Here is a 56,924-nt window from a genome sequence, read left to right as displayed (position 1 = left end):
GTGCGCTGGGCCGGGTCACGCCGGACAAGCGGGTGCAGCTGGTGCGCGAACGCGAGGCGTTCGGGTTGCACGGCCGTTCGGCCGAGCAGCGCATCGCGCTCGACCTGCTGCTGGACGAGAGCGTCGGCATCGTCTCGCTGGGTGGCCGAGCGGGTACCGGCAAGTCGGCGCTGGCGTTGACCGCGGGCCTGGAGGCGGTGCTGGAACGGCGGACGCAGCGCAAGGTGGTCGTCTTCCGTCCGCTCTACGCGGTGGGCGGCCAGGAGCTGGGCTATCTGCCCGGCACCGAGAGCGAGAAGATGGGCCCCTGGGCCCAAGCGGTCTTCGACACGCTCGACGGGCTGGCCAGCCGCGAGGTGATGGAGGAGGTGCTCAGCCGGGACATGCTGGAGGTGTTGCCGCTGACCCACATTCGCGGGCGGTCGCTGCACGACTCCTTCGTGATCGTGGACGAGGCCCAGTCACTGGAGCGGAACGTGCTGCTCACGGTGCTCAGCCGCCTGGGAACCGGCTCGCGGGTGGTGCTCACCCACGACGTGGCCCAGCGCGACAACCTGCGGGTCGGCAGGCACGACGGTGTCGCGGCGGTGGTCGAGAAGCTGAAAGGTCACCCGCTTTTCGCGCACATCACGCTGACCCGTAGCGAGCGCTCGCCGATCGCGGCGCTGGTCACCGAGATGCTGGAGGAGTACGGCCCGAACGCCTGATCCCGCAGGGCCCTCTCGCGCTGTGTTTCACGGCATATCCGGTGGGTATCATCCGCCGCGATAGCTGTTCGGTATGACCCGGTGACCGGCTGTCGGTCACCGGGTCATCGCCTGACAATCGGCCGAGGCTATGCGCGGCGTCGTCACGGAGTCCGTGGTGTGCCGGTAGCCCACAGCGAGAGGATGGACATGCACCACTTCGCTCGACGAACGGCTGGATTCACCGCAGTGCTCGCCGCGGCAGGGCTGGTCTTGGCCGGTTGCGGCGATGATGACAACGACAAAGGCGACAGCGCCAAGACCGGTATGGCCAGCATGACCGGAATGGTCACCTCCGCTCTGAGTCCCGGCACCAGCGCCGGGGCCACCACCACACGCGCGCAAGAGGGCGCGACGACCACCACGGGCACGGCCGCGGCCGAGGGAACCAAGATCCCCACACCCGGCGGTGAGATCAGCGTCGAAGGCGACATCTACAAGAAGTACGCGCAGCTCGGCGGCCCCACCGGCACGCTGGGCCTCCCGCTGGAAGCCGAGGAGAAGGCCCCCGAGGACGGGGAGTACCAGGACTTCGTGGGCGGCACGATCTACGAGGCCAAGGACGGCGAACCGCACATCGTCTGGGGCGAGATCCGCAAGGCGTGGGAAGACAACGGCGGCGCGCAGGGCAAGCTCGGTTACCCGGTCAGCGACGAGAAGGACATTCCCGGCGGCAAGCAGAGCGATTTCACCGGCGGCACCATCACCTGGGTGGACGGTACTATCACGGTCACGCCGAAGTCGTAACCTGGGTATTCGGCGTCCGGGATCGCGGTGCGGTCCCGGTTGCCCGCCAATCCATCCATCCGCCCCCGCCACGCGGGCCAAGCCGCTAGGTTATCTCGGTGCAAACTCTCCTGACCGATCGCGAATTGCTCGAATCGCTCGCGGTGGACGTAGAACTGCTGCTGCGTAAGCACATCGATGTCGCCGACGGGTGGCAGCCACACGACCTCGTCCCGTGGGACGACGGCCGCAACTTCGCCTTCCTCGGCGGTACCGACTGGGCGCCGGAGCAGTCCGAGCTCAGCGAAACCGCCAAGCTGGCGCTGACCGTCTCGGTGCTCATCGCCGACAACCTGCCCTCCTACCACCGGGAGATCGGCAAGTACCTGCGCACCGGCGCGTGGTGGCGCTGGGTCGGCCGCTGGACGGCCGAGGAGAACCGCCACGAGATCACCATCCGCAACTACCTCATGGTGACCAGGGCCGTCGACCCGGTCGAACTGGAGCGGTTGCGCATGGATCACATGACCAAGGGCTTCCGCCGCCCGGCGATGCACTTGCTCGACGTGCTGGCGAACTGCGCGTTCGAGGAGGCCGCCAGCGCGGTCCGGCATCGCAACACCGCGGCGCTCGGCGAGAACCCCCTGGTCACCGCCATCGCCGAGCGCATCGCGCTGGACGACGAACTGCAATCGGTGTTCTTCGCCGACCTGGTCGCCGCCGCCCTGGATCTGGCGCCCGACCAGACCGTGCGGGCCATCGCCGACCGGGTCGCCGGTTTCGAGGTCCCCACGGTGGCGCTGCCGAACGGCCGCAGCAGCGACGAGGTGCTCGCCGAGGCGGGTGTCTACGACCGCGCCAAGGAGGACGAGCTGGTCTTCGCGCCGTTGCTGCGGCGGTGGAATATCTTCACCCGCACCGACTTGGGCCCGGACGGCGAGCTGGCGCGCGAGGAACTCTCGCGCCTGCGCGACTGACCCGTCGTCGTCGGATCACGGGCGCTTCCTTCCGCGTCTCGCGGTCGGGTCGCCTGGTCAGAGTTCGAAACGTTTCAGTCGAACGCCACCTCGGCAAACCCCCGGTTTCCGAGGTGGCGTTCGTGTCCGCGCCGGCGCGGCGACCGGGCCGGTTCTGTCAGTCCTGTTCTTTCACCTTCGCCATGGCCAGCACGTCGAGGCGGCGGTCGAGTTCCTCCTCGGTCAGCTTCTCGTCCAGCAAGCCGCGATCGATGACGGTCTGGCGAATGGTCTTCTTCTCGCGCAGCGCTTCCTTCGCGACCGCGGCCGCCTCCTCGTAGCCGATCGCGGAGTTCAGCGGCGTGACGATCGAGGGGGAGGACTCCGCGAGCATGCGCAGGTGCTCGACATTGGCGACCAGGCCGCGCACGCACTTGTCCGCGAACAGGCGGGCGACGTTGGCCAGCAGGCGAATCGACTCCAGCAAGTTGCGCGCCATCACCGGGATGTACACGTTCAGTTCGAACGCGCCGTTCGCGCCGGCGAAGGCGACCGCGGCATCGTTGCCGATCACCTGCGCGCCGACCTGGGTCACCGCCTCGGGGAGCACCGGGTTGACCTTGCCGGGCATGATCGAGCTGCCCGGTTGCAGATCCGGCAGTTGGAGTTCGGCCAGTCCGGTGAGCGGGCCCGAACCCATCCAGCGGATGTCGTTGGCGATCTTGGTCAGGCTCACCGCGATCGTGCGGAGCGCGCCGGATGCCTCGACCAGCGCGTCGCGCGCGGCCTGCGCCTCGAAATGGTCCTCGGCCTCGCGCAACGCGTCGATGCCGGTGGTGCGTACGAGTTCCGCGACGACCTTCGCGCCGAAGCCCTCCGGCGCGTTCAGTCCGGTGCCGACCGCCGTTCCGCCGATCGGCAGTTCGCCGAGCCGCGGCAGCGTCGCCATGATGCGGTCGATGCCCGCCGCGACCTGGCGGGTGTAGCCGCCGAACTCCTGGCCGAGGGTCACCGGTACGGCGTCCATCAGGTGCGTGCGACCGGACTTCACCACGGTGCGCCACTCCGCCGACTTGTCCAGCAGCGCCAGCCGCAGATGCTCCAGCGCGGGAACCAGGTCGGTGATGACCGCTTCGGTGGCGGCGAGATGCGTTGCGGTGGGGAAGGTGTCGTTGGACGACTGGGACATGTTCACGTCGTCGTTCGGGTGGACGGTCACGCCGTTGGCCTTGGCCAGCGAGGCGATCACCTCGTTGGCGTTCATGTTCGAGCTGGTACCGGAGCCGGTTTGGAAGACGTCGATCGGGAACTGGTCGTCGTGCCTGCCCTCGGCGATCTCGTTCGCCGCGGCGATGATCGCATCGGCCTTCGCGGGATCGAGCAGACCAAGGTCACGGTTCACCGCGGCACACGCGGCCTTCAGCAGGCCGAGCGCGCGAATCTGCGCCCGCTCCAAGCCGCGTCCGCTGATCGGGAAGTTCTCCACGGCCCGCTGGGTCTGCGCCCGCCACAAAGCGTCCACCGGAACCCGGACCTCGCCCATGGTGTCGTGCTCGATGCGGTACTGCGTCTCCTCGCTCATGATCCCGACCCTATGCCGCGGCCGCTGCCCATGGGGCAGCCACGCCTGAGGTCATTCGCACACCTCGCCCGACCCGCCGCGGGGAATACGACTGATCACCCGCGGAGCGCCAAGCCTGTGTCAGGCAGCGAGGGGAAGCAACGGCGAGCAGCCGCGATGTCCGCGAGGTGGTGGCCGTCGGCGGCTGCTCGACCTAGTGCTGTTCGCGTGCCCAGGGTGCCGCGGCCTCCGCGCCGCGCAGGACCACTGACCTCAACTCCCGGTTTCGAGCGAAGCGAGACCGAGCATGTTCCGTTCGCGGCCCGGCTCGCGTTTGCGTGGCCACCGCGTCCGCGACGAAGTCGCCAGCGGTGGTCACGCAAACGCGAGCCTCAAAGGGGCCGCGAACACGCCGCGACGAAGTCGCGGCCGAATATCACGGCAGCGGCGGGACCGCGTGCTCGTCGCCGATGAAATCGACCGAGGAGTATTCGCGCAGCTTGGTCAGGCGGTGGTAGGCGTCGATCATGCGGACCGTGCCGGACTTCGAGCGCATGACGATCGACTGGGTGGAGGCGCCGCCGCCGTAGTAGCGCACGCCGCGCAGCAGGTCGCCGTCGGTGACGCCGGTGGCGCAGAAGAAGACGTTCTCACCGGAGACGAGGTCCTCGGTGGTGAGCACACGGTCGAGGTCGTGGCCCGCGTCGATGGCTTTCTGCCGCTCCTCGTCGTCCTTCGGCGCGAGCATGCCCTGCAATTCACCGCCCATACAGCGGATCGCGGCGGCGGCGATGATGCCCTCGGGCGTGCCGCCGATGCCGACCAGGATGTCGGTGCCGGATTCCGGGCGGGCGGCCGCGATCGCGCCCGCGACGTCGCCGTCGGAGATCAGGCGGATGCGGGCGCCCGCGTCACGCACCTGCTGGATCAGCTCGGCGTGCCGGGGACGGTCCAGGATGCAGACGGTGAGGTCGGACTTCGAGGAGTTCTTGGCCCTGGCGACCCGGCTGATGTTCTCGCCGATCGGGGCCGAGATATCGATCACATCGGCCGCGTCGGGCCCGACGGCGATCTTGTGCATGTAGAACACGGCGGACGGATCGAACATGGCGCCGCGCTCGGCCACCGCGAGCACCGAGATCGCGCCGGGCACGCCCTTGGACATCAGCGTGGTGCCGTCGATCGGATCCACCGCGAAGTCCACGTCGGGGCCGGTGCCGTCGCCGACGGCCTCGCCGTTGTACAGCATGGGCGCCTCGTCCTTCTCGCCCTCGCCGATGACGACGATGCCGCGCATGGACACCGAGCTGACCAGCTGCCGCATGGCGTCGACGGCGGCGCCGTCGCCCCCCTCCTTGTCGCCGCGTCCGACCCACCGGCCCGCGGCCATCGCCCCGGCTTCGGTCACGCGGACCAGCTCGAGTGCGAGGTTGCGGTCGGGCGCCTCGCGGCGGCTAGGTGTGGGAGAAGTTGCCGTCATTGCGGGGTGCCTCCTGTGCGTCGGTACGTACCGGTCAATTGTCTCATTCGATGTGGCACGGGCGTACACCCCTGCTCGGCGGCGTCGGGGTGCGCGAGGCGGCGTCGCCGTCCGAGTGGATACTGGGAGCGTGTCGTACCAAAAGCCACGCATCCTGAACGACTACCGGGATCTGTTCTGGTCGCTGATCCCGTTGGTGTTGATCGCGCTGGTTTTCGCGGGCCTGGCCAGCCAGTGCAGTTTCGCGGCGAACGGTCCGACGCAGGGGCAGATCCCGCACTTCGACGCGCGGGCGGCGCTCACCGCCGACGCTCGATCCCTGCCGTTCCCGATCCGCAACCCGGACCTGCCCGCGGAATGGACGCCGAATTCCGGCAGCCGCGAGTCGATCGGCGGCAATGGCGGCGGACCGGTCAGCACGGTCGGCTACATCACGCCGCAGGGCACCTACATGCGTTTCAGCCAGAGCAACGCCACCGAGGAGGCGCTGGCCCGGTTCGTGCTCGGGTCCCGGTACGCCAGCGGTACCGAGCAGGTCGGCGCGCAGAAGTGGATCGTCTACGCCGAGCAGGGCTCGGAGACCGCGTGGATCACCGACCTCGGCCAGTCCCGCGTGCTGATCACCGGCGCGGGCAACCAGGCGGCGTTCACCACGCTCGCCCAGGCGATCGCCGCGGCGCAACCACTGAAGCCCTGAAACACGCTTGCCTTCCGCCGTGCGCGCCCGTTAAGTTCGCCGTGGTGCGAGACACGTGCCGAACCGGATCTCGGAGGTCGATGAATATGGCTGCCCCCAGCTGTATTCCGCATGCCCTTCGCCGGTTCGCGCGCCCCTGATTCTTTCGCAGACGCGAACCGGTCTCTTCTCGATGACCAGGAGTGTCACGTGTCTGTTTTCCTTTCCTCCGATCTGCTCACCGAACGCCTGATCCTGCGGTTGTGGACCGCAGATGCGGCGGCCGCCGTGCTCGACGACCAGCGTCGGGCCGCGTGGGCGGCGGATTTCCCGGCCGAGGGTGATCGCGTCATCGCCGGCCTGCTCGCCGAGCATGCGGACTGGCTCGGATCCTTCGGGCACCGGCTGATCGTCGAACGATCGAGTGGGCTCGTCGTCGGATCGATCGGGCTGTTCTGGCCGCCCGCCGACGGTGAGCTGGAGATCGGGTACGGCATCGTCGGCTCGCGGCGCGGTCGTGGTTACGCGACCGAGGCCACCGCCGCGCTGACCGCGCACGCGTTCACCGCGCCGGGCGTCCGCGTGGTGCGCGCCGACGTGGAGTTGTCCAATCCGCCGTCGGTGCGTGTGCTGGAGAAAGCCGGGTTCGAGCAGGTGAGCAGCGCTGACGGCGTCGCCCGGTTCCGGGTAGCGGCCGGGTAAGCGCGGTGCACGGGACCGTCGTCAGCGGTGGCTCACCACGTTGACGATGGTCCCGCTCGGGTCGCGGACGAAGAAGCGGCGCACGCCCCACGGCTCGTCGCGCAGGGGGTAGACGATGTCGGCGCCCGCGGCGAGCACCTCGGCGTGTACGGCGTCGACGTCGTCGACCTCCACGCTCATGTCGGGCTGGAGCCGCTCGGCGTCGGGACCTACCAGCAGGACCTGGGCGGTCGGGTTGGACGGTGAGGCCATGGTCACCACCCAGCCCAGGTCCATCGCCTCCTGGAAGCCGAGCAGCCGGTAGAAATCCCGGCTGGCGGCCAGGTCGGTGGTGCGGATGTCGGGCGTGGCGCGGCGGATGGTCATTCCTGCCGCTCCAGGTCGGTGCGGTGCAGCGCGTCCTCGACGCGCTTGCGCGCGCCCGCCAGGTGCTCTTCGCAGCGGGTGGCCAGCGCCTCGCCGCGTTCCCACAGGGCCAGGGATTCGTCCAGGTCGAGGCCGCCCTGTTCGAGGATCTTCACGACGTTGACGAGTTCGTCCCGGGCGCGTTCGTAACCGAAACCGGCGATCTCGGCCGCGTCGTCGGCCGGATCGGCTCCCGTCCCGTTCTTGCCCGTGGACTTGCCGGACTCGGCCAAGGTCAGTTCCTCCCTGTGTCGGTGTGCTTCGCGCCGAGCGCCTGGGCGCCGAGCGCGGCGGCCGTGACGGCCCCGTCGGCCACCCGGATGCGCAACTGGCTGCCCGCGGGCGCGTCCTCGATCGAGCGCACCACCTCCCGTTCCCGGCCGGTGACGCGCTGTACGACAGCGTAGCCACGGGCCAGCGTCGCGGCCGGGCCGACAGCGGTGAGTTTCTCGCGCAGGTGCCGGGTGGCCGTGGATTCGGTGCGGATCAGCTGTTCGGCCGAGCGGTGCGCGGCCGTGCGGAGGCGTTCGACCTCTTCCTGACGGCGATCGATTTCGCGCAGCGGGTCGGCCAGCACGGGCCGCGACCGCAGTTGGGCGAGCGCCCTGGTCTCCCGGTCCACCCAGCCGCGTAGCGCGGCGGCGGTGCGCTCGCGCAGCTCGCGGATGCAGGCCAGTTCGGCGGCGGCGTCGGGGACGATCCGCTTGGCGGCATCGGTCGGGGTGGCCGCGCGCAGATCGGCGACCAGATCGCTGAGCGGGTTGTCCGGCTCGTGGCCGATCGCGCTCACGATCGGCGTGGTGGCGGCCACGATGGCGCGGCACAGCGCCTCGTCGGAGAACGGCAGCAGGTCTTCCACGCTGCCGCCGCCGCGCGCCAGCACGATCACCTCGACGGCGGGATGCCGGTCCAGTTCGGCCAGCGCCGTGAGCATCTGCGCGACCGCGGTGGGTCCTTGCACGGCTGTGTTGCGGATTTCGAAACGTACCGCGGGCCAACGGTTGCGGGCGACGCTCAGCACGTCGCGCTCCGCGGCGCTCGCGCGGCCGGTGATGAGGCCGATCGTCCCGGGCAGGAACGGGATCGGGCGCTTGAGCCGGGGATCGAACAGGCCCTCGGCGGCCAGCAGCGCCTTCAGCCGTTCGATGCGGGCCAGCAGCTCGCCGATGCCGACCGGCCGAATCTCCGCGACGCGCAACGAGATCGTGCCGCGCCCGGTGAAGAACGAGAGCTTGCCGTAGACGACCACCCGGCTGCCCTCTTGCAGGGGGATGGGGGAATTGCGAATGAGGTCCGGATCGCAGGTCACCGACAGCGACATGTCGGCGGACGGGTCCCGCAGCACCAGGAACGCGGTGCGGGTGCCCGGCCGGAGGTTCATCTGGGTGATCTGGCCCTCCACCCAGATGCTGCCGAGCCGGTCGATCCACTGGGCGACCTTCATGGAAACCGAACGCACCGGCCAGGGGTGTTCGGCGGAGTTGGCCGGTGCGGCGGCGGGCCCGCCGGAGGTCTCCCGGCTTGCCGTCGGCGACGAAGGAGTCCGGGGTTCGGTCACTGGGCCTGCACAGTGGCGATCCGGTTCGTGAGCATGGTCACGAACGGCGCCCTGGCGCGGGTGCGCTGCTCGTACTCCAGCAGCGCGGTGAGGTCTTCGATCGTCAGCAGGCGCAGCCGGGCGCGCAGCTGGGCCAGGGTCATGTTGACGTAGTCGTAGCGGACGGCGACCTCCGGTTCGGCGATCTCGGGCGCTTCCGCGGCGGGCTCGGGATCGGTTTCCGAGTCGCCCGGCTCCGGTTCTCCCGTCGGCTCCTCGGCGATCCGCGTCACCGAGGCGACATGGCCGTTGGTCGCTTCGGCGCGGGTGTCGTCGGCGGAGAAGGACTCGCTCGCGCGGAACGGTTCGGGATCGTCGGCGGTGAAGAGATCGAATCGACTGCCGCGATGCGCGGTGGGGCTCGGGTCGTCGGTGAGGTCCTCGTCGAAGGTGGCCCACTCCGGCTGCTCGACCGGGTGGTTGGACAGCCGGTCGAACACCGTGTCGCCCTTCAGGGCCAGGCTGGTGACGAACTGCTGGACGTGCATCGTCGTCTGCAGTACCTGACTGATGGCCGTGATCGGGAAATTCATTGCCGCCGTGGGTAGCCGGCGGGATTCCTCGAGGGCGTATACGGCTGCGCCGGCGGCGACGCGGGCCAGAAAGGGTGGTCGAAACATGGTCCTAGCCTGCCCGAAATGGTGTGTTATGCAAAGGAGGGGCGCGCCCGGTTCCGATATTCGCCGGTTGCGGCGTCCGGCCGATCGGCGGGAATTGCGCGGCGCTGTGCTCATAATGCGGAGAATAAACGCAGGTCCCGGCGGGAGTGTCCGAGACATTCGGCGCGGCGGGTCGGCAACTCGGCCGCGGCGGGCTCTCCGCCCCAGTTCGCGGCCCGTACGCACCGGCTCCGGCGCGGATGTGACGGGCAACTCCCGGACGTGGCGTGGTCGCGGTCCGCACGTATCCTGTGGGCATGTCTTCGGCCATTCCCTTGAACGTCGGAATCGCGCGCTCGGCAGGCGTCGGAAACGCCCTTGCCGACGGCGGAAAACGCGTGCTGCTCGCGGAACCACGCGGGTACTGCGCCGGCGTGGACCGCGCGGTCGAAACCGTCGAGAAGGCGCTGGACAAGCACGGCGCGCCGATCTACGTGCGTAAGGAGATCGTGCACAACCGCCACGTGGTGGAGACGCTGCGCGACCGCGGCGTGATCTTCGTCGACGAGACCGACCAGGTCCCCGAGGGCGCGGTCGTGGTGTTCTCCGCGCACGGCGTGTCGCCCGCGGTGCACGCTTCGGCCGCCGCGCGCAGTCTGCACACCATCGACGCCACCTGTCCGCTGGTCACCAAGGTGCACCAGGAGGCGAAGCGCTTCGCCCGCGACGACTACGACATCCTGCTGATCGGTCACGAGGGCCACGAGGAGGTCGAGGGCACCGCGGGTGAGGCGCCCGAGCACGTCCAGCTGGTCGACGGGCCCGGCGCGGTGGACAACGTCAACGTGCGCGACGAGTCGAAGGTGATCTGGCTCTCGCAGACCACGTTGAGCGTGGACGAGACGATGGAGACGGTGCAGCGGCTGCGCGAGCGCTTCCCCGCGCTGCAGGACCCGCCGAGCGACGATATCTGCTACGCCACGCAGAACCGCCAGGTCGCGGTGAAGGCGATGGCGCCGGAATGCGACTTGGTGATCGTGGTCGGCTCGCGCAATTCGTCGAACTCGGTGCGCCTGGTGGAGGTGGCGCTCGGTGCGGGCGCCAAGGCCGCGTACCTGGTGGACTTCGCTCGTGAGGTCGACCCGGCCTGGCTCGACGGCGTTCGCACGATCGGCATCACCTCGGGGGCATCGGTGCCCGAGATCCTGGTCCGCGGCGTGCTGGACATGCTGGCCGAGCACGGCTACGGCGAGGTCCAGCCGGTCACCACGGCCAACGAGACCCTCGTCTTCTCCCTGCCCCGCGAACTGCGCGACGCCCGTCGCTGACGCCGGTCCGCGCCCGACAGGGCCGACTCCGGTCCGCGCGCCTCGGTTCTCGCGTGCATGCGGGATGAGCAACACCTCCGATACCGAGCCGCGTCGTGGTGGGGTCGTCACGCCCGCAGGCGCAGTGGCCGCGCCGCCTTGCCCGAGCGGACCGGCTACAGGTTCTCCGGCCTGCGCCGTTCCGGGCGGCCCGAATCACGTTCGCGGTAGCGCACATTGGGCTGGGGATGCGGGGGCATATCGCGGCGACGGCCCGCGCCGCGCGGTGGCTCTCCTTCGGGCCGCGGCACGGCCCCGGCCGGGCGGGTAGCGCCCCTGGCGGGCGCCCGTCCTTCCCGCGGGCGAGCGGGTGCGACGCGCGGCGGGGTATCGGCGACCTGCGCCGCTGGTCGGCGGGCCGGCCGTGGGGTGGACTCGTCCGAGCCCTCCGCCTCGGGTTCGGCGGGCTCCGCCTTCGGACGGCGGGTTTTGCGGCGTGACGAGTCCGCGAGACCGCGGGACGGACGGCCGGGCTTGTTCTTCGCAGGCGCCTTGCCCCAGCCCGCGCCGCGGCGGGTCGACGGCGGACGAGTGGACTCCTCTTCGCGGCGGTGCAGATAGATCCGCGCGCCACCGATCAGCAGGACGACCACCGTGGCGAGCATCATGGTGGGGAACCGGTTCACCAGCGGGATCGCCAGGTTCAGCAGGATGTCCTTCAGCGAGGTCGAGCCACGGCCGGTGAGCTGCTGATAGGCCAGCGGCACGGCGACGAACAGCAGCAGCGGCGGCAGCACCATCGTGCTGAACAAGCCGCGATAGCGGACGGCGGCGACCGCCGCCACACACCCGAGGATGTACAGCGCGGCGAACGTGCCGGTCAGCTCGTTATTGCCGCCGCCGGCATCGATCAGGAACCCCAGAAACGTGCAGGCAACCGCGATCAGGATCGCCGCGCCGACCGGGATCCCCGGCACCGACGGCAGGATCGAGCGTTGCGGCGCGGGCACCCGGGATCGCACACGTTCGGAAGCAGCCACGACATGCACACTAGTTGCCGCCGCTCGTGGCGGCGTGGCGGCACGGCCATACTCCTGGTTACTCGCCCGCGTCGGCGAAGCCCACCGCGCGGGGCCGGGAATCCACGCGGCCGATGGCGGGCACTTCCTGCTCGGCCATCTCCAGGTCGTGCAGTTTGCGCGCGGTGACCATCACCCGCGACTCCACCGAGGCCACGGTGTAGTTGAAAGCCTCCACCGCCCTGCCGAGTTGCGTACCCAGCCGGTCCAGGTGCTTGCCCGTCATGCCCAGCCGGTGATACAGCTCACGGCCCAACCGCTGCACGGTGGCCATGTCCTTGGACAGCGCCTCCTGCCGCCACCCGAAGGCGATGGTGCGCAGCAACGCGATCAGGGTGGTCGGGGTAGCGAGGATCACGTTGCGACCGAACGCGTACTCCAGCAGCTCCGAGTCGGTGGTCAGGGCCGCGTCCAGGAACGGGTCGCCCGGCACGAACAAGACCACGAATTCCGGCGCGGGATCGAAAGCGGCCCAGTACGCCTTGTCCGACAGCTGATCGACATGCGCGCGCAGATGCTTGGCGTGCCGGGTGAGCAGCTCGGCGCGCACGTCGGGGTCGTCGGTGCCGCAGGCGTCCAGGTAGGCGGCGAACGGCACCTTGGCGTCCACCACGATGTGCCTGCCGCCGGAAAGGCGCACCACCAGGTCCGGTCGCACCGTGCGGTCTCCCTCGTCGCGGCCGGTGCGGGTCACCTGGGTGCCGAAGTCGCAGTGCCTGGTCATCCCGGCCAGCTCGACCACCCGCTCCAGCTGGATCTCGCCCCATCGGCCCCGGACCTGGGGCGCGCGCAGCGCCGCGACCAGCTGCCCCGTCTGCCCGGTGAGCAGGTGCGAGGTGCGCTGCATGTTCGCGACCTGTTCGCGCAGGCCGGAATACGCGGTGAGCCGCTGCCGCTCCACCTGCTGGATGTGCTCGTTCAACGCCCCCACCGCCGCGCGCAGCGGTTCCACCATCGCGCCGACGGCGTGCGAATGCCGCCGCGCGGCATCCTCGTTGGCCGCGGTGAGCGACTGCCGGAGCAGCCGTTCGTTGTCGGCGGCGACCGCGAGCCGCGCTTCCGCCGCCGCGGCGCGCTGCCCGGCCCGTGCGGCGTGGCCCAGCCAGCCCAGGCCGAAACCGGCGGCGAACACCAGCGTCAGTGCGACGAGCATCGGTGCGGTCATAGCGCAGATAGTGCCGTAGGTCACCGACAAGATCGAGCACCCGGCAACTGTTCGGCATCGGGTCGGCCACCGGTTCTGCCAGCGTGTTCCGCGCGTTCGGCGAACCATCCGGAATTCGGCATCCGGAGCCGGGATCCGGGAGGCCATGCGAGATGTGAGGATTCGGCTCGGCGGGCCGACCGGCTCGAACACGTCCGTCCCCTCCGCTGGACACGCCGGGCCCTTGCTGGGCAAACCCGGCGCGGCGGGCGGGGCGATTGAAGTCTGTCGGTGGGTTGCCCTACGGTTTCGCGGCATGCGGATGCTGCACACCTCGGACTGGCACATCGGGCGCACGTTCCATGGGGTCGATCTGCTTGCCGATCAGGCGCGTTCACTGGCCGCCATCGCGGAGCTGGTGGCCGAGGAGTCGGTCGACGTGGTGGTGCTACCGGGGGACGTGTACGACCGGTCGATTCCGAGCGCCGACGCGATCGCGGTGTGCAACCGCGGATTCGAGGCGATCCGGGCCGCGGGGGCGCAGATCGTCGCCACCTCGGGGAATCACGATTCGCCCGCCCGGCTGGGCGCCGGCGCGAGTTTCGCCGCTGCGGGCGGGCTGCATCTGCGTACCACCGTGGCCGACGCCGATCACCCCGTTCTGCTCGAGGACGCGCACGGACCGGTGGCGTTCTACGGCATCCCGTACCTGGAACCGGAGATCACCCGCGCCGAACTCGAAGTGCCGCAAGCGCGTTCGCATGCCGAGATCCTCGACGCGGCCATGGCGCGGGTGCGAGCCGACATCGCCAGACGGCCGGGGGTGCGGACGGTCGTGCTGGCGCACGCCTTCGTGGTCGGCGGGGAATCCACCGGATCGGAGCGCTCGATCTCGGTCGGCGGGGTGGAGACGGTCCCGCTGGCCGCCTTCGACGGCATCGACTACGTGGCGCTCGGCCACCTGCATTCGCCGCAGACGCTCGCCGAGCAGGTCCGCTACTCCGGCTCGCCGCTGCCGTATTCGTTCGGCGAGAACGCGCATCGCAAAGCCGTCTGGATCATCGACCTGGACGCGTCCGGTCTGCACGAGGTGCGCCGCCGGGACCTGCCGACGGTACGGGGCCTGAGCAAACTGACCGGCACCCTGGACGAGCTGCTCAACGGCGCGCAGCACAGCGCGGCCGAACAGCACTACGTATCCGCCGTGCTCACCGACGTCGCCCGCCCGGTCGACGCCATGCGCAAACTGCGCGAACGGTTCCCCTACGCCGTCCACGTCGAATGGGCGCGGCCCGAGGGGAACCCCGAGCTGCGCTACCGTGAGCGGGTGCACGGCCGCCGCGACATCGAAGTAGCCCGCAGCTTCCTCACCGACGTCCGCGGTGTACCCAGCTCGAGCGAGATGAGCTGGCTGGAGCGGGCGCTGTCCGCCGCCGTCGCGGAGCCGGAGCAGGCGGCCGCGGTGGCCGCCGCCGAGGAACTGACCGCATGAGCGTCCTGCCGGAGCCGGGCGTAGGCGCGGCGGGATGAGGCTGCACAAGCTCGAGATGACCGCCTTCGGTCCGTTCGCAGGCACCACGGTCGTCGACTTCGACGCGCTCGGCGCCGACGGCTTGTTCCTGCTGCACGGTCAGACCGGCGCGGGCAAGACCACGGTGCTGGACGCCATCGCGTTCGCGCTCTACGGCAGGGTCCCCGGCGCACGCGGCGAGAGCAAGCGGCTGCACTCCGATCACGCCCCGGAGCAGACACCACCGCAAGTGGTCTTGGAGGCGACCTTGGGTGGGCGGCGAGTTCGCCTGACCCGCAGCCCGGAGTTCCAGCGTGCGAAGCGCGACGGTACCGGCACGCGCACCATCAACCCGAAGGCGACGCTGACCTGGCTGGACGGCCGCGGGGAGAACCTGTCCCGGATACCGGATATCGGCGAGGAGGTGCTGCGCCTGCTCGGCATGAGCGCCGACCAGTTCTTCCAGGTGGTGCTGTTGCCGCAGGGCGATTTCGCCCGCTTCCTGCGCGCGGAGAACGAAGATCGCGAGAAACTGCTCGAAAAGCTCTTCGACACCGGACGTTTCGGCACCGCGGAGCAGTGGCTCGCCGACAAGCGCCGCGCCGCCGAAGCGGACCTGGACGCTCGCGCGGACGGCGTCAAGCGGCTGATCACGCAAGTGGGTATGGCGGCCGGAGTGGCGGATTCGGTCGGTCCGGCCGAGTGCGTCGGATGGTCGCAGGACCTGCTGGCCACGGCACGCGCCGATCTCGCCGCCGCCGTCGCGGAGGTGCAACGCTGCCAACAAGATTCGGCGCGCGTCCGGGAGCAGGCCGAACAGGCGCGCCGACTGCGCGAGCTGCGTCGCCGCCTGAGCGTGGCGCGCGCCCAGCTGGACGACTATGCCGCGGGCACCGCCCGGCGGGCCGAGCTGCAAGCCGAACTCGCCCTCGCCCGCCGGGCCGAGCCGGTCGCGGCCGCTATCGACGAAGCGCGTTCGGCGGTGCAAACCCAGCGCAGGCGCGACGGCGAAAAGCAGGCCGCGGCCCAGCGACTCGCGGCCAGGCTGCGGGAACCGGAGAGCGCCGAACTCGGTGGCGCCGAACTGGTCGATCCCGACGGCGAGCAGGTCCGGGACGATGCCGACATCGACGCGGCGATCCAGCGCTGGAGCGCGCAGATCGGCGCGCTGGACGAGGTGCGGACCGATGCCGCCACCGCAACCAGGCTCGATGGTGAACTCGCCACGCTGCGCACCGAGGACGCGACGCTGGCCCGGCGCGTCACCGAACTCGCCACGCGGCGTGACGAACTGCCCGCCGCGCTCACCGCGGCCGAGGCCCGGCTGCGTGAGGCCACCGAAGCGGCCGCGGCCCTGCCCGGCATCACCGCGGAGACCGAGCGGCTACAGACCGCCGCGACGGCCGCGGTCGAGCTGGCGGCCCGCCGCACCGCGCTCGATCACGCCCGGATCGAGTTCGACGCCGCCCGCACCGCGCATCTCGACACCAAGGAACGCGTACTGGATCTGCGCGAGCGCAGGCTCAGCGGGATGGCCGCTGAACTGGCCGGCGAATTGGTGGACGGGAGTCCGTGCGCGGTCTGCGGTTCGGCGGAGCATCCCGCACCCGCCCGGCCCACCGACGCCGCGGTGTCCAAGGACGAGGAAGAAGCCGCCGTGGCGGCCGAGCGCGCCGCGGAGGGCACCCGCGACCGCGCGCTGGCCCGCATCACCGGGCTCGAGCGCGAGATCGAAGCGCTCATCGCTCGCGGCGGCGATACCGACCGCGTCGAACTCGCCGCCGCACTGCGCACCGCGACCGACCGCTACGAGGACACCTCGGAACTGGCCGCGAACGCCGATGGGCTGGAAGCCGAACTCACCCGTTTGCGCGACGGCGAGGCCCGCCTGCACGAGGAGTTGCGCGCATCCGAGGCGCGCCGCAGCGCGGTCGCCGCCACCATCGTCTCCGCCGAGGAGCGGCTGGCCGAACTCACCGAACGGCTGCGTACCGCGGCGGGCGCCGACCAGACCATCGAGCGCCGCCGTGCGCGGCTCGCCGCCCTCGTCAGCGAGGCCACCGCGCTGCGCGACGCCCGCGCCGAAGCTGTGGCGGCGCGAGAGCAGGTGTCGGTAATCGCCGACCGGGTCCAGAACCTCGCGCGCGCAGCAGGCTTCGTGCCGGAGGGCGACGACGAGACGGTCCCATCCGGCTCCGCTGGTCTGGATGACCCGCTGGGCCTCGCCGCCGCTGCCGTCACCGCTCGCGACGATGTCGCGCTCTTGACCGCCTACGCGAAGGTCGTCGCCGCCGCGTCCCGCAGCTCGCGGCAGCAGGCCGAGATCGACGCGGAACTCGTGGCCGCCGACCGTGCCCGAGCCGCGGCGGAAGCGGTGCTGGCGGAACCGGAGATCCGGGCGGCAGCGGAGCAGGAGCCCGGCGATCCGGCCGAACTAGACGCGCTCGTGGCGGACGCGCAGACCGCGCTCAACGCGGCGGTGGCCACCCATGCCGAGGCGAGCAGGCGGGCCGGCCAGCTCGAAGACCTCGGCGGCCAGCTCTGGGCCGCCGTGGACCGGATCGCCCCGGCCCAGCGCGCGTTCGATGAACTGGACGGTCTCGCCGACGTGGTCGCCGGGCGCGGGGCGAACAACCGCCGCATGTCCCTGCACTCCTACGTCCTCGCCGCCCGCTTGGAAGAAGTCGCCCAAGCGGGATCGCTGCGGTTGCGTCGGATGTCCGGTGGCCGCTACGAATTCGTCCACTCGGACAAAGCCGGTCCGCGCGGTCGCCGCGGCGGCCTGGGGCTGGACATCCGTGACGATTACACCGGCGCCATCCGCCCGGCCAAGACGCTCTCCGGCGGCGAAACCTTCATGGCCTCGCTGTCGCTGGCGCTCGGCCTGGCCGACACCGTCGCCGCCGAATCCGGTGGCCTCGTGCTGGACACCTTGTTCATCGACGAGGGTTTCGGCGGTCTGGACGCCGACACCCTGGACGCCGTGATGGGCGTGCTGGACGAACTGCGCGCGGGCGGCCGCGTGGTCGGCGTGGTCAGCCACGTGGACGAGATGCGTCAACGCATCCCCAGCCGCCTGCACGTCCTGCGCGGCCGCGCGGGCTCCCACCTGCAAGCGACCATCGCCTGAGCGTGGGCCTCCTCTCCGCGCGGGGTGGATGATCGCCCCCAGCCGATTGCCGGCCCCGATAGGTGCCACTGGGCTACGCGGCCAACCGGCGATCCGTGGGTCTGCTCGCGCGAGTGCTGCGGACGGCAATCGCGGAGGTGGCATGAGCACGGCGTGGTACTCGAATGTCGAGCTGACTACAGGTTTTTGATCCAGGCATCATGTTCGGCCGCGCTGAATGTCCGGCCGTCGCTGCATCCGGGTGCCCAGCGGGCATAGGTGCGCTGGGGATTGACGGTGACCACGTCGGCGACCTCGACCAATTCCGAGGGCACCTCGAATCCGAAGTGCTTGAGGCCAGGCGCGATCACCGCGTCTACGTCCGTACGGCGGATGACGTTCAATAGACGACTCAGGGGGCTGTCGGTCTCGGGCCCGAACACGACCGTCTTGGCAAGCTCGTACCCGAACCGCATTGCAACACTGCGAATCTGGATCTCGTCCCAGGTTTGCGAGACGCCGGAGACGTCCCGGCGCAAGTACCCGATGGCGGTTGGCCGTGGCCTCATTCGTCCACCTCTTTCGCGTGATCGTTTGGCAAGCACCCGGCACCGGGGACGCTGCACCCGATGCCGCGTGCCTGATGAACGGACGTTAGAGCGCCCGGAGTCTCACCGGCTATCAACTTGACACAACTTGACCGAACATTGCTCTACAGGCCCTATAGCCTGTCGAATTGGGGCACCATGGGCTACGGGGGTGCCACACCCGGTCACACTCCTAGACGGGAGCCACGATCATGCGCTTACAGTTCCTCGGCAAGGGCGGCTCAGGGCAAGGCCAGTGCCCGACGTTGTACGCCACGGACCATGACAGCTACCTAGTTCAAGGTTGGGTGACGGATGAGCCCGGCACAGTGGAGATCCCACACTTGCTGCTCGGGTTCGCTGAGCCGGATACGTTCATGGGGGCGACGATGACGGACACCGGTCGGGGCACCTTCGCCCTGTCCGGCCGACCGATCACGGATGCTGAGACGCTGGCGCAACTCGTCCTAGCCGACGATGAGACGGCTATCGAGGTGCCGAAGCGAGAGAGGAAGTTCTACGGTGCGACTGCTGCAAGGGCAAGCATTCTGGGACCTGTTCCGGCAAGCTGAACGCTCGGCGTTCCACCTCGAAACCAGGGACGCCTACGACGTAGACGACGAGAACCCACAACTCGCCCGGTTCCTCGAAGGTCACCGAGACGATGACTATGCATGGTTTCAACCTTGGCTGACCTTGATGCAGGACGCCACGAGTCGGGGTGTAGCAGTCTCACGGGTTCGGGTGGTCACGGTGCCGTTGCCGGACTACCACCGTTGGTTACTGTCCATTACCCCCAAGAACGCCAGCGCGGGGGAAGACATCCGGTACATACCTCGGCATCTCGCCCGGGATCTACCATCGGATGACTGGTGGCTATACGACGATTCGTTGGTCGCGTTCAACGTTGTCGATTCGGCTGGCCGAGGTGCCGGTGTAGCCGTCACCGATGACGCACAGATGCTCGCCTACTGCCGCAGGGTCCGAGAACGACTTTGGGAGGCGGCCACTCCGTACGCCGAGTTCGCACACGCGACGCTGTGACCAACTCGGTTCACCAACAGCGGGAAGCGCTCGGCAAGCGCCTCCGCGAGATCCGGAAAGATGCGGGACTCTCCGGACGCCAGCTCGCCGCTTCGGCGGGCTGGCACGAGTCCAAGGTGTCCAAACTCGAAACCGGGGACCGTACGCCCTCAGAGGCGGATCTACGCGCGTACTGTGCCCACACCGGAACCAAAGACCAGTTAGCCGACCTTGTCGCGACCGTCCGCAACATCGAGTCGGCGTACCTCGAATACAAGCGGCTGTTGCACACCGGAACCAAGCGTCGACAGCAGCAGTCCGTCACACTGGCCGAGCAGACTAAGCTCATGCGGTTCTACGAGCCGGTGTTGATCCCTGGGATTCTGCAGACCGCGGAGTACGCCGAAGCGGTGCTACGCAGGGTGACGGAGTTCTACCGAATACCCAACGACGTGGATGAAGGTGTCTCGAAACGGCTCGAGCAGCAGAAGGTTCTCTACCACGGGGACCATCGATTCCACATCTTGATTGCTGAGCAGTCGTTGTCTACGACCGTGGGCGACGCCGAGGTGATGAGCGGCCAGCTAGACCGGCTTCTAGCCGTTATGGGGTTGCCTCGAATGCTGTTCGGAGTAGTGCCCTCGGATGCCGAATGGCTCACGCCTGCAACCAACTTCGTTATGTTCGATGATCGGATGGTCCTTGTCGAAGCGATCACAGCTGAGCTGAAGATCACGCAGCCACGCGAGATCGCGTTGTACGCGCGTGCCTTCGAAACGCTCGCCGCGCAATCGGTAACCGGCAGGGCTGCCCGTGCGGTAGTCGGGGCCGCACTGGAACGGTGGCGCGGCAAGTCCCCGGCGTGACGGATTGAGGGCCGTCGGCTTGATTACCCGTGCATGATCGCTCACACAGGTTCGGCGGTTCGGTGAACAGGCTGATGCACTGCCTCGGTGGCGGACTTCCCGAACGATCGGCACGATCGCGGCAGAGTCTGCGAGTGACGGTCTGCCCTCGCAGCGGTCGCCGGACGCTCACCCCTCGTGGTCGAGCAGCCACCGTTTCACCGGTAATCCCCAGCGGAAGCCGCCGAGTGCGCCGCCGATGCGCAGGATGCGGTGGCAGGGCACGAAGAGGGCGGCGGCGTTGCGGGCGCACGCGTTGGCCGCGGCGCGCGTGGCGTCGGGGCGGCCGGCGCGGGCGGCGAATTCGGTGTAGGTCAGTGGGCTGCCCGCCGGGACGGCGCGGAGTATCTCCCAAGCGTGGACGAGGAACTCCCCGGACTGCTGACGTACCGGAATCCGATCGATCGCGGTGACATCACCCTCGTGGTAGGCGGTGACGGCTCCGGTCACCTCGCCCAGCGAATCGCGCTGCCGTAACAGGCCGGGACGCAGGGTGGGGTGGATCAGGCCGCGCAGGTTCTCCGCGTCGGATGTCCAGCCGGAGGCCAGGACCGCGCCGTCGGAGTCGACGAGCGTGGTGAACGGGCCGAGCGGGGTTTGCGTGACGGCGAAATCCGCTGTCGCGGTGGTGGAGCCGCCGGCCTCGGCGCGGACGGAGATGCTGGTGGTCATGATTCGACACTGCCTTTCGTGGTGGCGAGCGCGGGAACATCGAAAGGGGTGGCGCGGCTGGTCAGCGCCGCTTTCCACAGGTGCATGGACAAATACGACCGCCACGGCGCCCAGCGCGCGGTGTCCGTCAGATCGACGCCGAGCAGGGTCGCGCCGCGGCGGACGACCAGGTCGGTCCCGAGCAGGACGTCCGGATCGGCGAGCAAGCGCATGATCACGTAGTCGGCCGTCCACGGTCCGACGCCGTCCAGCGCGAGCAGGTCGCGGCGCAGGTCGGCGGCGGTACGTCCCTGGTGCAGCGGCAGTTCGCCGGAAGCGAGTGCCTCGGCGGCTGCGATGATGGAACGGATGCGCCGCGCCGGTCCGGTCAAGACCTCTGCGCCACGCTCGGCGATGACTTCGGGTGCCGGGAACAGCAGCGGAATCGGCCCGTCCACCCGTTCACCGAGCGCTTCGACCAGCCGCGCGGTGTGCGTGGCCGCGGCCGATACCGAGATCTGCTGCCCGATCATGGTGCGCAGCAAGAGTTCGGCTCCGTCCACGCACCCGGGCACACGAATACCCGGCGTTAATGACGGGCGCGCCGCGTCGAGCGGCTCCGCCTCGGTCAGCGCCTCGCTTTCCGGTGGTCCCGACCCCGCGTCCGGCAGGTACTCGGCGGCCTGCTCGGGCAGTTGTCCGGAGGAGGGTATGCGCGCCGCGGGACCGACACCGAGCGCGTCATCGATCCCGATCGGGTCGGCGTCCAGATCCAGCAGGTGCCGGAGCCTGGCCACCGTCGGCGCGAGATCGCGCATATCGTGCAGGGACAATTCCGCGCGCACGTGGTCGCGCTGGAAGCTCAGCCGCGCGGTGGCGTGCCCGTGTGGCGTGCGCAGGTTCCTGGTGTAGGCGCGGTTCTCCCACAATTCCATGCCCGGTACGACATGGGCGGACAGGAACCATTCCAGCCAGGCCCGGTCGAGCGGTTCCCGGTAGGGCAGCCGCAGGGTGAGCGATCCGCTGCCGGCCTGTGCCGGGCGCGCGGGGGCGCTGCTCTTCGCGCGCTGCGCCTCGAGCCGCATGGTGGTGGGGCTCACCGCGAACACCTCGCGCACCGTGTCGTTGAACTGGCGGATGGAGGCGAAGCCCGCCGCGAACGCGATATCGGACATGGGCATGGCGGTGGTCTGGATCAGCAGCCGCGCGGTGTGTGCCCGGTGCGCCCGTGCCAGTGCCAGCGGCCCCGCGCCCAGTTCCGTGGTCAGCACCCGGGTGAGCTGCCGCTGGGAGTAGCCGAGGGTGGCGGCCAGCCCGGGCACCCCGGCGCGCTCGACCACGCCGTCACCGATCAGCCGCATCGCCCGTGCGGCCAGATCCGCCCGCGTGTTCCACAGCGGCGATCCGGGCGCGGCGTCCGGCAGGCAGCGGCGGCAGGCGCGGTAGCCCGCCTGCTGCGCCGCCGCGGCGGTCGGCAGGAACGACACGTTGGCCCGCTTCGGCGTGATCGCCGGACACGAAGGGCGGCAATAGATTCCGGTGGTGCGTACCGCGGTGAAGAATTGCCCGTCGAATCGAGAGTCCCGGGTCGACACCGCCCGGTAGCAACGTTCGAAATCCAATGCCGTGATCGTCACGCCCACCACAATGGCAGCTGCGGCGGACCCGTGCTAGCGGGAATCGGCCACCACCGCTGGTGGTTGTCCCCACCTCGCACAATGGTCATGACATCGCACAGCCGTCGCCTGGTTCGCGGTTGTGGTGGCTACCAAACGAGGGTGCGGCAGCGCGCGCTGAAATTCTGCCGGTCAGCAGCAGCGATTGGCCGGATTGCGATCCGCCTCGGCATGCCGCTGCCGCCAGTACTCCCGCTCGGTCGGAATGGCGCATCCCGGGTGCCTGCGCCGCAGGTGCTCGACGTAGCGCTGGTAATCCTGCCCGCCCAGGATCGAGTCGAACCACCAGACGGCCGCCCGAACGCCGTCGCGGCAGGCGCGGGCCGCGGCACGCAGCCGGGTGCCGACCGGTCGCCCGGACCGGTCGGCACCCCGGATGGCCGAGTCGCTCATTGCGCGTGGACGTGTGCCGCGCCGGGAGCGCGCACCTTTCCGGTCGCGATCAACTCGTCCCATTGCTTCTGCACTTCCTTCTCCGCCGCGGTGGCGATGAAACCGCTGGGCGCGAAGATCTTCGACGGTTCCTCCGGCGTCTCGGTGGTGTTCGTCTCGCCGGAGCGCCAGGCGCGGTAGGCGACCAACCCGCCGACCACCGCGACGATCAGCACCAGCACCGCGAACACGATCGACAACGTGCCCTGGATGAAGGTGTTGCGCACGATCGCGGTCATATCGTCCTGCGTCTTCGCCGTCAGGCACAACTTCCCGGCGTCCTGCGCGGCCTGGCAGATGCTGTGCTGCTTCCAGTAGCCGAGCTTCGGGTCGGCGGAGAAGATCTTCTGCCACGATGCCGTCATGGTCACCAGCAGGTCCCAGACCAGCGGAATACCGGGCACCCAGGCCCATTTCGCGAGGCCCTTCTTCACCACGATCACCAGCACCACGGTCAACGCGATGGCCGCGAGCAACTGGTTGGCGATGCCGAACAGCGGGAACAGCGTGTTGATGCCGCCCAGTGGGTCGGTGACGCCCATCAGCAGGATCGAACCCCATGCCGCGACCACGATGGCGGAGCACAGCCACGCGCCCACCCGCCAGGACGGATCACGGAACTTCTTCGCCGCCCCGCCGAAGTTGCCCAGCGCGTCCGAGAGCATGAACCGCGCCACCCGGGTGCCCGCGTCGATCGTGGTGAGGATGAACAGCGCCTCGAACATGATCGCGAAGTGGTACCAGAACGACTTCATGCTCGCGCCGCCGAGGAACTGGTGGAACACCTCCGAGATGCCGACCGCCAGCGTCGGCGCGCCGCCCGTGCGAGAGATGATCGACGATTCGCCGACGTCGCTCGCCGCCTGGCTCAGCTCCGCCGGAGTGACCGCGGGACCGCTGAGCCCGAGGCTGTTGGTGTAGGCCGCGGCCTTCTCCGCGGTGCCGCCGGTGAGGCCGAGCGGCGCGTTCATCGCGAAGTACAGGTGCTGGTCGATGATCGAGGCGGTGATGATGGCCATGACCGCGACGAACGACTCCATCAGCATGCCGCCGTACCCGATCATCCGGGCGTGCGATTCCTTCTCCAGCAGTTTCGGCGTGGTGCCGGAGGAGACCAGTGCGTGGAATCCGCTCAGCGCGCCGCAGGCGATGGTGATGAACAGGAACGGGAACAGCGAGCCCGCGAAGGCAGGACCGGTGCCGGTGGACGCGAACGACGAGACCGCGGGCGCGTGCAGCACCGGCAGCGTGACGAGGATGCCCACCGCGAGCAGCCCGATAGTGCCGACCTTCATGAACGTCGACAGGTAGTCGCGCGGCGCGAGCAGCAGCCACACCGGCAGCACCGAGGCGACGAAGCCGTAGGCGATCAGCAGCCACGAGATGGTCACCGGCGAGAGTGTGAACCAGTCGGCGCCCCAGTCGGTTTCCGACACCCAGCCGCCGCTCACGATGGCCAGCAGCAGCAGCGCGAATCCGATCACGGAGACCTCGCCGACCTTGCCCGGCCGCAGGAACCGCAGGTACACGCCCATGAACAGCGCGATCGGAATCGTCATGCCGATCGAGAAGACGCCCCACGGGCTGTGCGCGAGCGCGTTGACGACCACCAGCGCGAGCACCGCCAGGAGGATCATCATGATCACCAGCACGCCGACGATGGCCGACCAGCCGCCGATCACCCCCAGCTCATCCCTGGCCATCTGCCCGAGGCTGCGCCCGCGCCGCTTCATCGAGACCCACAGCACCAGGTAGTCCTGCACCGCGCCGGCCAGTACCACGCCGACCACGATCCAGATGGTCCCCGGCAGGTAGCCCATCTGCGCGGCCAGCACCGGCCCGACCAGCGGACCCGCGCCCGCGATGGCGGCGAAATGGTGCCCGTAGAGCACCCGCCGGTCCATCGGCATGTAGTCCTTGCCGTTCTCCAGGATCTCGGCGGGCGTGGCCAGGTCGTCACGCGGTTCGACGATCTTGCGTTCGATGAACCTGGCGTAGAACCGATACGCGAGCACGTAGGTGGACACCGCCGCGATCACGATCCACACCGCGTTCACCGATTCGCCCCGCGAGATGGCGAGTACCGCCCAGGCTATGGCGCCGAGTACGGCGATCCCGCCGAAGATCAATTTCTTGGCCGGTGTGATCGGGGACTTGTCGACCACGCCGACGGGCGGCAGATCGGGATCGGTCCGCAGATATTCGATTGTCGCCATCTGCCTTCTTCTCTCCTGTAAAACGCGCAGGATCTTGCTGAAACACGTGACAACGTATCCGATCGATGATCGCCGTCGTGCCGATTCCGGACGCCGGGCGGGCACCGTGAAATATTGTTCATGTGTCGGCCGTCACCAGGTGATTGCCGCACGTATGCTGCCATGCGGTTCGAGAAGCTCCACATCCGCCCTGGAGGAGGGCTGTGTTGCGTACGAATCCCGTCGCCCGGGTGCGTCGCCGGACGCTGCTCGGGTCGGCGCTGGCCGCGCCGCTGCTGGCCGGCGGCTGCGGTTCCGATGACGACGCGCTGACCTTCTTCTTCCAGGCCAGGCCGGAAGAGGCGCGGGTGCGGCTGAAGATCATCGACGAGTTCCGGAAATCGCACCCGGGCATCCGGATTCGCACCATCGTGTCGGGGCCGGATCCGTTGCAGCAAATGCTCACCTACTGCGCGGGCGGTAAGTGCCCGGACGTGCTGATGGCCTGGGAGCTGCTCTATTCCGGGCTGGCCGAGCGCGGCGTCCTGCTGGATCTGAACACGCTGCTGGATCGCGACCCCCGCTACGCAGCCGAGCTGAAAGCCGACAGCTACCCGGCGCTGTATGACACCTTCGCTTACGCGGGCGGACAGTACGCCCTGCCCGAACAGTGGTCCGGCGTGTTCCTGTACTACAACCGGACCCTGTTCGACGAGGCCGGGATCACCCCGCCCGCACGCTGGCGGGACGCCTGGACGTTCGACGAGTTCCTGGCCGCGGCCACCGCGTTGACCACGCGCGACTCGTCCGGACGGACCCGGTGGGGTTTCGCCGACGCCTGGGTGCCGTACTTCTCGGCGGCCTGCTTCGGCATGAACAACGGCGCCGAATGGTTCTCGCCCTCGGTGAACCCGACCAGGACCAACCTCGGCGATCCGCGCTTCGCCGAAGGCTTCCAGTTCTACGCCGATCTCGCCGTACGCCACCGCGTGGCCCCGAAAGCCGCCGACACGCTCTCGGTTTCGGCGCCCGACCTGTTCCGGCGGGGCCGCGCGGCGATGGCGTTGGGCGGGCACTGGCTGTACTCCGAATTCGCCGGGCACGACGATCTCGCGATCGACGTCACGGTGCTGCCGGTCGGCCCGCACGGCGGTCCCGGCGCCATCACCGACGTCGGCAGTACCGGCCTGGCCATCGCCGCGGACAGTCCGCGCGTCGAACAGGCCTGGGAGTTCGTGAAGTTCGCGACCGGGCCGGTAGGACAGGCGATCATCGCCGCGTCCGGGCTGTTCGTTCCGGTGCTGAAATCGGCCATGAGTTCACCGGGTTTCGCCGCCGCGCACCGCGAGATCCGCAATCTCGAGGTGTTCACCGACGGCCCGGCCAGCTCCCGTCCTCTGCCGGTGACGCCCGCGTGGGGCAAGGTGTCCGCCCTGCTCGAACGCGGCTCCAACCGGGTACTGCGCGGCGCCGCCACCGCGGCGTCCTTGGACGGGCGTTTCGCCTCCGACGTCGACGCGCTGCTGGACACGCCGTGACCGGCGCGCGAAGGTCGCAAACATCGGGCAAAAGGGGTGTGGTCTCCCGGTTGGCGCGGCGTCGAGAACGGGCCGGGTGGGCATTCGTCGCGCCCAACGTGGCGGCCGTCGCGATTTTTTTGTTGTTCCCGTTGGGATTTTCGCTCTATCTGAGTTTTCATTCGTGGGACTTGTTCAGCCCCATGCGCTTTGTCGGTGTGGACAACTACCGGCGGCTGTTCGGTTCGGACCCGTTGTTTCTCATCGCATTGCGCAACACGGCGGTTTTCACCGTATCGACCTTGGTGCCGACGGTGGGCATCGGACTGGCCGTCGCCGCCGCACTGAATCGAAAGCTGGCCGGTATCGCCCTGTTTCGCACCGTCGCGTTTCTGCCGTTGGTCGCCTCGGCGGTCGCCATGGCCGTGGTGTGGCGGTTCCTGTTCACCGACGACGGGCTGCTGAATTCGGCGCTGGGCGGGCTCGGCATCGGCGCGGTGCCGTGGCTGACCGACCCCGATTGGGCGCTGGTCTCGCTCAGCATCGTCACCGTGTGGAAGAGCGTGCCGTTCGCGACGGTCATCCTGCTCGCCGCCATGCAGGGCGTGCCGGAGACGCTCTACGAGGCAGCGAAGATCGACGGAGCCGGTGCGCCGCGGCGGTTCTTCGCGATCACGCTGCCGCTGATCCGAGGGCCGTTGTCGTTCGTCTTCATCATCACGATCATCAATTCGGTGCAGGCATTCGACCAGGCCTACGCGCTGACCGGCGGGAACGGGGGACCGGAGACGGGTACATACCTGTTGGGGATCATGCTGTTCCAGCACGCGTTCGGCTTCTACGAGGTCGGTTACGCCTCCGCGCTCGCCTGGGTGATCTTCGCGATGCTGTTCCTGCTGACCCTGGTGCAGCTGCGGCTGGCCCGGCGTTCGGAGGTGGAACAGTGAACACCTACGAGGTGGTGCGGCGCGCACTGCCGGTCCGGCGCGACCGCGCGAGCGCCGCGTTCGGCCGGGTCGACCGGGCGATCGTGCGCCGGCTGCTGCGCGGGACCGTGATCTACGCGGTGCTGGTGGGCATCGCGTGGTGCGCGCTGCTGCCGATCCTGTGGGCGGTGTCGGGCTCGCTGAAGCGGGACGGTGAGATCGCCGACGCGGCCTTCCTTCCGCAGCGGCCGCAGTGGTCGAACTACGGGAAGGTCTTCGAACTGCTGCCGATGGGGCGGATGCTGCTCAACACCACGGTCTACGCGCTGTGTGTCACGGCGGGGCAGGTCTTCTTCTGCTCGCTGGCCGGTTACGCGTTCGCGCGCCTCCGTTTTCGCGGGCGGGACATGCTGTTCCTCGCCTACCTCGCGACGCTGATGGTGCCGCTGACCGTGACGGTGATCCCGCAGTTCCTGCTGATGCGGGCCTTCGGCTGGGTGGACACCCCGTGGGCGATGATCGTTCCCGGCCTGTTCGGCAGCGCGTTCGGCACCTATCTGATGCGGCAGTTCTTCCGCACGCTGCCCGACGAACTGGAGGAGGCCGCCATCCTCGACGGCTGCAACACCTGGCAGGTCTACTGGCGGGTCCTGTTGCCGCACACCCGTCCGGCCCTGATGGTGCTCGCCGTGCTCACCTGGATCACCGTGTGGAACGACTTCCTCTGGCCGCTGGTCATGATCCAGCGCGAGGACGTCGCCACCGCGACACTGGGTCTGGTCCGGCTGCAAGGCCAGTACCACACCCAGTGGCCGATCCTGATGGCCGCCGCGATCGTCATCCTGGTTCCGCTGCTGGTGATCTACGCGATCGCCCAGCGCGCGTTCATCCGCGGCATCGCGATGTCGGGGCTCGGCGGGCGTTGAGCAGGACCTCGCCCGCCAACGGGGGAGCTGCCGCGGGGCCTCGGCAAGGCCCCGCGGTCGGGTAGCGGACCGGCGTCGTCGGCCGCGCCGATCAAGCGCCCCAATACGTGCCGAAACTCCAGAGGTTGCCCTCCGGGTCGCGGACCGTGAAGCCGCGCGAGCCGTAGTCCTCGTCGCGCAGGTCGCGGACCACTTCGGCGCCCGCGGCGGTCGCGCGGGCGAACAAGGCGTCGGGCTCCTCGCAGACCAGATAGACAGAGTCGGTGCCGGTCGGGCGGGTGCCGAACGGGCTGTCGTCCTTGCCTGCCGAGCCGAACATGACGCCGCCGCCCAGCGGCCAGCGCAGTTCCGCGTGCTCCACGATCGACGGGTCACCCTCGCGGGTGTAGAGCGCGGCTTCCCGGAAGCCGAACGCCTCGATGAGGAAGGTGGCCATGGCGCGGGCATCGCGGAAGGTCAGCGTGGGCCAGACGGCGGTGCGGGTGCTGGTTTCTGTCGGATTCGTCATGGCTTCATCCTCATCCGGCGGACTCGTCGGCGGCTTGGACGGATGGAACCTCCTCGGCGAGCCAGACGGTCGGGCTCGTCCCCGCGAGGTCGGCGAAATCGCGGTCCAGATGGGCCTGGTCGTAATAGCCGCACGCGGCGGCCACCTGGGCAATGGTGATGTAGGAGGGCGTGTGCGCGAGCATGCGGCGGGCTCGTTCGAAACGCGTGATCCGGGCCGCGAGCTTCGGGCTCAGACCGAACTCGCGATTGAACCGGCGCGTCAGATGCTGCCTGCTCCACCCGATCTCCTCGGCCAGCGGGCCGACCTCGATCGCGCCGCCGGAACCGACCACGGCGCGCCAAGCCCAGGTGAGTTCCGGACGCACCGCGCGGTCGGGATCGGCGAGCGCGCAGAGCACCCGATCGCAGACGGCGAAACGTTCGGGCCAGCTCGGCACGCATTGCAACCGTTCCCACAGCTCCAGGCCGACGGGACCGACGACGTCGGAGAATTCGACCGACGTGTCCCACAGCGCCGCCGCGGGCATGCCGAACAAGGTGCGGCAACCGAGTGGCGTGAGCGCCACGGCGACGCCCTCCTGGTGACCGTCGTGCGCGATCAGCGCCGTGCTCGCCTGTAGGCCGCTCAGCACGCAGCGGTAGTTCCGCGGAGACTGTCGCGGATCGGTCTGCTCGACGACGTCGATCGTCGGGCCGATAGCGACGATGAAAGTCATGTGCCGCGAAGGCAATCCACGATGGGTCGCCGCCGCGAACCCGGACATGCGATACCCGATATAGCGGTCGATGAACGCGGCGAGCACGGGCGCCGGACGCGCCGTCACCACCTCCGTGGTCGGCTCCATACGGGACACGCTACGCCCGGGGACCGACATGTGGCCCGATCGGTTTGCGACGTCGACGTGCGCGCGGATCGCCGTTTCGGCGGTGGCCGTGTCGAGCAGGCAGGTGGCACGTCGACGCGGATGCGATGGGAGCCTTCTGCCGCATGGTCGGTGAGCTGTGGCACGCGGACGATCGCAGCGCGGGATGGTCGGGCAGCGAATGCGGACCACCGCCGTGACCGGGTGTCCTGCCAGTGCTTGATCCCCGGTGTCGGGCAGCTCTCCACCGGTTCCGGGCGCTGGTGAGATGTACCACTACAGCGTGTAGTGGACTGTGATCACCCGTTGCGATCCGGCTACCGTTACGCCTTCTAACGATTTCTGGAGGTGTGATGCGGCGGGTGCAGTACGAGCGCAGCGGTGGTCCCGAGGTGCTCGAGCTCGTCTCGGCCGAGGTGCCGACGCCCGGACCAGGGGAACTGCTGGTCCGTGTCGAGGCGGTCGGGGTGACCCTGCCGGTGGTGCGGAAGGTGCGTGAGCAGCGCGAACCTATCGCGTTGGGCGGCGAGGTCGCGGGCGAGGTGGTCGCGGTCGGCGAGGGCGTCGAGCGGTACGCGCCCGGCTACCGCGTGACCGGCCTCGTGTTCGGGCACGGTTACGCGGACTACGCGGTGCTGTCGGCGGCCATGGCGTCGCCGATTCCCGACGGAGCGTCGGCGGTGGACGCGGTGGCGCTGGTGCGCAGCGGCTTGGTGGCGCTGGGTGCGCTCCATGCCGCGTCTGCGCAGGAAGGCGAGTCCGCCTTGATCACCGCCGCCGCGAGCGGCGTCGGCCATCTCGCCGTCCAGCTCGCACGGGTGCGCGGCGCGGCGCGGGTGGTAGGCGCGGTGTCGGATCTCGCGAAGGCCGATTTCGTCCAGCAGCTCGGAGCCGACGACGTGGTCGAGTACGGCCGGCAGACCTGGGGACCTCCCGCCGATTACGTGCTCGACGCGGTCGGCGGCGACCTCTTGACCCCCGCGCTCGCGGCCCTGGCCCCCGGCGGCCGCCTGGTCGCCTACAGCTCCGGCGGCGGCGTCATCCAGGCATACGACCTGCTCGTCGGCGCGAAATCCGTCATCGGCTTCCAAATGGCCCGCATCGCGCAGAAACAGCCCGACCTGTACGAGCACTGGCGCCAAGAGCTGTGGCAGTACTTCGCCTCCGGTCAACTACGCCCCGCCGTGCACGCCGAATTCCCCCTCGAGGAAGCGGCCGCCGCCCACGCTGCCGTCGAGCATCGCGCCAACCTCGGCAAAGTCGTCCTCATCCCCTGACGCGGGCGGGCTCCGCGAGCGGCACATGGCCGCGGCAAAGGTCGAGAAGACCTCTCCACCATGTGCCGCTCATGGGGGAGGGTAGACTCTGCTCCTCGTGAGTCTCACCCTCGGAATTGTCGGCCTGCCGAACGTCGGGAAGTCGACGCTGTTCAACGCGTTGACCAAGAACGACGTGCTCGCCGCGAACTACCCCTTCGCGACGATCGAGCCGAACGTCGGCGTGGTTCCGCTGCCCGATCCGAGGCTGAACAAGCTGGCGGAGATCTTCTCGTCCGAGCGGATCGTGCCTGCCACCGTGTCGTTCGTCGACATCGCGGGCATCGTGAAGGGCGCCTCGGAGGGCGCGGGCCTGGGCAACAAGTTCCTCGCCAACATTCGCGAGGCCGACGCCATCTGCCAGGTGGTGCGGGTATTCGCCGACGACGACGTGGTGCACGTCGACGGCCGCGTCGACCCGAGCGCCGACATCGAGGTGATCGAGACCGAACTCATCCTCGCCGACCTGCAGACCCTGGAGAAGGCGGTCGTGCGGTTGGAGAAGGAAGCCAAGGTCAAGAAGGACCGCAAGCCGGTCGCCGATGCCGCCAAGGCCGCGCAGGAGATCCTCGACAGCGGCACCACCCTGTTCGCCGCAGCGGACAAGGTGGACACCGAGCTGCTGAAAGAACTCTCGCTGCTCACCACCAAGCCCTTCCTCTACGTCTTCAACGCCGACGAGTCGGTGCTCACCGACGAGGCGAAGGTAGCGGAGCTGAAAGCCTCCGTCGCCCCGGCCGACGCGGTCTTCCTCGATGCCAAGGTGGAAGCCGAACTGCTGGAACTCGACGAGGAATCCGCCCTCGAACTCCTCGAATCCATCGGCCAGACCGAACCCGGCCTGCACGCCCTGGCCCGCGCGGGCTTCCACACCCTCGGCCTCCAGACCTACCTGACCGCGGGCCCGAAAGAAGCCCGCGCCTGGACCATCCACCAAGGCGACACCGCCCCCAAGGCCGCAGGCGTCATCCACACCGACTTCGAACGCGGCTTCATCAAAGCAGAAGTCGTCGCCTACAACGACCTGGTCGAAGCGGGTTCCATGGCCGCAGCCAAAGCGGCGGGCAGGGTGCGCATGGAAGGCAAGGACTACGTCATGGCGGACGGCGACGTGGTCGAGTTCCGCTTTAACGTGTAGGGGGTGTGTCGGCGGTTGGTCGAAGCGTACGCCACACAAAGAGTGCCCCAGCGGCATAATCTGCTAGGGACCAGAGGCCGATCTGGGGCACTGGAGCCAGTGTAACGCGACGGTCAATCGTGATCGGGGGAGAGCATGCCGGACCTGACTGCGTGGGTCACGCGACGTCGGTTCGACGAGTACTTGGTGGCGGCGAACCACGACCCGGATGCTGCGCGCGATCTGTACGAGTGGAACGTCGCCATCTCCGCGGCGTTCTTCGAGCTGATTTCCCATGTCGAGGTTGCTCTGCGTAACGCGATCGACGCAGTCCTTCAGCGTCTTGAAGTACTGGAGTCGGCTCGCGTGGACCTCTCCCAAGGGTGGTGGTTCGCTAATCCGGCATTCCTGACCGACCATGACCTGGAATTCCACCGAACGGCACGCCGACACCTCGGTGCCAGGGCGGACGGAGCCACTCGCGACAAAGTTCTTTCCTCTATGACGTTCGGCCTCTGGCTCAGTGTCTTCGGGCCGAAGTACGAGCAGTTGTTTCGTAAGCATCTTGTCCACGCGTTTCCGAACAGGCAGAAGGTTGAGTTCAGGCGCGACACTGTGCACAGGAACGTCCTCGCGCTCAAGAATCTGCGCAATCGCATTGCCCACCACCAAGCAATCTTCGATCTCCCTCTCGAGGAGCGATTCGAGCAAGCGATGGATCTACTCCGCTGGATCGACGCCGATCTGGAGCGGTGGGTCACGGGGCTGTGCCGGGTGCCGGATCTGCTGAATGAGCGCCCAGAGGCGGCTGAATCGATCGCCGTTATCGTGCCTGCGCGCAAAGCCTGGCCACTCTATGAGCAGCACAGTGCCTACGTTTGTCAACCGGGCAGATTTTTTCGACAGATCAGCCACATCGGGTTCTACGCGGATGCCGCGCTGCAGCGCGAGATACCAAAGGTGCTAGAGCGTATCGACCCTGTCGTTTGGACACCCGAGGAGATCGGCCGAAGAATGGGCTCGGGCAAGGAAGACGACAGGCGCATCGCCGAAATCATCAAGGGCGCGCGGGCTCTCGGTTGGGCGGAAGACGAATACCAACTCTTCCTCCTCACCCGCCCTGATGCCGAGGGGTTGAGCAGAGGGCACGTGACGTTGCCCGGGGAGCTTCGCCGCCAGAGCAGCGGACGAGGTAGTGCGTGGGTGCAACGACAGCGCTACGTGGCTGTTGCGGCACTGCAGTCGGCGCGGACCCTGGGTGACCTCGACCAGCAGTAGTTGGAAGGTGCTACCTGTGGCGGCGCTGAACCTGAACTCTCTCTGGTCGAACTCCTGCGGACGACACCAAACTTTATGTTCACAGCGCTCGGTCACCGATGCACTTGGGTGAGCTTTCGGGACAGATGCATCGGGCCGTATGACCCAGTTTTGGTGGGTTGCGATCGGTGGCCGCCTTGGCCGCAGCATTCACCGGGGGCTTCCGATCGCTGTGTTCTGTGCCTGCGAAGTTCGGGTTGACGACCCGTGTGTCGGTCAGAGAAGTCGACGCCTCGACGAGCTCTTGCACCAGAGGGAGGGGCCATTCAGACGTTGGTCGACGGCGGAATGTGACCCCCTTGACATCCAATCCTGCACGTCGAACACCCTGTTCACGACTCGACTCACATTCTGAAGCCGAATGACCTCAGCGCACGACTCGCCGCTACAACTGCCGATGTCCAACGCCCTAGTGGCGCGTTCCGAATGCGCCTCGGGCACTAGCGGCTCAGAGCCCGAGTATCTGACCAACCCTATTGGTCAGATCCTCCCCGGACACGGTGTCGACGTCGGTGACGGAAAGTTCGAGGCGGGCGCTCTCCGTGCGGAGACGGTTGGTGAACAACCGATCACGTTCGAGCAGGTTTCGTGCAGCACGCTCCGGATCACGGGTCTTGCCCGGGATCTCCCAGCCGCGCTTATCGAACGCTGCCCGGCGGAACGCGGGTGAGGGAAGCAACCACACGCCGTGGCTGCGCTCGGTGAGCAGTGGAGCGACCAGATGCGGCAACAGTCGGAAGCCCTCGGCGATGACACCGGTTTCGGAGGATGAACACAACAGGTCGTCGATGATGAAATGGAATCCTTCGCCCCGGTACCAGTGGAAGGTGTCGAGCATCGTCTCCGGCGACCGGTTCACCCAGCGTTCATCCATACTCATCGCCGCGAATCTGCTCAGCCAAGGTGAGTTCTCCCGTGTGCTGCGCGCAGCGTGGTCGCGCATGGCGTCGTCGGTCGAGTACACGCGCAAGCCGTGCCGGGCGGCGAGATCGCCCGCGATTGTCGATTTGCCGGCACCGCTGCCCCCACCGATCCAATAGATATGGCGCAGTCGTGCGCGCAGCGCGGCTGCGGTACGAGGCTGCTCGTGATCGTCGGCACCCATTCGACCAAGCTATCCATCGACGCCGACTGCGCCCAGGACATCCCTTTCCGCCGAGTTCAAGGGGCGATTGCGGGAGTGTGGACAAAATCCCGGCTACACCGATGACTTTCGAGTGAATCTGTCGTCAATTCGGTTGGGATACCGACAGACAGGAGTCAGGGATGACGAGACCGTTTCGATCGGGCATGGCCTCGGTGCGGGCGAACGGTGTGGATCTGGGCATCGAGAGCTTCGGCCGCGCGGACAATCCGCTGGTCCTGCTGGTCGGCGGCACAACGATGTTGTCCTGGCCCGACGCGCTGTGCGAGCGGCTCGCGTCGGGCGGACGGCGCGTGGTTCGCTACGACCTGCGCGACTCCGGCGCGTCGACGACTCTCGACCCGGAGAATCCGGCGTACGACCTGCGGGATCTCGCCGCCGATGCGGCCGCGCTGGTCGAGGTGCTCCGTGCCGGGACCGCCCATCTCGGTGGCGTCGGCGTCGGCGGGATGGTCGCTCAGGTCGCCGCGCTGGACCACCCGGATATGTTCTCCGCACTGACCCTCGTCGGCACCCGGCCGGTGGCGCCGGGTCCAGTCGACGAGGACCTGCCCGACCACGACCCTGCGGTCATGGCCGCGCTGTTCTCCCACCCGCTGCCGGACTGGACCGACCGAGACGCTGTCGCGGCGTTCGCCGCCGAGGGGGCCGCGCCGATGGGCAACGATCGGGAGGAAGCGCGGGCGACGGCGGCCCGAATCTGGGACCGGACACCGTCGAGCGATCCCGCGGTGCACCAGGCGAATCAGCTCGGGATGGTGTTCTCCCGGATCGATTGCGCGCCACGCTGGCGGGGCCGGCTCGGTGAACTCGACGTGCCCACGCTCGTGGTGCACGGTCGCGCCGACCCGTTCTTCCCGGTCGGCAACGGCGAGGTCCTCGCCGCCGAGGTCCCCGGGGCGCGACTGCTCGTCCTCGACGACATGGGTACCGCTCTGCGACACACCGCGGCCGACCAGGTCGCTGCCGCCATGCTCGCCCTGTAACCGCCGGTCGGGAGGCATCCTGAGTCGACGGGGTCCGTCACGCGGGCTGAGCGAGCATAGAGGCCTGACCGCCCAGCAGGCGGCGGATCTCCTCGTCCGGATACGGGGTGCTCCGGCTCTCCTGCTGGAACGCACGCATGAACGCGGACATCGCCGCGGCGATCGGCGCGTGCCGGGTGAGGAGCGCGGCGATTTTCTCACCGATGCCCTCCGGCGGCTTGCCCTCGGCGAGGACGCGCACCATCGCGGCGCGCGCCTCCCGGTCCTCCCGCCGGAGCCCGTACAGGGCAGTGAGCAGCCAGTTCACCAGGTAGGTGGCGGTGTAGCCGCGGTCGTAGCTCTGGTTCTGGTCGAAGAACGCGGCCTCCTCCGGCGAGAGGTCGAACCCGCAGGAGAGCGCGAGGCCGTAGTCGCCGAAGTAGAGGCGTTGACCGTCGGTCAGGATGTTCTCGAAGTGCGTGTCGAGGTGCAGCAGCCCACGGCTGTTCATGAACGCGGTGCCGGAGGCCAGTTCCCGCTCCACCATGGCGCAGGCCCGGTCGGCGGCACCGTCGCCCGCCTCGATTCGGGCGTTGAGCCACTCGTGCAAGCTCTGCGGGATGTACTCCAGGAACAGCGCGATGCTCGCCGAAGAGTCGCGCAGGGCCTCGATCCGGTGGCGTACCTGCGGTCGGCCGTCCCAGTAGGCGACGGCGCGATCGATGTCGGCGAGTTCGGCCGGCAGCGGCGTCGTGTCCGGCAGCACTCGCCAGTGGTACATCAGCGGGAAGCCCTCGTGTTCGGCGGCGAGCACCCAGTTCGTCGTCATGGTGTGCACGGCCAGCTCGCGCCAGGCCCCGAAGCCCGGCCCGCCGATGAGGCCGACGCCGTACTGGCAGAACTGCGGCACGTCGAACAGGTTCGCCGTGGACCGGACGTGCTCCGGCTGCCGTTCCAGATCGGTGAGGGGCACTCGCTTCACGAAGACCGAGGTTCCGGCGATCTCCAGCAGCGCCGACGTCCCGCCGATCCCGACGCCGACCGGCGTGGCCGCGTCCACCAGTTCACGCAACGCGTGATCGCTGTGCAGCGCCAGGGCCGTGGAGACGGCGCTGTGGGCGTGCAGACGCGCCGGGTGCGACATGTCGCGGGTTGTCGCCGCGTCGCGGGATATCGCCGCGTCAGGTGAACAGGGCGTCACTGCGTCAGGGGAGTTCGCTGCGGCCTTCACGTGGTTGCCGACCTCGATTCAGCCATGGCCCCGCGGTCGTGCCGGCGGCCTGCGGAGCGGGCAGGAGGTCGGTTCGGGGCCGCACCCGACGGCGGTCCCGGCTTGTCCCCCCGGAACCGCACTCTACGTCACGACCTCCACGCGACGACTCCACGTAGTGGGCGCGCAACCGCTTCGATCCGAGTTGGCCAGCAGAGCCCCGGCTCGGTGTGGCCAGTAGATCTCGGAAGCCGAACCTCTACCAACTCCACGGCGGCGCCGGGTTCGTAGCCACCGACGCTGCCCCCGATCGAGACCGAGGATCGGCTCTACGGATGCGGCAGGCCCCCGTGGACTGGTGAGCACCAGCGGTGCCGAGCCCTTCCGCAGGAAGCCGAAGTCCTCGTAGTACTCGATGTGCTGATGGCCGCCGTCCGTCATGGAGCCCACGCTGCGGAGGTCCTCCGCCAGGAGCGCTCGGCTCTCCCGATCCGGCCTCGCGGTGCGCAGTCATCGACTTGCGCTGCGGAGTGTGTCCGTCACAAGGTGGCGATCAGCCACACCTTGGGTCCCTGGAGTGGGGCGCCGCTCCGGACGACGATTCACATATGAGTGGCATGAAATCGACCGCCGAGGCGTGGCGGGAGAAGTTCCGAGCCCGCCGTACCAGGCTCATCTCGGCTTATGGAGTGCTTCTCGCGGGACTGGGCGCGGCTGCCGTAGTGATCGTCATTCCCCGACTTGCGTATGCGAGGTCCGGCATGGACGTCTCGACCATGCTGATCTGGCTGGCAATTCCGGTCTTCATCGTCGCCGTTGCGGCGGAGTTCGCGTATCTCGCGCGTCGCGGCAAGCCGTACGACTACCGTGACTCGGCTACCTCCATCGTCGCCGGCCTGGGGTACCAACTCCTCAACATTCCATGGGCGCTGGCGGAACTCGCGATCTTCGCGTCTGTTTCCTCGCTGGTGCCGTGGCACCTCGAGGGTTGGGTTGCGTGGGCCGTCGCACTTATCGGGGTCGACTTCGCCTACTACTGGTTTCACCGCGCGCATCACGAGATCCGGGCGTTTTGGTCCGTCCACGTCGTGCACCACTCGAGCGAGAGCTTCAACCTCACCACGGCACTACGTACGCCTTGGCTGGTTGTCACGTCCCTGCCGTTCCTTGTGCCGCTGGCACTGTCGGGAATCGATGGCAGGATCATCGCCGCCTCCTACGCGATCAACCTGCTGTACCAGTTCGGCATCCACACCGAGGTCATCGACAAACTCTGGACGCCGATCGAATTCGTGTTGAACACGCCGAGCCACCACCGCGTGCACCACGGCTCCAACACCGAATATCTCGACCGCAACTACGGCGGCGTGCTCATCATCTGGGACCGCATCTTCGGCTCCTTCGAGCCGGAGGGCGAGCGGGCGATCTACGGCCTCACCAAGAACGTCAACACCTACAACATCGCAAAGATCAACGCCAGCGAGATAGTCGCGATGTGGCAGGACGTCAAGAACACGGCGAAATTCTCGGACAAGCTCGGCTTCCTGTTCCGGGGTCCCGGCTGGCAGCCACAGCCGACCCAAGCGACCGGCTCAGCCGGCGTGCCCGGCGTCGCCACGCCTTGAACTGCTGAAATAAGCCTCGAGAAGGCGCTACTTGTTCTTCGACGGTGACGCTACTCCGCTGCGGAACTCGGCCGAGTTCCGCTTCAACGTCTGATCCGCCTCTGTGAGAAAGTAGGGCAGCGCCTGCATCGCTGCTGGTAGCGACTTCATCGAGCCCCCAACCGGGGTCCGGGTGGGGGCTCGGTCGTCTCTCCGGTGCTGCGCTCCGGCCGGTTCTGTCGGTGCGGTACGTGGCGGTTCGGTGTGTTGGCGGATGGAGCGGCCGACTGGATCGGTATGGGTGCTCGTCACCGTGGGGTGAGGGGCCGGACGCTGTGTCAGTGACCGTGTCAGGTCGGCATCAGTGCGCTGTCAGCCGCACCGGACAAAGTATGCCCATCGAACAAAACAGACCCGGACCGACGCCGGATCCGGGTCAGTGTCACAACAGATTCCGAAGGAGCACACCATGTCCGCCACCCTCACCCTGACCGACCAGGACAAGGCCACTGTCCGTTCTGCCGCCTACGGCGCGGTCTCCTTGCTCGCCGCCGCCTCCGACAGGCCCCACAAGGCCGCCACCGCGGGCTCTATCGCGTTGACGTCGGCGACCGGGCGGGTCGGGCATGTGCTGAACGCGAAGTCCAAGGACATCCACCTGACCGGCAAGACCGTCGCCGAACTCGCCGACCAGGTGCTGCCGGCTCTGGCCGCCGCGGTGGCTCTGCTCGACCAGCAGGATCGCGCCGAGGCCGACAACTTCCGAACCACCGTGCTGGTCGCCCTCGAAGCCGCTGCGGCAACGAGCCGCAGCGGTCAGCCCGGCCCTGTCGTCAACGAGATGACCCGCAAGGTGGCCGCGGCTCTGCACGCCGCGTGAAAGGTGTGGCCACACGCTGCCGTTCGCCGAGTGAATCCCTGAGATTGCGTTGGTGTTCGGGAATACCGCGCCGGCCGGTTCGGTCAGCGCGGTATGGCAGCCGTTCCCACATCCGGGGACATTCGATAATCGACGTGTCGAGGTGTGTCGGCGTTGTCTGTCTGGATGAGAGCGAGGTGCCGATGAGCCCCAACGGCACCAAGCGGCTGGGTGATCTGCACGAGCTTCCCGCCTGCGCACCGGCAGGTTTGAAAGCTCTGTTCACGGTGGCCGAGGGCATGATTCAAACCCAGGTCGAGCTGCTGGGCTCGGGTACGCCGTCCAAGGCTCCTGATCTGCGTCAGCTGCTGCGCGATGAGGGAATCGTCAAACCCGAGGATCAGTCGACGATGATCGACAAATACAGCGATCACAAAGACGAGGTGCAGAAGGTCACCTCGGGCATCCACCGGAAGGACGACGGCATCGTCGTGAAAACCGCTGGGGTCGGCGATGTCGTGACGAAGGCCTACGGTGCCATCGATACCTCGGTCGGGGAACTCAACGCGAAGATCGATGCTTCTCACAACGCCGTACGGACGGTGACCGACAAAAACGGCAAGCCGGTGACGGACGAGAACGGCAACGTGCAGAAGGAACTGCCGAGAGACATAGTCAACGGTCTGTTCGAGGGTGTCTGGGATACGTTGAACACGACATACACTCAGGTCAGGTCCGTTTCGGACAAGGCAGCTGCCGAGGCGCTGAATATTCGCGGCGACGAGCCGAGTTTCACCCCCACCAACGCCAACACCAACACCAACAGCGGCGGCGCTCAGCCGGTGTCGTACCCCACCTCCGGGTACAACGGAAGCACCCCGTGGACCCCCAGCTCCGGTTCGATGGGCACCGCGATCATTCCCAGTGGAGAGAAGCCCACCGCGATGGCGATCATGCGCTACCTCATCGAGGAACACGGCTTCACTCCCGCGCAGGCAGCGGGAATCGTCGCCAACGCCAAGTTCGAGTCGGGGTTCAACGTCGGGGCCACGGGCGACAGCGGATCGGCCCACGGCCTGTTCCAGTGGCGATTCGGGCGCCACGCGGGCTTGCAGGAGTTCGCCAACCGGCCGGGCGAGAACATCGGTGACTGGAGAACCCATATCGATTACATGGTTCAGGAATTGCGCGGCGGAAGCTCCTACCAGAAGGCCGAAAACCTCATCGACTCGAACAGGGGCGACCCCCGTGCGGTGGCGGAGGCCTTCGACCGGTACTACGAGAAAAGCTCCGGATCCACGATCAACAGCCGACGCGAATACGCGGCTGGGCTGCTGACGGAGTGGAACAACGCTCAGGCGGCCAACGCCGTCTGAGGCAGGCAGGGCGTGACCCGCATTGCGGTTCCGGCCGAGCCGAGACTCTTCACGATGCCGTCGAGAACGTCGAGATGTGCGCGTGCCGAGGCCGCAGATTGATCGGGAGGCCGTCGTCGGGTGTCGGGCCGGTGCCCCAGGTGAGCGGCACCTGGTAGTCGACGGGGACGCTCCACTCGTACCGCAGCAGCATCCGGTGCATGATCGACTTCACGGTCATGCCCCCGAAATGCAGGCCGATGCACTTGTGCGCGCCGCCGCCGAACGGCGACCAGGCATATCGATGAATCCGGTCCTCGCGGCGGTGCTCGGCGAAGCGCTCCGGATCGAACTCGTCCGGGCGGGGCCACCACCGGGCCAATCGCATGGAGGGGTACGCGCCGATGATGATGTCGGTGCCGGCCGGAACGTAGCGACCCAGGATTTCGGTGTCCGCGATCGCCTGACGCATCAACACACCCGCGGGCGCGTACATCCGCAGTGTTTCCTTGAATGCCAGGTCCAGCGAAGGCAGCCGCTCCAAGTCGTCGTAGTCGAGATGCTCCTTGCCCAGCGCGATCGCTTCCGCGCGCAGCCGCTCCTGCCAGTGCGGATTCTTACCGAGCAGGTAGGTGAGCATGGACAGCGTGACGGCGCTGGTGTCGTGTGCCGCCATCAAAACGAAGATCATGTGGTTGACGACGTCGTCGTCGGTGAAGGTCTCCCCGGTGTCGCTCGTGGCGTGGCACAGCACGCTGAACAAGTCGGAGCCGTCGCCGGCGCGTTTGGCGGGCAGTTGGGCGCGGAAGTACTGCTCGAGCAGCGCTCGGCCGTGCAGTCCGCGCGACCAGGTGCCGCCGGGTACCGATGCCCGGATCAACGCCTGCCCGCCGACCACGGTGTGCTCGAAGGCGTGCTCCAGCCGCTTGGCCTCCGGCCCGAGCTTCGCACCCACGAAGACCTCGGTCGCGAGGTTGAGCAACATCTGTTTCACGTTGTCGTACAACAGGAATCCCGGCTCCGGGCGCCAGGACCCGAGTTCCCGCTCGATGCCCGGCCGCATCAGGTCGAGGTAGCTGATCAGCCGCGTCCTGGTGAAGGCCTGTTGCATGATGCGCCTGTGGTGCAGGTGCTCATCGAAGTCCAGCAGCATGATGCCGCGCCGGAAGAACGGCCCGATCCAGTACTCCCACCCCTTCTCGCTGGAGAAGACCTTGTCCTTGTTGCTCCAAACGACTTCCAGCGCTGCCGGGCCGAGTACGTTGACCGCTCGGCGGCCGAAGAGGTTCGTCCACGACACTTCGCCGTACTTCTCGAAGGCGTTGCGTCCCCACGCGATCGGATCGCTGTAGACGCGTAGCGAGTGTCCGATCAACGGCGCTCCCGAATCTCCCAGCACCGGGAGCAGGTTGCTTCCCGCCGGCGGTTCGGCGAGCGCGGTCGTCCGGGCGGGATAGCGATCCGCCAAGTCGGCGGCGTACTCCTGGAGCCTGCGGCGAATTCCGGCGTGCATGTGGCGTCCTTTCGCGGCGCTGCGAAGGTTCGAAGCGATCCGGCTCGCCACAAATTGGTGACGTTCCGTCACCAATTGACGCGCACCGAGCGGGTGCTTGTCAAGATGGAGTCATGACCAGCCCATCTACCTGGGGCGGCCGGACTGTCGAGGCGCGCCGGGCAGCCCGCCGCGAACGATTGATCGACGCCGCGATCGATGTCTGGGCGGACAGCGGCTGGGCGGCGGTCAGCCTGCGTAGCGTCTGCGCCCGAGCCGGCTTGAACGATCGGTATTTTCGCGAGAGTTTCGCCGATCGGGAAGAACTGCTCGCCGCTGCCTGGGACCACGTGCGGGACGAGACGACTGCCACTCTGGTCGCCGCGATCGGTGACCGGCGCGAATCGCCGCCGCTGGAGGTGCTGCATCGCGCGGTCGAGGCGGTGGTCCTCGGCTTCGCGGAGGATCCCCGTCGCAGCCAGGTTCTCTTCGGTGATCACGCGGGCAGCGCGATACTGGAACGGCGCCGCCACGATCTGGTGCTAGTCGCCGCCGACTTGCTGGCGACGGGCCTCGAGCCCTATCTGCGTGCCGGGGTGGACAGGGAGGAGTTTCATCGCACGGCCCTGATGGCTGTCGGCGGGTTCGTGGAATTGACCAGCGCTTGGCGGGCGGGCGCCGTCGCGATAGACATCCCCGGTCTCATCGATCAGACGATCCGTCTCGGCGACATCCTCGCCGGGCACTATCTCGGGGACTACACCCGCTCGTGAGCTCGCTCCGCCATAAGCGGCGACGGTCTGCGCAGCCGGTGTAAAGGCGGGCTCATGTTTCTCGACTCGTGGCCGGATGGCGGAAGAGGGTTGTCGGGCAGAAACTTCGGAGACGTTCCCCCCGGCTGCACCGAGGAGGCGATGGCCGGTGCGGCGGGCCGAGGCCGGATTGCGGGCCAACCCTTACCATCCCGATGTGATCCGCCGCCGCCGGACGGGCGTCCAGGGGACTTACGCAGACCATCCCCGGCACCTTCCAGGCCTGTCACGTGGCCGGAACCTCCAGCAACATTCACGACCCGGTGGCCGATGTCGCCGCCGGCATGAACTATGTCATGGAACGGTACGGTGTTTCACGGGACGGCCACGACCTGCAAGCGAAGGTTCAGCAGGCAGATCCGAACCGTTCGCCGAAAGGCTACTGAGCACGGACTCCGAGAGCGGGTCCGCGTTGTGGCCCGAGTTCTGTGCTGGGCGGTTCGTCCCGCTGCCCGGCGGTGTACTCCATTCGGCCCTGTTTGCTCGTCGGGTCGAACGGATTTCGATGACGGGTTATCTTTTCCGTCTGGGCCGGGTCGATCGTCCGGTTCGGCGGTAGTGGTCGACGGCCGAGGCAGCTCTGGCGCGCTGCGTCTGGAACACTCGATCGTCGGAAAGGTTCTTTGCTGATGTTCCGTCGTTTCACGACCAACGCGCCCACGGGTGCGCCGCCGGTGGATGACCTGGTGGCCGGTGCGCTGCCGGACCGGGTGCAGATCGCGCATGAGCGGTTGGCCCACCAGGACGATCCGGCACTGCTGGAAGCATTGTCGGAGCGTGAGCTCGCCGCCTCCCGCGAGTTGGCCGAGCTCGTGCGCGACTACGAACGCCACGAGAAGCGGGCGCGTATCCAGGCGGCCGCCGATGCCGCGGAGCGCGTGCGGCGCACAGCCGCCGAGCTGGCCGAACGCGAGGCCGCCGATCTGCTGCGGGCCGCGCAGGCGATCGGTGAACAGCGCCACAGCAGCAGCCCGCACGCGAAAGTCGCTCGCCTGCACCAGCGCAAGCCGCGGGTGCTGGGGCTGCTCGCCGGCGTGGTCGCGTTCTCGATGCTGTTCTCCGCGGTCACCGTCCAGCAGAACATCGCGCCGACCGGCGGCGCGACGAATCCGATGTTCTGGCTGTCGTATGGACTGGAAGCCTTGATCAGCGCGGTACTCGTCGCGCTGATGCTGTCCACCGGGGATACCGCCGAGTGGGGGGTGATCGATCGGCTGTGGCAGGTCTACACCGTCGAAGGCGTCTTGCTGACGGCGAGTATCGCGCTGAACACGTTCCCGTACTTCCGGACGGGTGACATGGCCGGGATCGGCATCCACGCGATCGCGCCGATCATGATCGGTGTCGCGCTCGTCACCCACCGGCTCGTCGCCGAGCGATACGGACGCGCGATCGAGCAAGCGACCGCCGCCGTGCCCGATCACGAAGATCTCCAGGAACGACTGGCGGCGCTCACTCAGGTCGGCGGAGCCGGAAACCAGATCCTGCCCAGCATTCTCATGGAGCCCACGCCGACCGTTCCGCAACCCGCCGCTGCGCCACAGCCTGCCTCCGCTCCAGAGGGCACGGCTGTTGCGGGACAGCGCCCCGACGCTACGCAGCACGAACAAGGCTCTCCGGCCGCAGCGGGGCAGCCCGCCGCCGAGATCTCAGCGCCCGCTCCGGAACTCACCGAGCTGTGGCTGGCGACGACACCGTTTCCCGCGGTCGGACGGGCTCCCGTCGCGGAGGGCGGTTCGGAAGCGCCTGTCGAGGCCACTGCGGACGAAGCCGTGCTGGACGCGCGATTGGCCGCGGCGGTGCGTCAGACGCTCAACCGGATTCGATTCAGCAAGCCCGGCGAGCAACCGGTGGAGGACCCCGCCGCTGCCGCGCCCGCACCGAACGTCACGGAGACGGCCGACGAGCACGGCGTGCCAGGGGAGACCGCAGAGGCGTCGGTCGCCGATGATGTGGCGGAGGCGGTTACGGCGCGCGGGGCCGATGGGGAGCACGACTCGGAGACTGCCGAGACGCACCCCGAATCGAATGTCCGTGCGCTGGAGCCGCTCGACGCGGGCGTGGTCCAGCACTACGCACCCGGTGCGGACGACATGGATCGCCCGGCGCGGATGGAACCGGTCACCTCGGTCGTGGCGGCGAACGGATCACCGATCGCGCACGATGCCGACGACATGTCCGCCGCTACAGCGCCGCGCGCGATCAGCGAACCTCAGCTGACCACCCGATAGTCCGGCTCGTCTCTTCGGGAGCTGCGAGTAGCTTCGCCGAGTCCTGCGGATCGGTCGACGGCTGATCCCCGGATTCGAGAAAAGCCCCTCACGCAGGGGCTTTTCTGCTGTGGGAGTCCCGACTCCGATGGGCTCGACGGTTCGGGTGACGGTGGGCCGGTGCCCGAATCGGGCAGCCGAAGGGGTGCGTTCCTTCGTCGCCGGGCCGATAGCGTGCCGGTCGGCCGGCGTCCCGCGCTCGTTTCCCGGTCGACCCGATGGCGAAATGGACGTAGCGTCGAATTCGTGAAAGTTCCCGCACACCTGCCCACGACCGCGGGCGACCTGCGTTCGGCCGGCTATCTGCCGCGTGGCGTGAAGACCGAGATCCGCGAGAACCTGCTCGCGCTGCTGAGTTCCGGCGGCGACCCCTGGCCCGGCATCGTCGGGTTCGACCGGACGGTGGTGCCGCAGCTGGAACGCGCGCTGCTGGCGGGGCACGACGTCGTGCTGCTCGGCGAGCGCGGCCAGGGAAAGACCCGGCTGCTGCGTTCCCTGGTCGGCTTGCTGGACGAATGGACGCCCGTGATCGCAGGCGCCGAGCTGGGCGAACACCCGCTCGACCCGATCAGCCCGGCCGGTCGGCGGCTGGCCGCGGAACTCGGCGACGACCTGCCCGTCGCGTGGCGGCATCGCTCGGAGCGGTACGCCGAGAAGCTCGCCACGCCCGACACCTCCGTCGGCGACCTGATCGGTGACGTCGACCCGGTCAAGGTGGCCGAGGGGCGCAGTCTCGGTGATCCCGAGACGATTCACTTCGGTCTGGTCCCGCGCGCGCACCGCGGCATCGTGGCGATCAACGAGCTGCCCGACCTCGCCGAACGCATCCAGGTCGCGCTGCTGAACGTGATGGAGGAACGCGATATCCAGGTCCGCGGCTATACGCTGCGCCTGCCGCTGGACGTATTGCTCGTGGCCACCGCCAACCCGGAGGACTACACGAACCGCGGCCGCATCATCACACCGCTGAAAGACCGTTTCGGTGCGGAGATCCGCACCCACTATCCGCTCAGCGTCGAAGCCGAGGTGGCGCTGGTGCGCCAGGAGGCCGAACTGGTGGCCGAGGTGGGCGATCCGCTGATCGAGGTGCTCGCCCGGTTCGTGCGGCAGCTGCGCGAGTCGTCCGCGATCGACCAGCGCTCGGGGGTGTCCGCGCGCTTCGCCGTCGCCGCGGCCGAGACGGTGGCGGCGGCGGCGCTGCGCAGGTCGGCGGTGACGGGGGAGAGTCCCGCGGTGGCGCGGCCCGTCGACCTCGAGTCCGTTCCCGCGGTGTTGCGCGGCAAGCTGGAGTTCGAATCCGGTGAGGAGGGGCGTGAGCAGGAACATCTGACCCACCTGCTGCGCCGCTCGTTCTCCGAGACGGCGCGGGCGTTGCTGGGCGGCCTGAACCTGCGGCCACTGGCCGAGGCGGTCGGCGACGGGCATCTGGTCACCACCGGCGAACGCGTCCCCGGCGAGGAAGTCCTCTCGGCCCTGCCCGAACTGCCCGTGCTGCACGAAGTCGCCGAGCGGCTCGGCGTCGACGCGGCCGATCCGCCGCCGCGGATCGCCTCGGCCGTCGAGTTCGCGCTGGAGGCGCTGTACCTGGCCCGTCAGATCGCGAAGGACTCCGACGACGGCTCGGCGGTGTACGGCCGATGACCGCCGTCGTTCCCGGCGAGGCGTCGTGACGACCCCCGACCGCTACTCCTACGGCCCCTATCACGAGGGGCCCGATCCGTTGGCGCCCCCGCTGGACCTGCGGGAGGCGCTGGACCGGATCGGTCGCGACGTCATGGAGGGCAGTTCGCCGCGCAACGCCCTGCAAGAGCTGTTGCGGCGCGGCACCGGCACCATGCCGGGGCTGGAGGAGCTGACGCGCCGGTTGTGGCAGCGCCGCGCGGAGATCGCCAGGAGCCACCGGCTGGACGGCACCCTGCAACAGGTCAGGGAACTGCTGGAAGAGGCATTGGAAGCCGAGCGCGGCGCCCTGTTCCCCGACCCGTCCGACGACGCCAGGTTCGCCGAAGCGCAGCTGGACGCACTGCCGTCGAGCCCGGCCGCCGCCGTCACCGAGCTCGCCGAGTACCCCTGGCGGTCGGAGACCGGCCGCGACAACTATCAGAAGATCCGTGACCTGCTCGGCCGCGAGCTGCTGGAATCGCGCTTCCAGGGCATGAAACAGGCGTTGCAGAACACCACTCCGCAGGATGTGGAGCGGGTCCGGCGGATGATGGCCGACCTGAACGACCTGCTGGCCGCCCACGCCAGGGGGGAGGACACCGAGCAGCGGTTCGCCGAGTTCATGGCCGAGCACGGCGAATTCTTCCCGGAGAACCCGCGCGACACCGAGGAACTGATCGACGCGCTCGCCGCCCGCGCCGCCGCCGCGCAGCGCATGATGAACTCGATGTCCGAGCAGCAGCGCGCGGAGCTGTCCGAGCTGATCGGCCAGGCGTTCGGCGATCCGGGGATCGCCCAGCAGGTCTCCGCGCTGGACGCGCATCTGCGGGCGCTGCGTCCCGGAGAGGACTGGAACTCCGGGCGGCGGTTCCGCGGCGACGACCCGCTCGGCCTCGGCGAAGGCGCGCAAGCCCTGCAAGATCTCGCCGAACTCGACGCGCTCGCCGAGCAGCTCGGCCAGTCCTATGCCGGTGCGCGTTTGGAGGACATCGACCTGGACGCGCTGGCCCGCCACCTCGGTGCGGACGCGAGCGTGGATGCCGCCCGGCTGGCCGAACTGGAGCGCGAATTGCGCAGGCAAGGCATCTTCGAGCGGGCGCAGGACGGCTCACTGCGGCTGACGCCCAAGGCTTTGCGCCGGCTCGGCGAGGTGGCGCTGCGTGACGTCGTCGGCCGCTTGCGATCCCGTCGCGGTGAACGGGACACGGCCCTGGCGGGCGCCGCGGGTGAGCCGACCGGCGGTTCCCGGGCCTGGCGGTTCGGCGACACCGAGCCGTGGGATGTGTCTCGGACCATCCGCAATGCCGTGCTGCGGTCGGCGTCGACGGGCAAACGTGGTGTGCGGCTGGACGTTTCCGATGTCGAGATCATGGAGACCGAGCAGCGGTCCAGGGCTGCCGTCGCGCTGTGCGTGGACACGTCCTGGTCGATGGTGCAGGACGGGAGATGGGTGCCGATGAAGCGCACCGCCTTGGCGCTGCACCACTTGATCGCCACCAGGTTCCGCTCCGACGCGCTGAGCGTGATCACCTTCGGCAGGCACGCGACGACCGTGGACATCGGCGAACTGACCGCGCTGGAAGGCGTCTGGGAGCAGGGCACCAATCTGCACCACGCTCTGCTGCTCGCCGCGGGGCACCTGCGCAGGCATCCGGACGCGGTGCCGATCGTGCTGGTCGTCACCGACGGCGAGCCGACCGCTCATCTGGAGCCGGACGGCGAGACGTACTTCAATTGGCCACCCGCGCAGCGCACGCTGGCCGTGACGATGGCTCAGGTCGACGCCCTGGCCAAGCTGGGTGCGTCGGTGACGGTGTTCATGCTCGGGGAGGACCCGCGCCTGGCCGCGTTCGTCGACCTGATGGCCCGCCGCAGCGGCGGCCGCGTGGTGATGCCTGATCTGGACGGTCTCGGCGCCGCCGTGGTGAGCGATTACCTGCGCGGTAAGGCGTAAGGCGCGACCGACGCTGCGGACAGGGAGGGGGCGGCCCTACCTCACCGCCGACTGATTTCGTCCGGTGTAGCCGCCCGGTCCTTCGAGCGGGTGTATCGCCGATCTTGTAATTGCTGCGAGATGACTGCCCGCTGCGCCGGTCTCCCCGGCATGGCATGCCTCCGTGCGCGCCCCAGGGCGGCGGAGGCGTGCGGTTCCGGTGGTGCCTGCCCGTGCGTGCACAGTCGCAGGCGTGTCGCGTATGTGGCACCGGAGCAGTCGAGCGGCCGTATCGAGGATTTATTGTGGCCGGGTCGGCGTGTCGAGATCGAAAACCGACGGGTATTGAATACCAATAGGTATTGAATACCGAAAGGTATTTATTCCGCACTGCCAGGGGAAATGTTTTTTACCGGAAATTTCTCCCCAATTTGCTGTACATCGTGCGGTGCGCGTGTGTAGCGTCTGGAAACCGTAAACCCCTCACATGACAAGTGGTGGCGCGTGATCGGTATCGACGGTTGTCTGAAACGCATCATGGATATTCCCGGTGCGCGCAGTGTGACATTGGTGGACGGCGCGAGCGGTCTGGCGATCGCCGCCGACGGCAGGCACGAGGTGCTGGACGAGCACGAAGATGCCGCCGCCACAACGGATGTGGTGCGCGCGGTGCTCGCCTGCCCGGCATTGTCGAGCGGCGGCGACGGTGACGACGTCACCGAGATCATCGTCTGCGGAACCCACGGATACCATCTGCTGAACCTGGTGAACGGCGACTTCGACGGACGGCTTTTCGTGCACGTGCTGTTCGACGAGGACACCGGGAATCTCGCGATGGCGCGATATCAGCTGCGCGGAATTCTCGATGAATTGGCCGAGGACACCGATGAGTCCTGAACTCGCGGTCGAATTGCGGCGGCTGGAGAAGGAAGGACGTACGGGCGTGCTGCGCGCGGGCGACGGTGCGTTTCACCTCGCCGAGGGCGCGATCGTTTCCGCCGATTGCCGCCGCACCACGGGACTGGACCGGCTGGTTGTCGAGGCGGGCGTGGCGACCGCCGAGGACTGGCGGCGCGCGGGGGCGGGCGATCCCGGCCGTGTGCTGGGGCGGCCGCGGCTGGAAACGCTCGCCATGCTGTCGGTTTTCGATGCCGCCTACTTCTTGCTGGCCTCGCCCGCCGTCCCGGAGTTCCGTCCGGCCCCACCGCACTGGCTGGCCCCGGTCTGCCACATCACGCCGCGGGCTCTCGTGCAGGAGTGCGCGCGGCGCGGCGATCCGGAGTCCGGGCCGTGGCCCGCGGACCTGGTCGATCGGGTCCCGGTCGTGCCGGTGCGCCGGGTGCGGCGGCGCCGTCTGGTGCTCACCGGGGGGCAGGCCGAGGTGCTGGCCGCCGCGGACGCGCGGCGCAGTGTCGCGGGGATCGGCCGCGAACTGGGCCGTACCACCTATGGATGTCTGGTCGCGGTGCGGGATCTGACCGCCGCGGGGCTGATCGAGCCGCCCGCCGGCACGTCCGTCGCGGTGGCGGCCCGGCGGGTCGCACCCGAACCGGTGACCGACGAGCCCGTGGCGGTCGCAGCCCTGAGCGCCGAGCCGGGCCGGCTTCCGAGACGCCGTGGGCGGCACTCGGCGCCGGTCCCCGTCGCGGAGCGTTCGGAACCGCCGGACCGGGACCTGCTCGTCCGCCTGCAAGCGGCTTTGGAGGAGCTCGCGTGACCGCGCGGAAGAAACTGCTCGGCAATGTGATGGGAAGGTTGACCAAGGTGGCGATGTCCGGACCCGAACCGAACGCGGCGGTGCTGCTGGAGCTGAAGGCCCTGCGCGATCGCGTCCCTCGGCTGACCGGCGCGCTCGTGGCATCCAACGACGGGCTGCTCGTCGCCCACGATCTACCTGCGCAGATCGAGCCGAACGGGATGGCGGCGATGGCCGCCTCGCAGCTGTCGCTGTCGCACCGGCTGGCCACCACTGCACACGGCGGCGGGTTCAGCGAGGTGGTGGTGCACGGCACCAGCGGGCACGTGGTCATCTACGCGGCGGGCTGGACGTCGCTGACCGTCCTGGCCGCCCCCGAGGTGAACATCGGCAGGCTGCATCTGGAATCCCGTCCGGCGGCGCGGGCGATCGCCGACTTGCTGACGCCGGTGGCGACCGACGCACGAAGCGAACAGACAACGAAAACCCACTGAAAGGAACACTTATGTCCACTATGGATCTGGCCCTCAAAGACATGATGGTGATCGACGGCGCGATCGGCGCCGCCGTGGTCGACTACAACAGCGGTATGGCGCTGGGCATGCTCGGCAGTTCCAAGTCCCTGGACCTCCAGGTCGCGGGCGCGGGCAACACCGAGGTGGTGCGCGCCAAGATGCGGACCATGGACCAGCTGGGGCTCAAGGAGGACATCGAGGACATCCTCATCACGCTGTCCGGGCAGTACCACATCATCCGGCCGATGACCGGCCGCAAGTCCAAGGGCCTGTTCCTCTACCTGGCGCTGGACCGGGGCCGGGCGAATCTGGCGATGGCCAGGCACCGCCTGAAGGGCATCGAGGAGGACCTGGAGGTCTGATCGGCGCTCGATTTGACCTGAAGCGTGGTTCAGGTCCGACGCTGTTGTGTGCAACGCACGCGTCGAAGGGAACCACCATGTCCGACCACCTGATTCGGCTCGCCGTGATCGTCGGCAGCACCCGTACGGGCCGCTTCGGCCCGACCGTCGCCACCTGGTTCGCCGAACACGCCGACCGGCGCGACGACGTCACCGTCGACGTCGTCGATCTGGCCGAAACACCCCTGCCGCAACAGCTTTCCCACCATCCCGGGCCCGAGGCGGCGCGTGCGCTGGCAGCGGTGGGCCCCCGGCTGGCAGCGGCGGACGCTTTCGTCGTGGTGACGCCCGAGTACAACCACAGCTATCCGGCGTCGGTCAAGAACGCCATAGATTGGCATTACACCGAATGGCGGGCCAAGCCGGTGGGATTCGTCTCCTACGGCGGGATCTCCGGTGGCCTGCGTGCGGTCGAGCACCTCAGGCATGTGTTCGCCGAACTGCACGCGGTCACCGTGCGCGATACGGTGAGCTTTCACGATGCGGGCAGGCGGTTCGACTCCGCAGGGCAGCCGACGGATCCGGAGATGCCGGTGTCAGCCGCCGATCAACTGCTCGGCCAGCTGGTCTGGTGGGGGCGTGCGCTGCGGTCGGCGCGAGCCGAACATCCTTATACCGCTTGACGTTCGACACTTCGGTTCGCTCCGCCGGGCTGTGCTCGGTAAGTGACCGTTCGTCACGCGAGATCGGACGGGCGTGGCCACGGATTGTGCTCTTTGTCCTCGACCGACTGGTTGAAGCGTGCGATGAGCTTGCTGAGTTGATCGATGTCGGCCTCGGTCCAGTCGGCCACCACGGCACCGATGCCTTGGCGGCTCTGCACGCGGTCGGAGGCAAGTGACTCCAGCCCCTTCGGGCTGGCGCGGATCTTGCGGGCGATGCCCCCGTCGGGGTCGGGCACCCGGTCGACCAACCCTTGCCTGAGCATCGCTGCGACCTGCCGGTTGATCGTGGAAATGTCCAACCGGAACGCTTCGGCCAGCTCGCGCAGACTCAGCGGATGGTCCAGTTCCAGCCTGGTCAAGATCAGATACGCCGAGCGGTCGAGCTGGAAGCCGGGGCGCCGTAGCAGCGCGGCGGGAAAGTGCCTCGACAGTAGCGAGAGCTCGAAGGTGAGGCGGCTCAGCGCTGCGTCGTCGCCGGGACCGGAATCGGACATGCCCCACTATGTCGCGAGGATCACGCCGATACCAAATTGTGCAGCATACACACCATATGTACCGTACATACGTGACAGTAACCACCGACGCGTCTTCGACCGTCTCTGATTCCAGCGACCGGCGCCCCGCGCCGGCCTTGCTCATCGCGACGCTCGGCATGGTCGGTGTTGTCGTCTCGCTCATGCAGACACTGGTCATCCCGATCATTCCGGCGCTGCCCACGCTGCTGCACACCTCCGCGTCCAACGCCTCCTGGGTCGTCACCGCCACGCTGCTCGCGGGCGCGGTGGCGACGCCGATCAGCGGCCGTCTCGGCGACATGTTCGGCAAGCGCCGCGTCCTGTTCGCCAATCTGCTTCTGCTGGTTGCCGGTTCGGTGGTCTGCGCGTCGTTCTCCACGCTGCTGCCCGAGATCGTCGGCCGCTCGCTGCAAGGTGCGGCGGTCGGTGCCATTCCGCTGGGCATCAGCATCATGCGGGACGAATTGCCCGCCGAGCGGGTGGGTTCCGCGATGGCGATCATGAGCGCCACGCTCGGCGTCGGCGGCGCGATCGGGCTGCCGGTCGCGGCGGCCATCGCGCAGAACGCGAACTGGCACGTGCTGTTCTGGACTTCCGCCGCGCTCGGCGTCGTGTGCGCCGCCGTGGTTTTCGTGTGGGTGCCGGAGTCGCCGGTGCGCACACCCGCCCGATTCGACTTCGGCGGTGCGATCGGGTTGTCGGTGGCGCTGCTCGCGCTGCTGATCGCGATCACCAAGGGCGCGGACTGGGGTTGGGCCAGCGCCCCGATCCTGATCCTGTTCGCGGTATCTCTGGTGGTGTTCCTCGGCTGGGGCGTTTTCGAACTGCGGCAGCGTTCACCGCTGGTGGACCTGCGGGTCTCGGCGCGGCCGCGGGTGCTGTTCACCAACGCGGCCTCGATCGCCGTCGGCTTCGCGCTCTACGGCATGTCGCTGACCTTCCCGCAGCTGCTGATGGCGCCGGAGCGGACCGGATACGGCTTCGGGCTGTCCATGATCAGCGCCGGGTTGGCGCTGGCGCCGACCGGTTTCGTGATGATGCTGCTGTCGCCGGTGTCGGCGCGGCTGTCGGCGAGCCGTGGTCCCAAGGTCACTCTCGCGCTCGGATCGGCGGTGATCGCGGTCGGGTACCTGTGCGCGGTGGTGTTGATGAACAGCGTCTGGGAGATCATGCTCGCCGCGGTGATCGTCGCGGGCGGTGTCGGCCTGGCCTACGCGGCGATGCCCGCGCTGATCATGGGCGCGGTGCCGATCACCGAGACCGCGGCGGCCAACGGCCTGAACTCGCTGATGCGCTCGATCGGCACCTCGACCTCCGCCGCGGTGATGAGCGTGGTGCTGGCGCACATGACCATGCAGCTGGGCCCGCACCTGCTGCCCTCGCGCGACGGGTTCCACACCACCTTCCTCATCGCGATGGTGGCGGCGCTGGTCGCGATCGGCCTGACCGCGTTGATCCCGATGCGGAAGACCGCCGACGCGGCCACCACCATCGGGCATTCCTGACGACTGTCGTTCCGGTGGGTACCGATCCCGGGGTTCAGCGGGGTCGGTACCCGGGTTCGTGACCACGGGTCCCAGCGGGAAGCGGCTGTGCGCGAGTGGCGACTCCGGCAGTAATCGTTTCTGCGGGCTGCTAGTGGGGCACCGGTATGGCCTCCGGCTCACCTGCCGACGGCTTCGTTCGTGCTTGTGAGGAGTTCTCCCCACTCCCTTGGTGAGCGGGTGTGTTGGGTCGGCGCGTGCGCGAATCCTCGTGTGCCGTGTGCCGTGTGCCGTGTGCCGTGTGCCGTGTGCCGTGTGCCGTGTGCCGTGTGCCGTGTGCCGTGTGCCGTGTGCCGTGTGCCGTGTGCCGTGTGCCGTGTGCCGTGTGCCGCGGCAGCGCTTGTCGGTCGAGTGCCGATCAGGTTCGCATCAGGAATCGGCGACGGCCTCGGTGTACCGGCGGCCGAGGGTGCGGATGTGGGCGACCAGCTCCGGCGGCCCCTCGACGCGGAAATCCATCATCAGCATGGACAGGTAGATCGCGATGGTCTCCAGCGCGTCCGCGCCGGTGTAGAGCACACAGGTGTCCGCGTCCACGGCCTCGACCACGCCGACGGCGGGATTGATGCGGGCGATGACCGTCTCGGCGGGCGCGAGCACGGTGACCCGTGCCTGCACCTTCCATCCGGTGGTCGCGACGTGCCGCATGACGAAGGCGACCAGATCCTCATCCGGAAGCGAGCGTGCGGCGAAGCGGCGGGAAGCGCCCTCGGCGTTGCTGATCCGGGCCACCGGGATCGCGCGCCACGTGTGGTCTTCCAGGCTGTAGGCGACCAGATACCAGCGGCGCTGCCAGTTGATCAGCCGGTACGGCTCCACCTCGATAGACGCTTCGGTCCCTGCTTCGGCGATCCGGACCGTCGCGCCGTCGCGGATGGCCCCGGCCAGGGTGGTGAGCACGGCGGCGGGAACCGGCGCGTCCGGCTCGCGCGATCCGGTCGTGGCCGGGCCGATCGCCGTCGCGTCACGCAACGCGGAGACCTTGCGCTGCAAGCGTTTCGGCAGGATCTGATCCAGTTTGCCCAGTGCTTTGGTGACGTGCGCGGCGATGTCCGCGATGCCGGTGGAGCCGTCCTCGGCGAGTCCGACCGCGACGGCGACGGCCACCGCTTCGTCGTCGTCCAGCAGCAGAGGCGGCATGGTCGCGCCGCGGCCGAGCCGGTAGCCGCCGACGGCGCCGCGTTCGGCGTGCACCGGGTAGCCCAGCTCGCGCAGGCGCTGGATGTCGTGCCGCAGGGTGCGATCGGTGACGCCGAGACGCTCGGCCAGTTCGCGTCCGGTGTGGGCGCGGTCCTGGAGCAGCGCGAGCAACCGCAGCAGTCGCGGAGTGGTCGAGGCCACTTTTTCCTCCCCGGTCAATTAGGAACGAAAGTAGCCTAATGCCCGCATAGGCTTATGTCAGCACCGAAAAACGACCGAAGGGCTCCGACATGAACGACACCACCACCGCCGCCGCGACTCTGCGCCCCGTTTGGCGCGGCGTGCTCGCCGATTCCTACCGCGCACTGGAGAGCATCGTCGCCGGTGTGCGGGCGGATCAGTGGCATCTGCCGACCCCGTGCTCGGAATGGGATGTGACGCAGGTCGTCCAGCACGCCGCCGGTGACCAGCTGGCGTTCGCCGAGTCCCTCGGTATCGGCGACGGTCCGGCCTACAACCCGTTCGAGCCGTCCGGCGCGGTCGACGGTGCCCCCGCGGAGTTGGTGCGCGGGGCGATCGAGCAGACCGCCCTCGCCTGGAGCACCGTGGACGACACCACCGAGACGGTGCCGACGCCGCTGCCGCACGGCGCGCTCGCCACTCCGGTGGCCGCGGTGATGTGCGCGCTGGACGCCGCGGTCCACGCCTGGGACATCGCGATCGCGACCGGCCAGGCGTCGCCGTTGACCGATGAGCTCGCCACCCACCTGCTCGCCGCCGCCCGGGCCGGTCACCCGGCGCCCGGCAGCGGCGAGACGGCGGAGATCGTCGAACCGCTGCGCCAGTGGGGGGCCTATGCCGCGATCGTCGACGGTCCGTCCGGCGACGCCGTCGGTGATCTGCTGCGGTACCTGGGGCGCGAGCCGCGCTGAGCGTTGCGAGGCTCCGGCCGGGCCTGATGCTCACGCGCCGACTGGCAGCGTCTGCACGCTTGTTCTGCGCGCTCGTGCCCAAACGCCTTTCCAGTGGCTGGTTCTCGCTTCAACGCGCGGTGACGAACCCTTCGGCGACCATCCAGTCCCGGGCCACCTCCGCGGGTTCGCGACCGTCCACGTCGACCTGACGGTTGAGTTCGGTGATGGTCTCGTTGGTGAGGCGCTGCGAGATCGGCGTCATGATCTCGGCCACCTCCGGATGCGCGTCGGCGAAACTCTCGCGCATCACCAGCGCGGCGTTGTATTTCGGGAAGAACCCGCGATCGTCCTGTAGCAGGACCAGATTCAATGCCGGGATGCGCCCGTCGGTGGCGGCGACCGAGCCGAAACGGCACTGTCTGCCGTCTGCGGTCGCCTGGTAGACCACCGCGTCCTGCACGATCTGCTTGCGTACCTTGCCCGCGTCGATCTCGTACTTGCGGACGAGGCCGGGGAATCCGTCCTGGCGGACGTTGAATTCGGTGCCGACGCAGATGGCCGCGGCGGCCGGATCGGCGGCGGCCAGCGCGGCGTAGTCCGACAGCGTGCGCACGCCGGTCTCCTGCGCGGTCCGCGCGCTCATGACCAGCGCGTAGGTGTTGTTCATCGG

At 68.5% G+C, this 56,924-nt stretch carries 55 protein-coding genes (2 of these 55 only partly in view); 33 read left to right on the top strand and 22 right to left on the bottom strand.

Annotated elements, in window-relative coordinates; translation table 11 throughout:
• From phoH2 to ON29_RS23735, 3 genes are all read left to right on the top strand, one after another.
• On the top strand, window positions 1-707 hold the 3' portion of the coding sequence (gene phoH2, locus ON29_RS23745; protein ID WP_040869593.1) for an RNA 5'-3' helicase PhoH2. It extends 679 nt beyond the left edge of the window; the window shows 707 of its 1,386 coding nt (coding positions 680-1,386); the start codon falls outside the window, past its left edge; its stop codon occupies window positions 705-707.
• A gap of 189 nt (window positions 708-896) precedes the next feature.
• Window positions 897-1,493: an LGFP repeat-containing protein gene (locus ON29_RS23740; protein ID WP_040869734.1), complete on the top strand. Its 597-nt coding sequence runs from the start codon at window positions 897-899 to the stop codon at window positions 1,491-1,493.
• Between the two features lie 98 nt (window positions 1,494-1,591).
• Window positions 1,592-2,449 carry an acyl-ACP desaturase gene (locus tag ON29_RS23735; protein ID WP_040869591.1) on the top strand — a complete coding sequence of 286 codons (858 nt, stop codon included), beginning with the start codon at window positions 1,592-1,594 and terminating at the stop codon, window positions 2,447-2,449.
• Window positions 2,450-2,606: 157 nt separating this feature from the next.
• Here the strand turns inward: ON29_RS23735 and ON29_RS23730 are convergent, their stop codons facing one another.
• Entirely contained in the window at window positions 2,607-4,010 is a 1,404-nt protein-coding gene (locus ON29_RS23730; RefSeq protein ID WP_040869589.1) for a class II fumarate hydratase, read from the bottom strand.
• Between the two features lie 415 nt (window positions 4,011-4,425).
• The gene (gene glpX / locus ON29_RS23725; protein ID WP_040869588.1) at window positions 4,426-5,469 is read right to left on the bottom strand and encodes a class II fructose-bisphosphatase; all 1,044 of its coding nucleotides are present in this window, start codon (window positions 5,467-5,469) and stop codon (window positions 4,426-4,428) included.
• 130 nt (window positions 5,470-5,599) lie between these two features.
• On the opposite strand from glpX, the gene ON29_RS23720 reads away from it, so the two are divergent.
• Window positions 5,600-6,166 carry a DUF4245 domain-containing protein gene (locus ON29_RS23720; RefSeq protein WP_040869587.1) on the top strand — a complete coding sequence of 189 codons (567 nt, stop codon included), beginning with the start codon at window positions 5,600-5,602 and terminating at the stop codon, window positions 6,164-6,166.
• A 189-nt stretch (window positions 6,167-6,355) separates the two neighbouring features.
• Window positions 6,356-6,847 (top strand): GNAT family N-acetyltransferase, encoded by a 492-nt coding sequence (locus ON29_RS23715; RefSeq protein ID WP_040869585.1) that lies wholly within the window; start codon window positions 6,356-6,358, stop codon window positions 6,845-6,847.
• Window positions 6,848-6,868: 21 nt separating this feature from the next.
• Here the strand turns inward: ON29_RS23715 and ON29_RS23710 are convergent, their stop codons facing one another.
• Genes ON29_RS23710 through ON29_RS23695 form a run of 4 tightly spaced genes read right to left on the bottom strand, consistent with a single transcriptional unit; the run spans window position 6,869 to window position 9,469 of the window.
• Window positions 6,869-7,213 (bottom strand): VOC family protein, encoded by a 345-nt coding sequence (locus ON29_RS23710; protein WP_040869583.1) that lies wholly within the window; start codon window positions 7,211-7,213, stop codon window positions 6,869-6,871.
• A complete protein-coding gene (locus ON29_RS23705) occupies window positions 7,210-7,485 on the bottom strand; it encodes an exodeoxyribonuclease VII small subunit (RefSeq protein ID WP_040869581.1) in 276 nt (91 codons plus the stop codon). Before ON29_RS23705 ends, ON29_RS23710 begins: the two co-directional genes overlap by 4 nt.
• A gap of 2 nt (window positions 7,486-7,487) precedes the next feature.
• Window positions 7,488-8,810, bottom strand: coding sequence for an exodeoxyribonuclease VII large subunit (gene xseA / locus ON29_RS23700; RefSeq protein ID WP_083864028.1), 1,323 nt, complete (start codon window positions 8,808-8,810; stop codon window positions 7,488-7,490).
• A complete protein-coding gene (locus ON29_RS23695; RefSeq protein WP_040869579.1) occupies window positions 8,807-9,469 on the bottom strand; it encodes a lipid droplet-associated protein in 663 nt (220 codons plus the stop codon). Before ON29_RS23695 ends, xseA begins: the two co-directional genes overlap by 4 nt.
• 296 nt (window positions 9,470-9,765) lie before the next feature.
• Between ON29_RS23695 and ON29_RS23690 the strand changes: the two genes are divergently transcribed.
• The gene (locus ON29_RS23690) at window positions 9,766-10,776 is read left to right on the top strand and encodes a 4-hydroxy-3-methylbut-2-enyl diphosphate reductase (protein WP_040869731.1); all 1,011 of its coding nucleotides are present in this window, start codon (window positions 9,766-9,768) and stop codon (window positions 10,774-10,776) included.
• Window positions 10,777-10,931: 155 nt separating this feature from the next.
• Here ON29_RS23690 and ON29_RS23685 read toward each other — a convergent pair whose 3' ends face one another.
• Window positions 10,932-11,795 (bottom strand): DUF6542 domain-containing protein, encoded by an 864-nt coding sequence (locus tag ON29_RS23685; protein ID WP_217999278.1) that lies wholly within the window; start codon window positions 11,793-11,795, stop codon window positions 10,932-10,934.
• Between the two features lie 58 nt (window positions 11,796-11,853).
• The gene (locus tag ON29_RS23680) at window positions 11,854-12,999 is read right to left on the bottom strand and encodes a DNA recombination protein RmuC (protein WP_040869577.1); all 1,146 of its coding nucleotides are present in this window, start codon (window positions 12,997-12,999) and stop codon (window positions 11,854-11,856) included.
• Between the two features lie 295 nt (window positions 13,000-13,294).
• Between ON29_RS23680 and ON29_RS23675 the strand changes: the two genes are divergently transcribed.
• Window positions 13,295-14,470: an exonuclease SbcCD subunit D gene (locus ON29_RS23675; protein ID WP_040869575.1), complete on the top strand. Its 1,176-nt coding sequence runs from the start codon at window positions 13,295-13,297 to the stop codon at window positions 14,468-14,470.
• Between the two features lie 34 nt (window positions 14,471-14,504).
• Window positions 14,505-17,618, top strand: coding sequence for an AAA family ATPase (locus tag ON29_RS23670; protein ID WP_040869573.1), 3,114 nt, complete (start codon window positions 14,505-14,507; stop codon window positions 17,616-17,618).
• Window positions 17,619-17,794: 176 nt separating this feature from the next.
• On the opposite strand, the gene ON29_RS23665 is transcribed toward ON29_RS23670, so the two are convergent.
• Window positions 17,795-18,166: a hypothetical protein gene (locus ON29_RS23665; RefSeq protein WP_051175524.1), complete on the bottom strand. Its 372-nt coding sequence runs from the start codon at window positions 18,164-18,166 to the stop codon at window positions 17,795-17,797.
• Window positions 18,167-18,492: 326 nt separating this feature from the next.
• On the opposite strand from ON29_RS23665, the gene ON29_RS36500 reads away from it, so the two are divergent.
• Genes ON29_RS36500 through ON29_RS23650 form a run of 3 tightly spaced genes read left to right on the top strand, consistent with a single transcriptional unit; the run spans window position 18,493 to window position 20,073 of the window.
• Window positions 18,493-18,756, top strand: a complete 264-nt coding sequence (locus tag ON29_RS36500; protein ID WP_245549082.1) for a hypothetical protein — start codon at window positions 18,493-18,495, stop codon at window positions 18,754-18,756.
• Complete coding sequence (locus ON29_RS23655) at window positions 18,707-19,228, top strand: DUF6879 family protein (RefSeq protein ID WP_040869569.1); 522 nt, start codon at window positions 18,707-18,709, stop codon at window positions 19,226-19,228. Before ON29_RS36500 ends, ON29_RS23655 begins: the two co-directional genes overlap by 50 nt.
• A complete protein-coding gene (locus ON29_RS23650) occupies window positions 19,225-20,073 on the top strand; it encodes a helix-turn-helix domain-containing protein (protein WP_040869567.1) in 849 nt (282 codons plus the stop codon). The genes ON29_RS23655 and ON29_RS23650 overlap by 4 nt, the downstream gene beginning before the upstream one ends.
• A gap of 168 nt (window positions 20,074-20,241) precedes the next feature.
• On the opposite strand, the gene ON29_RS23645 is transcribed toward ON29_RS23650, so the two are convergent.
• The 4 genes from ON29_RS23645 to ON29_RS23630 all read right to left on the bottom strand — a co-directional run bounded on the left by ON29_RS23645 (window position 20,242) and on the right by ON29_RS23630 (window position 25,087).
• Window positions 20,242-20,784 (bottom strand): methylated-DNA--[protein]-cysteine S-methyltransferase, encoded by a 543-nt coding sequence (locus tag ON29_RS23645; RefSeq protein WP_040869565.1) that lies wholly within the window; start codon window positions 20,782-20,784, stop codon window positions 20,242-20,244.
• A complete protein-coding gene (locus ON29_RS23640) occupies window positions 20,781-22,400 on the bottom strand; it encodes a DNA-3-methyladenine glycosylase 2 family protein (RefSeq protein WP_373283908.1) in 1,620 nt (539 codons plus the stop codon). The genes ON29_RS23645 and ON29_RS23640 overlap by 4 nt, the downstream gene beginning before the upstream one ends.
• Before the next feature lie 171 nt (window positions 22,401-22,571).
• Complete coding sequence (locus tag ON29_RS23635) at window positions 22,572-22,775, bottom strand: YbdD/YjiX family protein (protein ID WP_040869724.1); 204 nt, start codon at window positions 22,773-22,775, stop codon at window positions 22,572-22,574.
• Between the two features lie 53 nt (window positions 22,776-22,828).
• On the bottom strand, window positions 22,829-25,087 hold the full coding sequence (locus tag ON29_RS23630) for a carbon starvation CstA family protein (protein ID WP_040869563.1): 2,259 nt from the start codon (window positions 25,085-25,087) through the stop codon (window positions 22,829-22,831).
• 206 nt (window positions 25,088-25,293) lie between these two features.
• Here ON29_RS23630 and ON29_RS23625 point away from each other — a divergent pair, with 206 nt between their 5' ends.
• From ON29_RS23625 to ON29_RS23615, 3 genes are read left to right on the top strand one after another with little or no spacing between them, the layout of a single operon-like run.
• Window positions 25,294-26,604 carry an ABC transporter substrate-binding protein gene (locus ON29_RS23625; RefSeq protein ID WP_051175539.1) on the top strand — a complete coding sequence of 437 codons (1,311 nt, stop codon included), beginning with the start codon at window positions 25,294-25,296 and terminating at the stop codon, window positions 26,602-26,604.
• 50 nt (window positions 26,605-26,654) lie between these two features.
• Window positions 26,655-27,530 carry a carbohydrate ABC transporter permease gene (locus ON29_RS23620; RefSeq protein ID WP_040869720.1) on the top strand — a complete coding sequence of 292 codons (876 nt, stop codon included), beginning with the start codon at window positions 26,655-26,657 and terminating at the stop codon, window positions 27,528-27,530.
• A 26-nt stretch (window positions 27,531-27,556) separates the two neighbouring features.
• Window positions 27,557-28,435, top strand: coding sequence for a carbohydrate ABC transporter permease (locus ON29_RS23615; protein WP_217999280.1), 879 nt, complete (start codon window positions 27,557-27,559; stop codon window positions 28,433-28,435).
• Between the two features lie 91 nt (window positions 28,436-28,526).
• Here ON29_RS23615 and ON29_RS23610 read toward each other — a convergent pair whose 3' ends face one another.
• On the bottom strand, window positions 28,527-28,943 hold the full coding sequence (locus tag ON29_RS23610; RefSeq protein WP_040869561.1) for a VOC family protein: 417 nt from the start codon (window positions 28,941-28,943) through the stop codon (window positions 28,527-28,529).
• A gap of 10 nt (window positions 28,944-28,953) precedes the next feature.
• The gene (locus ON29_RS23605; protein ID WP_040869560.1) at window positions 28,954-29,790 is read right to left on the bottom strand and encodes an AraC family transcriptional regulator; all 837 of its coding nucleotides are present in this window, start codon (window positions 29,788-29,790) and stop codon (window positions 28,954-28,956) included.
• 371 nt (window positions 29,791-30,161) lie between these two features.
• On the opposite strand from ON29_RS23605, the gene ON29_RS23600 reads away from it, so the two are divergent.
• The 3 genes from ON29_RS23600 (at window position 30,162) to ON29_RS23590 (ending at window position 33,519) form a co-directional block, all read left to right on the top strand.
• Complete coding sequence (locus tag ON29_RS23600; protein WP_040869559.1) at window positions 30,162-31,085, top strand: quinone oxidoreductase family protein; 924 nt, start codon at window positions 30,162-30,164, stop codon at window positions 31,083-31,085.
• Window positions 31,086-31,182: 97 nt separating this feature from the next.
• Window positions 31,183-32,262 (top strand): redox-regulated ATPase YchF, encoded by a 1,080-nt coding sequence (gene ychF, locus ON29_RS23595; RefSeq protein WP_040869557.1) that lies wholly within the window; start codon window positions 31,183-31,185, stop codon window positions 32,260-32,262.
• A 135-nt stretch (window positions 32,263-32,397) separates the two neighbouring features.
• Window positions 32,398-33,519, top strand: a complete 1,122-nt coding sequence (locus tag ON29_RS23590; protein ID WP_051175523.1) for an Abi family protein — start codon at window positions 32,398-32,400, stop codon at window positions 33,517-33,519.
• A 487-nt stretch (window positions 33,520-34,006) separates the two neighbouring features.
• On the opposite strand, the gene ON29_RS23585 is transcribed toward ON29_RS23590, so the two are convergent.
• Window positions 34,007-34,663 carry an AAA family ATPase gene (locus ON29_RS23585; RefSeq protein ID WP_051175522.1) on the bottom strand — a complete coding sequence of 219 codons (657 nt, stop codon included), beginning with the start codon at window positions 34,661-34,663 and terminating at the stop codon, window positions 34,007-34,009.
• A gap of 161 nt (window positions 34,664-34,824) precedes the next feature.
• On the opposite strand from ON29_RS23585, the gene ON29_RS23580 reads away from it, so the two are divergent.
• Window positions 34,825-35,688: an alpha/beta fold hydrolase gene (locus ON29_RS23580; RefSeq protein WP_245549080.1), complete on the top strand. Its 864-nt coding sequence runs from the start codon at window positions 34,825-34,827 to the stop codon at window positions 35,686-35,688.
• A gap of 37 nt (window positions 35,689-35,725) precedes the next feature.
• On the opposite strand, the gene ON29_RS23575 is transcribed toward ON29_RS23580, so the two are convergent.
• Complete coding sequence (locus ON29_RS23575; protein WP_040869553.1) at window positions 35,726-36,811, bottom strand: protein kinase family protein; 1,086 nt, start codon at window positions 36,809-36,811, stop codon at window positions 35,726-35,728.
• A gap of 210 nt (window positions 36,812-37,021) precedes the next feature.
• Complete coding sequence (locus tag ON29_RS37965) at window positions 37,022-37,387, bottom strand: Imm32 family immunity protein (protein ID WP_444543623.1); 366 nt, start codon at window positions 37,385-37,387, stop codon at window positions 37,022-37,024.
• 98 nt (window positions 37,388-37,485) lie between these two features.
• Here ON29_RS37965 and ON29_RS23570 point away from each other — a divergent pair, with 98 nt between their 5' ends.
• The 3 genes from ON29_RS23570 (at window position 37,486) to ON29_RS23560 (ending at window position 40,716) form a co-directional block, all read left to right on the top strand.
• Window positions 37,486-38,502 (top strand): sterol desaturase family protein, encoded by a 1,017-nt coding sequence (locus ON29_RS23570; RefSeq protein WP_245549079.1) that lies wholly within the window; start codon window positions 37,486-37,488, stop codon window positions 38,500-38,502.
• Between the two features lie 448 nt (window positions 38,503-38,950).
• A complete protein-coding gene (locus ON29_RS23565; RefSeq protein ID WP_040869712.1) occupies window positions 38,951-39,361 on the top strand; it encodes a hypothetical protein in 411 nt (136 codons plus the stop codon).
• A 182-nt stretch (window positions 39,362-39,543) separates the two neighbouring features.
• Window positions 39,544-40,716 (top strand): phage tail tip lysozyme, encoded by a 1,173-nt coding sequence (locus ON29_RS23560; RefSeq protein ID WP_040869551.1) that lies wholly within the window; start codon window positions 39,544-39,546, stop codon window positions 40,714-40,716.
• Window positions 40,717-40,765: 49 nt separating this feature from the next.
• Here the strand turns inward: ON29_RS23560 and ON29_RS23555 are convergent, their stop codons facing one another.
• The gene (locus ON29_RS23555) at window positions 40,766-42,208 is read right to left on the bottom strand and encodes a cytochrome P450 (RefSeq protein WP_051175521.1); all 1,443 of its coding nucleotides are present in this window, start codon (window positions 42,206-42,208) and stop codon (window positions 40,766-40,768) included.
• Window positions 42,209-42,321: 113 nt separating this feature from the next.
• On the opposite strand from ON29_RS23555, the gene ON29_RS23550 reads away from it, so the two are divergent.
• The 10 genes from ON29_RS23550 to ON29_RS23510 all read left to right on the top strand — a co-directional run bounded on the left by ON29_RS23550 (window position 42,322) and on the right by ON29_RS23510 (window position 52,099).
• On the top strand, window positions 42,322-42,960 hold the full coding sequence (locus ON29_RS23550; protein ID WP_040869550.1) for a TetR/AcrR family transcriptional regulator: 639 nt from the start codon (window positions 42,322-42,324) through the stop codon (window positions 42,958-42,960).
• A 269-nt stretch (window positions 42,961-43,229) separates the two neighbouring features.
• Window positions 43,230-43,385 (top strand): hypothetical protein, encoded by a 156-nt coding sequence (locus ON29_RS36080; protein WP_157172875.1) that lies wholly within the window; start codon window positions 43,230-43,232, stop codon window positions 43,383-43,385.
• A gap of 243 nt (window positions 43,386-43,628) precedes the next feature.
• Window positions 43,629-45,230, top strand: a complete 1,602-nt coding sequence (locus tag ON29_RS36575; RefSeq protein WP_051175519.1) for a hypothetical protein — start codon at window positions 43,629-43,631, stop codon at window positions 45,228-45,230.
• 285 nt (window positions 45,231-45,515) lie between these two features.
• A complete protein-coding gene (locus ON29_RS23540) occupies window positions 45,516-46,910 on the top strand; it encodes an ATP-binding protein (RefSeq protein ID WP_040869549.1) in 1,395 nt (464 codons plus the stop codon).
• A gap of 25 nt (window positions 46,911-46,935) precedes the next feature.
• Entirely contained in the window at window positions 46,936-48,885 is a 1,950-nt protein-coding gene (locus ON29_RS23535; protein WP_040869548.1) for a vWA domain-containing protein, read from the top strand.
• Between the two features lie 516 nt (window positions 48,886-49,401).
• Complete coding sequence (locus ON29_RS23530) at window positions 49,402-49,761, top strand: hypothetical protein (protein ID WP_083864035.1); 360 nt, start codon at window positions 49,402-49,404, stop codon at window positions 49,759-49,761.
• On the top strand, window positions 49,751-50,581 hold the full coding sequence (locus tag ON29_RS23525; RefSeq protein WP_083864025.1) for a hypothetical protein: 831 nt from the start codon (window positions 49,751-49,753) through the stop codon (window positions 50,579-50,581). Before ON29_RS23530 ends, ON29_RS23525 begins: the two co-directional genes overlap by 11 nt.
• Window positions 50,578-51,054 carry a roadblock/LC7 domain-containing protein gene (locus tag ON29_RS23520; RefSeq protein WP_245549078.1) on the top strand — a complete coding sequence of 159 codons (477 nt, stop codon included), beginning with the start codon at window positions 50,578-50,580 and terminating at the stop codon, window positions 51,052-51,054. The genes ON29_RS23525 and ON29_RS23520 overlap by 4 nt, the downstream gene beginning before the upstream one ends.
• An 11-nt stretch (window positions 51,055-51,065) precedes the next feature.
• On the top strand, window positions 51,066-51,437 hold the full coding sequence (locus ON29_RS23515; protein ID WP_040869544.1) for a hypothetical protein: 372 nt from the start codon (window positions 51,066-51,068) through the stop codon (window positions 51,435-51,437).
• A 77-nt stretch (window positions 51,438-51,514) separates the two neighbouring features.
• Window positions 51,515-52,099, top strand: a complete 585-nt coding sequence (locus tag ON29_RS23510; RefSeq protein ID WP_040869542.1) for an NADPH-dependent FMN reductase — start codon at window positions 51,515-51,517, stop codon at window positions 52,097-52,099.
• A gap of 53 nt (window positions 52,100-52,152) precedes the next feature.
• On the opposite strand, the gene ON29_RS23505 is transcribed toward ON29_RS23510, so the two are convergent.
• On the bottom strand, window positions 52,153-52,635 hold the full coding sequence (locus ON29_RS23505; protein ID WP_040869541.1) for a MarR family winged helix-turn-helix transcriptional regulator: 483 nt from the start codon (window positions 52,633-52,635) through the stop codon (window positions 52,153-52,155).
• 71 nt (window positions 52,636-52,706) lie between these two features.
• Between ON29_RS23505 and ON29_RS23500 the strand changes: the two genes are divergently transcribed.
• Window positions 52,707-54,161 (top strand): MFS transporter, encoded by a 1,455-nt coding sequence (locus tag ON29_RS23500; RefSeq protein WP_040869703.1) that lies wholly within the window; start codon window positions 52,707-52,709, stop codon window positions 54,159-54,161.
• Between the two features lie 408 nt (window positions 54,162-54,569).
• Here the strand turns inward: ON29_RS23500 and ON29_RS23495 are convergent, their stop codons facing one another.
• On the bottom strand, window positions 54,570-55,541 hold the full coding sequence (locus ON29_RS23495; RefSeq protein WP_040869540.1) for a helix-turn-helix transcriptional regulator: 972 nt from the start codon (window positions 55,539-55,541) through the stop codon (window positions 54,570-54,572).
• Between the two features lie 89 nt (window positions 55,542-55,630).
• Here ON29_RS23495 and ON29_RS23490 point away from each other — a divergent pair, with 89 nt between their 5' ends.
• The gene (locus ON29_RS23490) at window positions 55,631-56,272 is read left to right on the top strand and encodes a TIGR03086 family metal-binding protein (protein WP_051175517.1); all 642 of its coding nucleotides are present in this window, start codon (window positions 55,631-55,633) and stop codon (window positions 56,270-56,272) included.
• Window positions 56,273-56,381: 109 nt separating this feature from the next.
• On the opposite strand, the gene ON29_RS23485 is transcribed toward ON29_RS23490, so the two are convergent.
• Window positions 56,382-56,924 carry the 3' portion of a glycine betaine ABC transporter substrate-binding protein gene (locus ON29_RS23485; protein WP_040869539.1) on the bottom strand. The gene runs 432 nt beyond the window's last position, so the window shows 543 of its 975 coding nt (coding positions 433-975); the start codon falls outside the window, past its right edge — the gene reads right to left on this strand; its stop codon occupies window positions 56,382-56,384.

The organism is Nocardia exalbida NBRC 100660, from assembly GCF_000308575.1.
Lineage (GTDB): Bacteria > Actinomycetota > Actinomycetes > Mycobacteriales > Mycobacteriaceae > Nocardia > Nocardia exalbida.
The sequence above is the reverse complement of the archived record's forward strand: the minus strand, read 5'-3'. Positions and strand labels throughout refer to the sequence as shown.

Excerpts from the sequence above, each read along its gene's own strand:
- ON29_RS23740 (WP_040869734.1), top strand. The coding sequence starts at position 897 with ATGCACCACTTCGCTCGACGAACGGCTGGATTCACCGCAGTGCTCGCC.
- ON29_RS23730 (WP_040869589.1), bottom strand. The coding sequence starts at position 4,010 with ATGAGCGAGGAGACGCAGTACCGCATCGAGCACGACACCATGGGCGAG.
- glpX (WP_040869588.1), bottom strand. The coding sequence starts at position 5,469 with ATGACGGCAACTTCTCCCACACCTAGCCGCCGCGAGGCGCCCGACCGC.
- ON29_RS23710 (WP_040869583.1), bottom strand. The coding sequence starts at position 7,213 with ATGACCATCCGCCGCGCCACGCCCGACATCCGCACCACCGACCTGGCC.
- ON29_RS23695 (WP_040869579.1), bottom strand. The coding sequence starts at position 9,469 with ATGTTTCGACCACCCTTTCTGGCCCGCGTCGCCGCCGGCGCAGCCGTA.
- ON29_RS23690 (WP_040869731.1), top strand. The coding sequence starts at position 9,766 with ATGTCTTCGGCCATTCCCTTGAACGTCGGAATCGCGCGCTCGGCAGGC.
- ON29_RS23680 (WP_040869577.1), bottom strand. The coding sequence starts at position 12,999 with ATGACCGCACCGATGCTCGTCGCACTGACGCTGGTGTTCGCCGCCGGT.
- ON29_RS23675 (WP_040869575.1), top strand. The coding sequence starts at position 13,295 with ATGCGGATGCTGCACACCTCGGACTGGCACATCGGGCGCACGTTCCAT.
- ON29_RS23670 (WP_040869573.1), top strand. The coding sequence starts at position 14,505 with ATGAGGCTGCACAAGCTCGAGATGACCGCCTTCGGTCCGTTCGCAGGC.
- ON29_RS23665 (WP_051175524.1), bottom strand. The coding sequence starts at position 18,166 with ATGAGGCCACGGCCAACCGCCATCGGGTACTTGCGCCGGGACGTCTCC.
- ON29_RS23645 (WP_040869565.1), bottom strand. The coding sequence starts at position 20,784 with ATGACCACCAGCATCTCCGTCCGCGCCGAGGCCGGCGGCTCCACCACC.
- ON29_RS23630 (WP_040869563.1), bottom strand. The coding sequence starts at position 25,087 with ATGGCGACAATCGAATATCTGCGGACCGATCCCGATCTGCCGCCCGTC.
- ON29_RS23610 (WP_040869561.1), bottom strand. The coding sequence starts at position 28,943 with ATGACGAATCCGACAGAAACCAGCACCCGCACCGCCGTCTGGCCCACG.
- ON29_RS23605 (WP_040869560.1), bottom strand. The coding sequence starts at position 29,790 with ATGGAGCCGACCACGGAGGTGGTGACGGCGCGTCCGGCGCCCGTGCTC.
- ON29_RS23600 (WP_040869559.1), top strand. The coding sequence starts at position 30,162 with ATGCGGCGGGTGCAGTACGAGCGCAGCGGTGGTCCCGAGGTGCTCGAG.
- ON29_RS23590 (WP_051175523.1), top strand. The coding sequence starts at position 32,398 with ATGCCGGACCTGACTGCGTGGGTCACGCGACGTCGGTTCGACGAGTAC.
- ON29_RS23585 (WP_051175522.1), bottom strand. The coding sequence starts at position 34,663 with ATGGGTGCCGACGATCACGAGCAGCCTCGTACCGCAGCCGCGCTGCGC.
- ON29_RS23580 (WP_245549080.1), top strand. The coding sequence starts at position 34,825 with ATGACGAGACCGTTTCGATCGGGCATGGCCTCGGTGCGGGCGAACGGT.
- ON29_RS23575 (WP_040869553.1), bottom strand. The coding sequence starts at position 36,811 with ATGTCGCACCCGGCGCGTCTGCACGCCCACAGCGCCGTCTCCACGGCC.
- ON29_RS23570 (WP_245549079.1), top strand. The coding sequence starts at position 37,486 with ATGAGTGGCATGAAATCGACCGCCGAGGCGTGGCGGGAGAAGTTCCGA.
- ON29_RS23565 (WP_040869712.1), top strand. The coding sequence starts at position 38,951 with ATGTCCGCCACCCTCACCCTGACCGACCAGGACAAGGCCACTGTCCGT.
- ON29_RS23560 (WP_040869551.1), top strand. The coding sequence starts at position 39,544 with ATGAGCCCCAACGGCACCAAGCGGCTGGGTGATCTGCACGAGCTTCCC.
- ON29_RS23555 (WP_051175521.1), bottom strand. The coding sequence starts at position 42,208 with ATGCACGCCGGAATTCGCCGCAGGCTCCAGGAGTACGCCGCCGACTTG.
- ON29_RS23550 (WP_040869550.1), top strand. The coding sequence starts at position 42,322 with ATGACCAGCCCATCTACCTGGGGCGGCCGGACTGTCGAGGCGCGCCGG.
- ON29_RS36575 (WP_051175519.1), top strand. The coding sequence starts at position 43,629 with ATGTTCCGTCGTTTCACGACCAACGCGCCCACGGGTGCGCCGCCGGTG.
- ON29_RS23530 (WP_083864035.1), top strand. The coding sequence starts at position 49,402 with ATGGATATTCCCGGTGCGCGCAGTGTGACATTGGTGGACGGCGCGAGC.
- ON29_RS23525 (WP_083864025.1), top strand. The coding sequence starts at position 49,751 with ATGAGTCCTGAACTCGCGGTCGAATTGCGGCGGCTGGAGAAGGAAGGA.
- ON29_RS23515 (WP_040869544.1), top strand. The coding sequence starts at position 51,066 with ATGTCCACTATGGATCTGGCCCTCAAAGACATGATGGTGATCGACGGC.
- ON29_RS23510 (WP_040869542.1), top strand. The coding sequence starts at position 51,515 with ATGTCCGACCACCTGATTCGGCTCGCCGTGATCGTCGGCAGCACCCGT.
- ON29_RS23505 (WP_040869541.1), bottom strand. The coding sequence starts at position 52,635 with ATGTCCGATTCCGGTCCCGGCGACGACGCAGCGCTGAGCCGCCTCACC.
- ON29_RS23490 (WP_051175517.1), top strand. The coding sequence starts at position 55,631 with ATGAACGACACCACCACCGCCGCCGCGACTCTGCGCCCCGTTTGGCGC.